The 55,794-nt window shown below is 55.8% G+C and carries 60 protein-coding genes and 1 tRNA gene (2 of these 61 running past the window's edge); 25 read left to right on the top strand and 36 right to left on the bottom strand.

All coding sequences use genetic code 11. From position 1 onward, the window contains the following. A protein-coding gene (locus NL116_RS24455) for a sensor histidine kinase (RefSeq protein WP_494374399.1) crosses the window boundary here: on the bottom strand, positions 1 to 1,296 show its 5' portion. The gene continues 741 nt to the left of window position 1, outside the view; only the first 1,296 of its 2,037 coding nucleotides appear in the window; it begins with the start codon at positions 1,294 to 1,296; its stop codon lies off the left edge, out of view. 45 nt (positions 1,297 to 1,341) lie between these two features. Continuing rightward, a complete protein-coding gene (locus tag NL116_RS24450) occupies positions 1,342 to 2,259 on the bottom strand; it encodes a putative 2-dehydropantoate 2-reductase (protein WP_494374398.1) in 918 nt (305 codons plus the stop codon). A 140-nt stretch (positions 2,260 to 2,399) separates the two neighbouring features. Here NL116_RS24450 and NL116_RS24445 point away from each other — a divergent pair, with 140 nt between their 5' ends. Next, positions 2,400 to 2,885, top strand: coding sequence for a YajQ family cyclic di-GMP-binding protein (locus NL116_RS24445; protein WP_007906601.1), 486 nt, complete (start codon positions 2,400 to 2,402; stop codon positions 2,883 to 2,885). A 129-nt stretch (positions 2,886 to 3,014) separates the two neighbouring features. After that, entirely contained in the window at positions 3,015 to 3,857 is an 843-nt protein-coding gene (locus NL116_RS24440) for a mechanosensitive ion channel family protein (RefSeq protein WP_494374397.1), read from the top strand. A gap of 140 nt (positions 3,858 to 3,997) precedes the next feature. On the opposite strand, the gene NL116_RS24435 is transcribed toward NL116_RS24440, so the two are convergent. Then, positions 3,998 to 5,326 (bottom strand): OprD family porin, encoded by a 1,329-nt coding sequence (locus NL116_RS24435; protein ID WP_494374396.1) that lies wholly within the window; start codon positions 5,324 to 5,326, stop codon positions 3,998 to 4,000. 875 nt (positions 5,327 to 6,201) lie between these two features. Between NL116_RS24435 and NL116_RS24430 the strand changes: the two genes are divergently transcribed. Continuing rightward, positions 6,202 to 6,627 carry an HIT family protein gene (locus NL116_RS24430; RefSeq protein ID WP_494378127.1) on the top strand — a complete coding sequence of 142 codons (426 nt, stop codon included), beginning with the start codon at positions 6,202 to 6,204 and terminating at the stop codon, positions 6,625 to 6,627. Positions 6,628 to 6,630: 3 nt separating this feature from the next. Then, the gene (locus NL116_RS24425; protein ID WP_010457497.1) at positions 6,631 to 6,837 is read left to right on the top strand and encodes a SlyX family protein; all 207 of its coding nucleotides are present in this window, start codon (positions 6,631 to 6,633) and stop codon (positions 6,835 to 6,837) included. A gap of 73 nt (positions 6,838 to 6,910) precedes the next feature. Here the strand turns inward: NL116_RS24425 and NL116_RS24420 are convergent, their stop codons facing one another. After that, positions 6,911 to 7,513: a cold-shock protein gene (locus NL116_RS24420; protein WP_494374395.1), complete on the bottom strand. Its 603-nt coding sequence runs from the start codon at positions 7,511 to 7,513 to the stop codon at positions 6,911 to 6,913. A gap of 444 nt (positions 7,514 to 7,957) precedes the next feature. Between NL116_RS24420 and NL116_RS24415 the strand changes: the two genes are divergently transcribed. The 17 genes from NL116_RS24415 to NL116_RS24335 all read left to right on the top strand — a co-directional run bounded on the left by NL116_RS24415 (position 7,958) and on the right by NL116_RS24335 (position 20,981). Then, positions 7,958 to 8,281, top strand: a complete 324-nt coding sequence (locus tag NL116_RS24415; protein ID WP_494374394.1) for a ribbon-helix-helix domain-containing protein — start codon at positions 7,958 to 7,960, stop codon at positions 8,279 to 8,281. 136 nt (positions 8,282 to 8,417) lie between these two features. Next, entirely contained in the window at positions 8,418 to 8,639 is a 222-nt protein-coding gene (locus NL116_RS24410; RefSeq protein WP_010457489.1) for an FmdB family zinc ribbon protein, read from the top strand. A 119-nt stretch (positions 8,640 to 8,758) separates the two neighbouring features. Beyond that, positions 8,759 to 10,534, top strand: a complete 1,776-nt coding sequence (gene aspS, locus NL116_RS24405) for an aspartate--tRNA ligase (protein ID WP_494374393.1) — start codon at positions 8,759 to 8,761, stop codon at positions 10,532 to 10,534. Between the two features lie 117 nt (positions 10,535 to 10,651). After that, entirely contained in the window at positions 10,652 to 11,398 is a 747-nt protein-coding gene (locus NL116_RS24400) for a YebC/PmpR family DNA-binding transcriptional regulator (RefSeq protein WP_494374392.1), read from the top strand. Positions 11,399 to 11,482: 84 nt separating this feature from the next. Next, complete coding sequence (gene ruvC, locus NL116_RS24395; RefSeq protein WP_007945844.1) at positions 11,483 to 12,007, top strand: crossover junction endodeoxyribonuclease RuvC; 525 nt, start codon at positions 11,483 to 11,485, stop codon at positions 12,005 to 12,007. 116 nt (positions 12,008 to 12,123) lie between these two features. Beyond that, on the top strand, positions 12,124 to 12,741 hold the full coding sequence (ruvA, locus tag NL116_RS24390) for a Holliday junction branch migration protein RuvA (RefSeq protein WP_494374391.1): 618 nt from the start codon (positions 12,124 to 12,126) through the stop codon (positions 12,739 to 12,741). Continuing rightward, positions 12,742 to 13,803, top strand: a complete 1,062-nt coding sequence (gene ruvB, locus NL116_RS24385) for a Holliday junction branch migration DNA helicase RuvB (RefSeq protein WP_494374390.1) — start codon at positions 12,742 to 12,744, stop codon at positions 13,801 to 13,803. It begins immediately after the preceding gene. Between the two features lie 128 nt (positions 13,804 to 13,931). Next, positions 13,932 to 14,399 (top strand): tol-pal system-associated acyl-CoA thioesterase, encoded by a 468-nt coding sequence (ybgC, locus tag NL116_RS24380; protein ID WP_494374389.1) that lies wholly within the window; start codon positions 13,932 to 13,934, stop codon positions 14,397 to 14,399. Beyond that, positions 14,389 to 15,084, top strand: a complete 696-nt coding sequence (gene tolQ, locus NL116_RS24375; protein WP_140667542.1) for a protein TolQ — start codon at positions 14,389 to 14,391, stop codon at positions 15,082 to 15,084. Before ybgC ends, tolQ begins: the two co-directional genes overlap by 11 nt. 23 nt (positions 15,085 to 15,107) lie before the next feature. Then, a complete protein-coding gene (gene tolR / locus NL116_RS24370; RefSeq protein ID WP_161807482.1) occupies positions 15,108 to 15,560 on the top strand; it encodes a protein TolR in 453 nt (150 codons plus the stop codon). Continuing rightward, a complete protein-coding gene (gene tolA, locus NL116_RS24365; RefSeq protein ID WP_494374388.1) occupies positions 15,560 to 16,639 on the top strand; it encodes a cell envelope integrity protein TolA in 1,080 nt (359 codons plus the stop codon). The genes tolR and tolA overlap by 1 nt, the downstream gene beginning before the upstream one ends. Before the next feature lie 29 nt (positions 16,640 to 16,668). After that, positions 16,669 to 17,937, top strand: coding sequence for a Tol-Pal system beta propeller repeat protein TolB (tolB, locus tag NL116_RS24360; protein ID WP_494374387.1), 1,269 nt, complete (start codon positions 16,669 to 16,671; stop codon positions 17,935 to 17,937). A gap of 52 nt (positions 17,938 to 17,989) precedes the next feature. Then, positions 17,990 to 18,487 carry a peptidoglycan-associated lipoprotein Pal gene (gene pal / locus NL116_RS24355; protein WP_003178634.1) on the top strand — a complete coding sequence of 166 codons (498 nt, stop codon included), beginning with the start codon at positions 17,990 to 17,992 and terminating at the stop codon, positions 18,485 to 18,487. A 6-nt stretch (positions 18,488 to 18,493) separates the two neighbouring features. Then, complete coding sequence (gene ybgF, locus NL116_RS24350) at positions 18,494 to 19,333, top strand: tol-pal system protein YbgF (protein ID WP_494374386.1); 840 nt, start codon at positions 18,494 to 18,496, stop codon at positions 19,331 to 19,333. Between the two features lie 167 nt (positions 19,334 to 19,500). After that, positions 19,501 to 20,148 carry a 7-carboxy-7-deazaguanine synthase QueE gene (queE, locus tag NL116_RS24345; RefSeq protein ID WP_475267592.1) on the top strand — a complete coding sequence of 216 codons (648 nt, stop codon included), beginning with the start codon at positions 19,501 to 19,503 and terminating at the stop codon, positions 20,146 to 20,148. A 1-nt stretch (position 20,149) separates the two neighbouring features. After that, positions 20,150 to 20,842, top strand: coding sequence for a 7-cyano-7-deazaguanine synthase QueC (gene queC / locus NL116_RS24340; RefSeq protein ID WP_494374385.1), 693 nt, complete (start codon positions 20,150 to 20,152; stop codon positions 20,840 to 20,842). 63 nt (positions 20,843 to 20,905) lie between these two features. Continuing rightward, positions 20,906 to 20,981, top strand: a tRNA-Lys gene (locus tag NL116_RS24335). Between the two features lie 375 nt (positions 20,982 to 21,356). Here the strand turns inward: NL116_RS24335 and NL116_RS24330 are convergent. Together NL116_RS24330 and mobH are read right to left on the bottom strand one after the other, a co-directional pair. Next, complete coding sequence (locus NL116_RS24330; protein ID WP_494374384.1) at positions 21,357 to 22,709, bottom strand: site-specific integrase; 1,353 nt, start codon at positions 22,707 to 22,709, stop codon at positions 21,357 to 21,359. After that, positions 22,706 to 24,577: a MobH family relaxase gene (mobH, locus tag NL116_RS24325; RefSeq protein ID WP_494374383.1), complete on the bottom strand. Its 1,872-nt coding sequence runs from the start codon at positions 24,575 to 24,577 to the stop codon at positions 22,706 to 22,708. The genes NL116_RS24330 and mobH overlap by 4 nt, the downstream gene beginning before the upstream one ends. 203 nt (positions 24,578 to 24,780) lie before the next feature. Between mobH and NL116_RS24320 the strand changes: the two genes are divergently transcribed. Next, complete coding sequence (locus tag NL116_RS24320; protein ID WP_494374382.1) at positions 24,781 to 25,257, top strand: hypothetical protein; 477 nt, start codon at positions 24,781 to 24,783, stop codon at positions 25,255 to 25,257. Positions 25,258 to 25,381: 124 nt separating this feature from the next. Here the strand turns inward: NL116_RS24320 and NL116_RS24315 are convergent, their stop codons facing one another. Both NL116_RS24315 and NL116_RS24310 read right to left on the bottom strand, forming a co-directional pair. Continuing rightward, on the bottom strand, positions 25,382 to 25,738 hold the full coding sequence (locus NL116_RS24315; RefSeq protein ID WP_310867705.1) for a type II toxin-antitoxin system RelE/ParE family toxin: 357 nt from the start codon (positions 25,736 to 25,738) through the stop codon (positions 25,382 to 25,384). A gap of 2 nt (positions 25,739 to 25,740) precedes the next feature. Further along, on the bottom strand, positions 25,741 to 26,031 hold the full coding sequence (locus NL116_RS24310) for a type II toxin-antitoxin system ParD family antitoxin (protein ID WP_494374381.1): 291 nt from the start codon (positions 26,029 to 26,031) through the stop codon (positions 25,741 to 25,743). Positions 26,032 to 26,167: 136 nt separating this feature from the next. Between NL116_RS24310 and NL116_RS24305 the strand changes: the two genes are divergently transcribed. Continuing rightward, positions 26,168 to 26,521, top strand: a complete 354-nt coding sequence (locus tag NL116_RS24305; RefSeq protein ID WP_494374380.1) for a hypothetical protein — start codon at positions 26,168 to 26,170, stop codon at positions 26,519 to 26,521. A 58-nt stretch (positions 26,522 to 26,579) separates the two neighbouring features. Here NL116_RS24305 and NL116_RS24300 read toward each other — a convergent pair whose 3' ends face one another. From NL116_RS24300 to NL116_RS24220, 17 genes are all read right to left on the bottom strand, one after another. Continuing rightward, positions 26,580 to 28,100: a conjugal transfer protein TraG N-terminal domain-containing protein gene (locus tag NL116_RS24300; protein ID WP_494374379.1), complete on the bottom strand. Its 1,521-nt coding sequence runs from the start codon at positions 28,098 to 28,100 to the stop codon at positions 26,580 to 26,582. Next, complete coding sequence (locus NL116_RS24295; RefSeq protein ID WP_494374378.1) at positions 28,097 to 28,477, bottom strand: hypothetical protein; 381 nt, start codon at positions 28,475 to 28,477, stop codon at positions 28,097 to 28,099. The genes NL116_RS24300 and NL116_RS24295 overlap by 4 nt, the downstream gene beginning before the upstream one ends. A gap of 10 nt (positions 28,478 to 28,487) precedes the next feature. Then, a complete protein-coding gene (locus NL116_RS24290; RefSeq protein WP_494374377.1) occupies positions 28,488 to 29,846 on the bottom strand; it encodes an integrating conjugative element protein in 1,359 nt (452 codons plus the stop codon). A gap of 22 nt (positions 29,847 to 29,868) precedes the next feature. Continuing rightward, positions 29,869 to 30,774, bottom strand: coding sequence for a TIGR03756 family integrating conjugative element protein (locus NL116_RS24285; RefSeq protein ID WP_494378126.1), 906 nt, complete (start codon positions 30,772 to 30,774; stop codon positions 29,869 to 29,871). Between the two features lie 32 nt (positions 30,775 to 30,806). Next, positions 30,807 to 31,238, bottom strand: coding sequence for a TIGR03757 family integrating conjugative element protein (locus NL116_RS24280; protein ID WP_494374376.1), 432 nt, complete (start codon positions 31,236 to 31,238; stop codon positions 30,807 to 30,809). Positions 31,239 to 31,666: 428 nt separating this feature from the next. Beyond that, entirely contained in the window at positions 31,667 to 32,374 is a 708-nt protein-coding gene (locus NL116_RS24275) for a hypothetical protein (RefSeq protein ID WP_494374375.1), read from the bottom strand. Between the two features lie 744 nt (positions 32,375 to 33,118). Continuing rightward, complete coding sequence (locus NL116_RS24270) at positions 33,119 to 33,715, bottom strand: DsbA family protein (RefSeq protein ID WP_494374374.1); 597 nt, start codon at positions 33,713 to 33,715, stop codon at positions 33,119 to 33,121. 26 nt (positions 33,716 to 33,741) lie between these two features. Then, entirely contained in the window at positions 33,742 to 34,038 is a 297-nt protein-coding gene (locus NL116_RS24265) for a hypothetical protein (protein ID WP_494374373.1), read from the bottom strand. Continuing rightward, on the bottom strand, positions 34,035 to 37,022 hold the full coding sequence (locus NL116_RS24260; protein ID WP_494374372.1) for a conjugative transfer ATPase: 2,988 nt from the start codon (positions 37,020 to 37,022) through the stop codon (positions 34,035 to 34,037). The genes NL116_RS24265 and NL116_RS24260 overlap by 4 nt, the downstream gene beginning before the upstream one ends. Beyond that, the gene (locus tag NL116_RS24255) at positions 37,022 to 37,465 is read right to left on the bottom strand and encodes a TIGR03751 family conjugal transfer lipoprotein (protein WP_494374371.1); all 444 of its coding nucleotides are present in this window, start codon (positions 37,463 to 37,465) and stop codon (positions 37,022 to 37,024) included. The genes NL116_RS24260 and NL116_RS24255 overlap by 1 nt, the downstream gene beginning before the upstream one ends. Then, positions 37,443 to 38,927 carry a TIGR03752 family integrating conjugative element protein gene (locus NL116_RS24250; protein ID WP_494374370.1) on the bottom strand — a complete coding sequence of 495 codons (1,485 nt, stop codon included), beginning with the start codon at positions 38,925 to 38,927 and terminating at the stop codon, positions 37,443 to 37,445. Before NL116_RS24250 ends, NL116_RS24255 begins: the two co-directional genes overlap by 23 nt. Then, positions 38,917 to 39,780, bottom strand: coding sequence for a TIGR03749 family integrating conjugative element protein (locus tag NL116_RS24245; RefSeq protein ID WP_494378125.1), 864 nt, complete (start codon positions 39,778 to 39,780; stop codon positions 38,917 to 38,919). Before NL116_RS24245 ends, NL116_RS24250 begins: the two co-directional genes overlap by 11 nt. A 33-nt stretch (positions 39,781 to 39,813) precedes the next feature. Continuing rightward, on the bottom strand, positions 39,814 to 40,467 hold the full coding sequence (locus tag NL116_RS24240) for a PFL_4703 family integrating conjugative element protein (protein WP_494374369.1): 654 nt from the start codon (positions 40,465 to 40,467) through the stop codon (positions 39,814 to 39,816). After that, positions 40,464 to 40,844: a TIGR03750 family conjugal transfer protein gene (locus NL116_RS24235; RefSeq protein WP_145017872.1), complete on the bottom strand. Its 381-nt coding sequence runs from the start codon at positions 40,842 to 40,844 to the stop codon at positions 40,464 to 40,466. Before NL116_RS24235 ends, NL116_RS24240 begins: the two co-directional genes overlap by 4 nt. Before the next feature lie 12 nt (positions 40,845 to 40,856). Next, entirely contained in the window at positions 40,857 to 41,195 is a 339-nt protein-coding gene (locus NL116_RS24230; protein WP_145017870.1) for a TIGR03745 family integrating conjugative element membrane protein, read from the bottom strand. Between the two features lie 18 nt (positions 41,196 to 41,213). Further along, the gene (locus NL116_RS24225) at positions 41,214 to 41,453 is read right to left on the bottom strand and encodes a TIGR03758 family integrating conjugative element protein (RefSeq protein ID WP_494374368.1); all 240 of its coding nucleotides are present in this window, start codon (positions 41,451 to 41,453) and stop codon (positions 41,214 to 41,216) included. Next, a complete protein-coding gene (locus tag NL116_RS24220) occupies positions 41,450 to 41,752 on the bottom strand; it encodes an integrative conjugative element protein, RAQPRD family (protein ID WP_494378124.1) in 303 nt (100 codons plus the stop codon). The genes NL116_RS24225 and NL116_RS24220 overlap by 4 nt, the downstream gene beginning before the upstream one ends. 253 nt (positions 41,753 to 42,005) lie before the next feature. On the opposite strand from NL116_RS24220, the gene NL116_RS24215 reads away from it, so the two are divergent. Together NL116_RS24215 and NL116_RS24210 are read left to right on the top strand one after the other, a co-directional pair. Continuing rightward, positions 42,006 to 42,839, top strand: a complete 834-nt coding sequence (locus NL116_RS24215) for a DUF6710 family protein (RefSeq protein WP_494374367.1) — start codon at positions 42,006 to 42,008, stop codon at positions 42,837 to 42,839. A 155-nt stretch (positions 42,840 to 42,994) separates the two neighbouring features. Next, positions 42,995 to 44,128 (top strand): hypothetical protein, encoded by a 1,134-nt coding sequence (locus NL116_RS24210; protein ID WP_494374366.1) that lies wholly within the window; start codon positions 42,995 to 42,997, stop codon positions 44,126 to 44,128. A gap of 106 nt (positions 44,129 to 44,234) precedes the next feature. Here NL116_RS24210 and NL116_RS24205 read toward each other — a convergent pair whose 3' ends face one another. The 11 genes from NL116_RS24205 to NL116_RS24155 all read right to left on the bottom strand — a co-directional run. Next, complete coding sequence (locus NL116_RS24205; RefSeq protein WP_494374365.1) at positions 44,235 to 44,540, bottom strand: hypothetical protein; 306 nt, start codon at positions 44,538 to 44,540, stop codon at positions 44,235 to 44,237. Positions 44,541 to 44,614: 74 nt separating this feature from the next. Then, positions 44,615 to 46,090: a UvrD-helicase domain-containing protein gene (locus tag NL116_RS24200; RefSeq protein ID WP_494374364.1), complete on the bottom strand. Its 1,476-nt coding sequence runs from the start codon at positions 46,088 to 46,090 to the stop codon at positions 44,615 to 44,617. A gap of 9 nt (positions 46,091 to 46,099) precedes the next feature. Then, entirely contained in the window at positions 46,100 to 46,852 is a 753-nt protein-coding gene (locus NL116_RS24195; protein WP_494374363.1) for a TIGR03747 family integrating conjugative element membrane protein, read from the bottom strand. Positions 46,853 to 46,877: 25 nt separating this feature from the next. Next, positions 46,878 to 49,106, bottom strand: coding sequence for a type IV conjugative transfer system coupling protein TraD (traD, locus tag NL116_RS24190; RefSeq protein WP_494374362.1), 2,229 nt, complete (start codon positions 49,104 to 49,106; stop codon positions 46,878 to 46,880). Positions 49,107 to 49,121: 15 nt separating this feature from the next. Then, complete coding sequence (locus NL116_RS24185; RefSeq protein ID WP_494374361.1) at positions 49,122 to 49,625, bottom strand: integrating conjugative element protein; 504 nt, start codon at positions 49,623 to 49,625, stop codon at positions 49,122 to 49,124. Further along, positions 49,622 to 50,179 (bottom strand): lysozyme family protein, encoded by a 558-nt coding sequence (locus NL116_RS24180; protein ID WP_494374360.1) that lies wholly within the window; start codon positions 50,177 to 50,179, stop codon positions 49,622 to 49,624. Before NL116_RS24180 ends, NL116_RS24185 begins: the two co-directional genes overlap by 4 nt. Further along, entirely contained in the window at positions 50,164 to 50,946 is a 783-nt protein-coding gene (locus NL116_RS24175; RefSeq protein ID WP_494374359.1) for a TIGR03759 family integrating conjugative element protein, read from the bottom strand. The genes NL116_RS24180 and NL116_RS24175 overlap by 16 nt, the downstream gene beginning before the upstream one ends. A 9-nt stretch (positions 50,947 to 50,955) precedes the next feature. After that, a complete protein-coding gene (locus tag NL116_RS24170) occupies positions 50,956 to 51,666 on the bottom strand; it encodes a methyl-accepting chemotaxis protein (protein ID WP_494374358.1) in 711 nt (236 codons plus the stop codon). A 137-nt stretch (positions 51,667 to 51,803) separates the two neighbouring features. After that, positions 51,804 to 52,715, bottom strand: coding sequence for a tetratricopeptide repeat protein (locus NL116_RS24165; protein WP_494374357.1), 912 nt, complete (start codon positions 52,713 to 52,715; stop codon positions 51,804 to 51,806). Continuing rightward, the gene (locus NL116_RS24160) at positions 52,696 to 54,882 is read right to left on the bottom strand and encodes a phospholipase D-like domain-containing protein (protein WP_494374356.1); all 2,187 of its coding nucleotides are present in this window, start codon (positions 54,880 to 54,882) and stop codon (positions 52,696 to 52,698) included. The genes NL116_RS24165 and NL116_RS24160 overlap by 20 nt, the downstream gene beginning before the upstream one ends. 17 nt (positions 54,883 to 54,899) lie before the next feature. Continuing rightward, positions 54,900 to 55,794, bottom strand: partial view of a type VI secretion system Vgr family protein gene (locus NL116_RS24155; RefSeq protein ID WP_494374355.1) — the 3' portion only. It continues 1,466 nt past the right edge of the window; the window shows 895 of its 2,361 coding nt (coding positions 1,467-2,361); the start codon falls outside the window, past its right edge; the stop codon is at positions 54,900 to 54,902.

The following is a 55,794-nucleotide window of genomic DNA, read 5'->3' as shown; positions in this document are numbered from 1 at the left end:
CAGGATCGCGCCCAGCGGGTTATTGATTTCGTGGGCCATGCCGGCGGCGAGGCCGCCGACCGAAAGCATCTTTTCCGACTGCACCATCATTTCTTCCAGCGACAGGCGCTGGGTGATGTCGTCGATCCGGATCACCACACCACGCCCGGCACCGCCCATCAGCGGGTAAAAGGTCAAGGCGTAATGCTTGGGTTCATCGTCCTTGAACCAGGTTACCCGCTCGATCTTGGCCACGGTGTGCTGCTCGACGGTTTGCTTGAGTTGCGGCAGAAACGGCTTCAATGGTTCGAAGGCGAGGAAGATCGGTTGGTTCAGCGCTTCGTCCAGGCGTGTGCCGGACAGGGCGCTGGCCTCCTGATTCCACTGGGTCACGTAGAGCTGCTCGTCGAGGGCGATCAGTGCCGACGGCATGGAATCGATGATGCTGTTGAGGTAGTTCTGGAAACCGGTGAGCTTTTTCTCGATCTTGCTGCGCACCTGGACTTCAAGTTCCAGCTTGCGATTGGTATGGCGGGTTTCTTCGGCCAGGCCCTGGGCCTGATCGTAGGCAGCCTGGGAGTCGTCCCGGGCACGCTTGAGCTGCTGCTCACGGGCTTCGATCCGCGAGAGCATGGTGTTGAACGCCTCGGCAAGGCTGCCGATTTCGTCGTGGTTGCCACGGGAGGCTCGCAGCGCGTAGTTCTCTTCGCGGGTCACTTGCCGGGACAGCTCTTCGAGCTCATGGATGGGGCGGGTAATCAGGCGTTTGATTTGCCGGGCGATCACCAGCCACAACAGCACACTGAAGATCAGAATGCCCAAGCTGGCCGTCAGGGTGCCGGTGTAGAACGCCATCGGCAGCTCGCTGCTGGCCACCAACAGCAAGTGGCCGGGTTCGGTGCCAGGCCGGGGCAGGGTGATCAGTTGATTGCTGCGAAACTCGGTCGCTTGCCAAGCCTCGATGTGTTGATAGCGCCCCGGCAGACTCAGCTTGTCGCCATGCTGCAATTGCGCCAGTCGTTCGCCCTTGCCGTCATAAATAGCGGCCGCACGCAGTGGGGAGTAACTGTCGAGTTCGTTGAGCAGGCGTTCGGCGTTTTGTGGCGTCTTCAGGGCATCGGCCACCAGGCTCGGGTTGGACACCAGTCGGCCAATGGTCTGCAAGGCTTGGGGCGCCATGCTTTCCTGGGAGATGTAGTACGCCGCGCTGATGAACGTCAGGTTGGCGACCAGCAGGATGGTGATCAACAGCACCAGCAGGGCGGCCAGCAGTTTCTGGCCGACGGGGAGGTTTTCAAGGCGCTGGCGCAATGGCATCAGGTTCGTCGCTTAAATGGAACACGTGGCCAGCGTAGCCGCTGCTCAGTCGCTGGGCAATCCAAGGCTGTGCAGATGGCCGATCAGCCGTTGCTGCAATTGATGCAGGTGGGGCAGGTTGAGTTGGTGACGCGCGGCGACTTTGCAGACATGGCCGAGCAGGTAGGTGATTTCGGTCCGGCGCTGATTCGCGACGTCCTGGTACATCGAGGAGTAATTGGCCGCCGTGGCCTGGATCACGCGCTCGACTTCCTGTTGCAGGTTTTCTGCTGCTGCAGGCTGGCCGCACCGTTCCAGCAACTCGGTCAATTCAACGCAGAGGGTCGCGACTTCGCACTGATGCTCCCGCAATCCGCCATTGCGGCAGTGGTGAAGGACCGTCAGGGGATTGATCGCACAGTTGAGTGCCAGTTTTCGCCACAGCCGTGTGAGGATGTCGGTGCTCCATTCATGGGGGATTCCCGCAGCCGTCAGGTCCTCCAGCCAGATCGGCGCTACCGGATGGCTCGCGTCCCCCAGCCAGGTGTAACCGTGGCCGGCGAACACCACGCGCCAGTCGCCATCGCGAAACGCGCCTTCGGTACTCGATGCGCTCACGCAACGGGCTTGCGGCACCTGCGCCGCCACGGCGTCCTGACTGCCGAGGCCGTTTTGCAACAGGATCAGTTCGGCGTCGGGTGTCAGGCGTGGCGCCAGTTGTGCGACGGCTTTCTCGGCGTCGTAAGCCTTGCAGGCCACGAGCAGGCGGCTGATGGGCTCGCGGCTGTCCGGTGTTTCGCCGGGGATGTCATAGGTGTTGGCTACACCGTGCTCGACCAGCGTCAAACCGCCTGCAGCTTGATAGGCCTGCAAGCGCTGCGCGTCCCGAACGATCAACCTGACCGGTAAATCGGCCCGCGCCAGCCGTGTGGCCCACAACGTGCCGAGGCTGCCGGCGCCCAATACATGCCAAGTGGTCGACATCAGCTTTTTGCTCGGTTTGAGGCTGGCATGTGAGGCTCGCACTATCGGTTGGAAAAGACCCGTTATAATGAGCCCGATTTTAACCGCAAGCCAAGCGCGCGCCATTGCAATCGAGCGCGCCTTTTTATTGGAGAAATTACATGCCGTCGTTCGACGTGGTATCCGAACTGGACAAACACGAAGTCACCAACGCGGTCGAAAACGCCGTCAAGGAACTCGATCGTCGTTATGACCTGAAAGGCAAGGGCACATTCGAGTTCAAGGAAAAGGACCTGACCGTCAACCTGACCGCCGAGGCCGACTTCCAGCTCGAAGCGATGATCGAGATCCTCAAGCTGGCTTTGGTCAAGCGCAAAATCGACGTGCAGTGCCTTGAGGTCAAGGACGCTTACGCATCGGGCAAGCTGATGAAGCAGGAAGCGGTCCTTAAGGAAGGCATCGACAAGGAACTGGCGAAGAAAATCGTTGCTCACGTCAAGGATGCCAAGCTCAAGGTCCAGGCTGCCATTCAAGGTGAGCAAGTGCGCATTACCGGCAAGAAGCGTGACGATTTGCAGGAAGCCATCGCGGCCCTGCGTGCCAAGACGTTCGATATGCCGCTGCAGTTCAACAACTTCCGCGACTAACCTTTAACTCGGGAACCACTCGACGTTTTCGGCGTCCGAGGCCCAAGCAACGGCAGAAATGATTGAGTCCTGCGGGGTTGATCGTTCTGCCGTTTATTTTTTTGCGTGCCGGAAATCAGGAGAAATTAGATGGATTTGAATGCTGAAGTGGACAACCTGGTCAAGGCTTCCCAAGCCTGGATTCCAATGATCATGGAATACGGCAGCCGCGTGTTGCTGGCTGTGATCACTCTGGCCGTGGGCTGGTGGCTGATCAATAAAGTGACGCAAAAGCTCGGTGGCCTGCTGGCTCTGCGTAACGCTGACCTGGCACTGCAAGGGTTCATCAGCAGCCTGGCAAACATCATTCTCAAGGTTTTGCTGATTGTCAGTGTGGCGTCGATGATCGGTGTGGAAACCACCTCATTCGTCGCGGCCATTGGTGCTGCAGGCTTGGCCATCGGTCTGGCTTTGCAAGGCAGCCTGGCAAATTTCGCCGGCGGCGTGTTGATCCTGTTGTTCCGCCCGTTTCGCATCGGAGACTGGATCGAAGCCCAAGGGGTTGCCGGTACCGTTGACAGCATTCAGATCTTCCACACCGTACTGCGTACCGGAGACAACAAAACCATCATCGTTCCCAACGGTAACTTGTCGAACGGGATCATCACTAATACCAACCGTCAACCGACCCGCAAAGTAGTGTTCGATGTAGGCGTGGATTACGAGGCGGACTTGCAGAAGGCCCGTGAAGTGTTGTTGGAACTGGCCAGAGATCCACGCGTATTGGCAGATCCGGCACCACAAGCAGTAGTTTCTACGCTCGGTGACAGTTCGATCACTCTTTCGCTTCGGGTCTGGGTAAAGACGGCGGATTACTGGGACGTGATGTTCATGTTTAACGAACAGTCCCGTGATCGCTTGAAAAACGCCGGTATTGATATTCCGTTTCCACAGCGGGTTATTCGCGTGGTTCAGGAATCTGCGGTGCAGTGATTGTTTTTTGATCATGTCTGACTATTTGGTCAGGCATGTTTCTCACGAATATGATCGTTTTGATGCATTGTTGTCGCCCACGAAAAAAGGCCCATCCGAAGATGGGCCTTTTTTTATTACCGCAAAGTAACGTTCTGCAATTACAGAATGTTGAGCGGGTAGTCGGTGATCAGGCGGAACTCTTGGATATCGCCTTCGCCTTCGGCAGCGTTGGCGGTGTGCCATGCTTGACGGATGCGGAACGACAGGTCTTTAGCTGGACCGGATTGAATTACGTACTTAACTTCCAGGTTGGTTTCGTGGTGCTTACCGTTGTCGCCGTACAGACCAGCGTAAGCGCTGCCAGCTGGAGTGTTGGTGCCGTCGATGTTCCAGCCTTTCACGTAACGGGTCATGAAGCTCAGACCAGGTACGCCGTATTCGGCCATTTTCAGGTCGTAACGGGCTTGTACCGACTTCTCGCCAGGGGCGTTGAAGTCAGAGTACTGGATGGAGTTGGCGAGGAAGATCGAGTCGCCGCCTTTGTTGTTGTCACCCACACCGATGTAGTCGAACGGGGTATCGCCGTTCACTTTCTGGAAGCCCAGGGTCAGGGTATGCGCTTTCAGGAACGAGAAAGCAGCAGCCAGGGAGTAGGCGTTGTTGCTGATTTCGCCTGCTTTAGCGTTACCGGTGTCCTTGGTGTTGTAGTAGTTACCGTCGAAGTTCAGCGACTGATCGCCACCCAGTGGGAGGGTGTAGTTCGCGTTCGCGTAGTACTGGTTCCAGACGTCTTCGAGCTTGGCACCGTAGAGCGAGAAGCTCAGGTTGTCATTGACGCCGTACTTGCCGCCGAAGTAGTCGATGGAGTTGGCTTGTACGCCAGCGTAGGTAGCCCACAGGCTGCCATCACGGGCGTTTGCGTTCTGGCTGGTCGCCGAGTAGAAGTGGCCGCCTTCGAGGTCAAGGTCTTTGACTTCACTGCTCTGCAGTTGGATACCGCTGGCAGTTTGGTGAAGGATACGGGAACCGCCAACAGCGAACACCGGAGAGGTGCTTGGCTGCATGTCGCCGATTTTCAGCTCGGTTTTGGAGATGCGGAACTTGGCGGCAGCGCCGGCTTTGCCTTGGCTGTCGTTGTTTTCGCCCTGATCGTTAAGGCTCAGGTTGCCCGAACCGGCGTACTTGTCGGTACCGTCAAGTTTGATTGCCAGTTGGCCCCATGCTTCAACGCCGACACCAATCAGACCTTGGGTGTAGCCCGAGCTGTACATGCCCTGAATACCTTGGGTCCAGTCACGCTGGTCGTTGGCACCATCGGTCTTGTTACGGTTGAAGTAGTAGTTGCGAACCAGCAAGTCGAGCTTGCTGTCTTCAACAAAACCTTTGGCTTCTGCCTGGTCGCTTACGAAAGGTGCGGCTACTGCCAACTGAGTACTGGCTGCTGCTGCAACTGCCAGTGCGATCATGCTCCACTTCATCACGCGCATCGTGATTTGCTCCTTTGGTTTTAGAAGAGTACTGCCGTCCCACCTGATTTATTATCTGGGCGGCTCTTTCTTTTTGTGTCGGCGCAAACTTATATCACGCCGACCATGTTGGCGATACTTGCGTATCTAACCTTTCTGCTTCTTTACGACCCTGTCGCAAACAGCTGGGTAGATGTCGCAAATTTACAGCCTCAATGCAAGCGGGCCGGCAACTTTAACGTTGTTTTCCAGGGCTTGAACATTGGTAAAAAGAGTCCTTGGTGAAACGTTTGAATCTCCATCGGGCAACCCTGCCGCTGTTTTTATTTGCCTTGATGCCTCCACTTCCAGCAGAAGCATCCAGGCGATGTGGGTGTGAATGCAACAAGCGTGCACAAAACAGAAATCTGTTGCTGTTTTTTTCTGCCTGCCTGTCTATACGTGTAAAAACCTCATAAAACCGGGCGTTTCAAGCACGTTTTGTTCGGGCTTGACGCCAGGGTTTGCATCGTGCATCAGCCTCCGGTTCGGTGGCATGACAACCAAAAACGTTACCGGTTCACCCCAAAAGTGAGTAGATCGCGGATGCTGACCGACTCAGCGTAGACGAGCTGTGCGCTTTTGGTGCAAAAAATCTTAATCGCTGTACTGAATTCATACAATTTTGTTATTTGTCTGAATCGAACACTTCGTTGTTAATCAGTCATTTCGGCGGTTTTGGCTGGGTCGCTGGTCCTGTAATGGTGCGTTCTGGCGAAAAATGTCTCATGGCGGGGCGCGTGTCGGGTCGTGAAGAGAGCGCCGTTCGCAGGTATGCTGCCGTCCTGTCGCTTGGCGCACCGTCCCTCAGGAGGGCCGCTAAGCTGAAAAATGAGAACCAGGCGGGAGTGCGCACAGTGTTCGCTTTAGATCCACGGCTTCAACAAGACACGCTACCGATCGGGGATTTCCCACTCTGTCGGTTGCTGTTGTCCAATGACTCGAATTATCCCTGGTTCATCCTGGTGCCTCGTCGCGACGATATCAGCGAGATATTTCAGTTGGGTGTCGCGGAGCAACAACAGCTATGGCAGGAGACGACCGCGCTGGCGGAAACGCTCAAGGATGCGTTCGACGCTGATAAGTTGAACATCGCGGCGCTGGGTAATGTTGTCAGTCAGTTGCACATGCATGTGATCGTGCGAAAACGCGAAGACGCTGCCTGGCCTGCTCCGGTCTGGGGCAAGGTGCCGGCCAAACCCTACGATGCAGACCAGATCACCGCGATTCGCGAGCGTCTGAGTTTGGTATTAACCGAAGACTTTACGTTTCTGGAGGGTTGAATCATGAGCCTGGAAGATCGCGTTACCGATCTGGAGAGCCAGTTGGCGTTTCAGGATGACACTATCCAGTCATTGAGTGATGTGCTGGCGACGCAGCAACGTGCTGTTGAGCGCTTGCAGCTGCAAATGGCAGCACTGCTCAAGCGGCAGGAGGAGATGGCCGGGCAGTTCGAAACCTTCGAAGAAGAAGCACCGCCGCCGCATTACTGAATTTTATGATAAAGAAGCAGCCAATAAAAAACCGCGAACAGCCAGGCTGTTCGCGGTTTTTTTTGCCTTTGAATCAGCGACGCGGCAGTGCGGCGATCACGTCTTCGGCTTGCAGGCCTTTGTCACGGTTCATCACAGAGAATTCCACGCGCTGGCCTTCGACCAGGACGCGGTGACCTTCGCCGCGAATAGCCCGGAAATGCACGAAAATATCATCGCCGGAATCGCGGGAAATAAAGCCGAAGCCTTTGGAGGTGTTGAACCACTTGACGGTGCCGGTATCGCGGTTGCTCATGTCATAGCTTGGCGAGGCGGCGGCCGGTGACGATTTGTAGAAGCTGACACCCAGGTGCAGTAATACGGCGGCCAGGGCTGCGACCAGGCTGAACAGGACGGCAGGTTGACCGGCGATGACCGGCATCGGCGCGAGCAACGTCAGGATTTGCAGGAGAACGGCCAGCACCAGCAGAACGCTGACCAGGTTTTGCAGTTGGTGACGCGGGCCTTTGTTCCAGTAAGGGATAACAGGAGCAAGGGTGAGGTTCAGCAGGCCGAAAAAGGCCAGGTACAGTGCATCGGGTTGTTGCAGGTAAGGGACCGCTTCAGCTCGCAGGCTGGGGATAAAGGACAGCAGCAGGGCCGCTGCGCCCGTTAGCAGGTGGACGATTTTCAACATTTTGATTAACTCACGTTAAGACGGATCACAAGGAAGAGCTGATGGAATACGGTTCGCTTCGGAACAATAAGAGGCGTTGGGCACGTATTCGGTATCAGCCTATGCGCAGCCCCCGAAAAATAGGCGGTCGCGACACGTTGTCTATTTAACAGCAAAGCCTGCAGCTACTCAAATCAGGCAGTCCGGCGGTGCCCGGAAGGTCGATTTATTCAATCTCTGCCGTCTTGCTTCCGCAAATCTCATTTGCGCGCGGTAAAACGCGTCTGATCCTGTAGGACATTGGCCGGCCTAGGACGCTCTCCATCATCCCCATTCAGCTGTTGGCTTATCCTACGTCGATGGTCATAAAGTCATCTGGATATACCGTTGCGCCTGCGCTTTTATAGGGCAACACAAAGAAGTGGCCCTTATAGAAGGCAAGGATGACAAAGGAGTGTCAGCAATATGGTTTATGAAGACAGGTCTGGCGAGGCTAGGGAGATCAGGGTTGATCCTTTCGTCAGTGAATTTGATATGGGGCTGGCCCGGCCGTTATCCCGTTCGGTGCGTTTGAATGGTTTGGCGACCTGCTTGCGGCTTGAGCAGGTCTATTGGGATATTTTGGGCGATATGGCCAAGGTTAACCGCTGTTCGGTCAGCGCACTGTTGTCCCATGTGGACCGCGAAGTGCATTTACGTCACGGCGGGGTCAAGAACTTCACCGGGCTGGTGCGGGTTGTCTGCGTCGTGCGCAGCTTGAAGGAAAGGGGCTGCGTTGCGACACCTTAGCCGCCGCGGCGCAAGGGACTGAGTGTCAGTCTGTGCAGTCTTACGGCTGCACAGGCTGCGTTTAATGGATATAATCCCGCTCTTTGCCGCAAAACCCAGCGTGTGCGGTAGCAATCTGATCGCCGAGACAACCCCCATGCCGATGTACGACTATCAATGTGCTTCCTGTGGTCATCAGTTGGAAGCCATTCAAAAGATCAGCGCAGCACCGCTGGTCGACTGCCCTGCCTGTCAGGCGCCAGAGCTGAAAAAGATGCTGTCCATGCCAGGGTTCCGCCTCAGCGGCACCGGTTGGTACGAAACCGATTTCAAGACCGGCTCGAAGAAGAACCTGGCCGGCGGCGACAAAGCTGACTAGGGTCTAGGGCCTGAGTTGAACCATACGTGCGAGCGCTTGCATCATCGGGCACCTTTATAAAGGGCAGGATGGGCAGGGCTCTGACCGAATTTCGAATTACGAGAAGCGAAACCACTACCATGATGCGCAGCCATTATTGCGGCCAACTGAACGAAAGCCTGGAAGGCCAGGAAATTACTCTTTGCGGTTGGGTTCACCGTCGCCGTGACCACGGTGGGGTGATTTTCCTCGATATCCGTGATCGTGACGGTCTGGCCCAGGTGGTGTTCGACCCGGACCGTGCTGAATCCTTCGCCGCCGCCGATCGCGTGCGCAGCGAGTACGTCGTCAAGATCACCGGCAAGGTACGCCTGCGTCCGGCCGGTGCGACCAACGCCAACATGGCGTCGGGCATGATCGAAGTCCTCGGTTACGAACTGGAAGTGCTGAACGAATCGGAAACCCCGCCGTTCCCGCTGAACGAGTTCTCCGATGTCGGCGAAGAAACCCGCCTGCGCTATCGCTTCCTTGACTTGCGTCGCCCGGAAATGGCCGAGAAGCTGCGTCTGCGTTCGCGCATGACCACCAGCATCCGTCGTTTCCTGGACGAGAACGGCTTCCTCGACGTCGAGACGCCGATCCTGACCCGCGCGACCCCTGAAGGTGCTCGCGACTACCTGGTGCCGAGCCGTACTCACGCCGGTTCTTTCTTCGCCTTGCCGCAATCGCCACAGCTGTTCAAGCAATTGCTGATGGTGGCTGGCTTCGACCGTTACTACCAGATCGCCAAGTGCTTCCGCGACGAAGACCTGCGGGCTGATCGTCAGCCGGAATTCACCCAGATCGACATCGAGACCAGCTTCCTCGATGAAAACGAGATCATGGGCATCACCGAAAAAATGATCCGCAACCTGTTCAAGGAAGTGCTGGACCTGGAATTCGGTGACTTCCCGCACATGACCTTCGCAGAAGCCATGCGTCGTTACGGTTCCGACAAGCCGGACCTGCGTAACCCGCTGGAACTGGTTGACGTTGAAGATCAGCTGAAAGAAGTCGACTTCAAGGTGTTCAGCGGTCCGGCCAACGACCCGAAATGCCGTATTGCCGCATTGCGCGTTCCAGGCGCGGCGAGCATGCCACGTAAGCAGATCGACGATTACACCAAGTTCGTTGGCATCTACGGTGCCAAGGGCCTGGCGTACATCAAGGTCAACGAGCGCGCCAAAGGCGTTGAAGGTCTGCAATCGCCAATCGTCAAGAACATCCCTGAAGCCAACCTCAATGTGATCCTTGATCGCGTTGGCGCGGTCGACGGCGACATCGTGTTCTTCGGCGCCGACAAGGCCAAGATCGTCAGCGAAGCCTTGGGCGCGCTGCGGATCAAGGTCGGTAACGATCTGAACCTGCTGACCTGCAAGTGGGCACCAATGTGGGTCGTCGACTTCCCGATGTTTGAAGAGAACGATGACGGCAGCTTCACCGCCTTGCACCACCCGTTCACCGCGCCGAAGTGCACCCCGGAAGAACTGGCAGCCAACCCGGCGACCGCTTTGTCCCGTGCCTACGACATGGTATTGAACGGCACCGAGCTCGGTGGCGGTTCGATCCGTATCCACCGCAAGGAAATGCAGCAGACCGTATTCCGTCTGCTGGGCATCAACGAAGCGGAACAGGAAGAGAAATTCGGCTTCCTGCTCGACGCCCTGAAGTACGGCGCGCCGCCACACGGTGGCCTGGCCTTCGGTCTGGACCGTCTGGTCATGCTGATGACTGGCGCCCAGTCGATCCGTGAAGTGATCGCCTTCCCGAAAACCCAGAGCGCGGCGGACGTCATGACTCAGGCACCGGGTCAGGTGGATGCCAAGGCATTGCGCGAACTGCACATTCGTCTGCGCGAAACGCCAAAGGCTGAGTAAGGCTGACCATAAAGGCGCATCCTTTTGGGTGCGCCTTTTCTTTAGGTCGAGATTTTTGGGTTGCTGGCCGACACTGAGTGAGGCGGGCAATGTTTCAAAGAGAATTCGGAGCGAGTTATGGCGGGTCATTCCAAGTGGGCGAACATCAAGCACCGCAAAGAACGTCAGGATGCCAAGAAGGGCAAGATTTTCACCAAGTGGATTCGTGAACTGACCGTTGCTGCCCGTCAGGGTGGCGGTGATCCGGGCTCCAACCCGCGCCTGCGTCTGGCGCTGGACAAGGCCCTTGGCGCGAACATGAGCCGCGACATCATTGATCGTGCCGTTGCGCGCGGTGCCGGCGCTGCCGACACCGACGACATGGTCGAACTGAGCTACGAAGGTTACGGCCCGGGCGGCGTGGCGGTGATGGTCGAGTGCATGACCGACAACCGTAATCGCACCGCGGCCGCTGTTCGCCATGCTTTCAGCAAATGCGGCGGCAACCTCGGTACCGACGGTTCCGTGGCTTATCTGTTCGAGCGCAAAGGGCAGATTTCCTTCGCGTCAGGCGTTGATGAAGACGCGCTGATCGAAGCGGCGATGGAAGCGGATGCCGATGACGTGGTCACCCACGATGACGGTTCCATTGATGTGTTCACCTCCTTCGCCGGGTTCTATTCCGTGCGTAATGCGCTGGAAGCGGCCGGGTTCAAGGGCGACGACGCTGAAATCGTCATGCTGCCGACCACCAGCGCCGAACTGGACCTGGAAGGCGCCGAGAAGGTGCTCAAGCTGATCGACATGCTGGAAGACCTGGATGACGTGCAGAACGTCTATTCCAACGCGGACATTCCGGAATCGGTAGCCGCACAACTCGGTTGAGGGTGACTAAGATCAAAGGTGGGAGTCAGCTCTCACTTTTGGTATTTGCTGTATAGAAGTGCTCTTACCTAACCCGCAGGCGTTATGACTTTAATTCTTGGGATTGACCCCGGTTCGCGTATTACCGGTTATGGCGTGGTGCGCGATACCGGGCGTGGCTGTGTGTATGTGGCATCGGGCTGCATTCGTACCGGCTCGGGAGAATTGCATGAGCGTCTGCAAATCGTTTATCGCGGTGTGCGTGAAATCATCCAGACATACGGCCCGGTCACCATGGGCATCGAAAAAGTGTTCATGGCGCGCAATGCCGACTCTGCGCTGAAACTGGGTCAGGCGCGCGGTGCGGCCATCGTTGCCGGTGCCGAAGAAAGCCTGGAAATCGCTGAGTACACTGCAACTCAGGTCAAGCAGGCAGTGACCGGCACCGGTGCGGCGAATAAAGAACAGGTGCAAATGATGGTCATGCACATGCTGAAATTGACCAGCAAGCCGCAAATCGACGCCTCTGATGCCCTGGCCATTGCCATTTGCCATGCGCACACCCGTTCCAGTCTGTTGCCCCATGGCTTGGGGACGGCACGCAGTCGTGGCGGGCGCCTGCGTCTCTGATAGCATCAGCAATCATTTTTTATGGAATGGGGGCTTTCGTGTCTGTGTTGTCGATGCGAACCCTTGCTCTGTCGGTCGCCAGGCATTGATCTGGCCAACGCTCAAGGATCTGTAACGTGATTGGACGCTTGCGCGGCACACTGGCTGAAAAACAGCCGCCGCACCTGATTCTGGATGTAAACGGTCTGGGGTATGAGCTGGAAGTGCCCATGACCACGCTGTATCGCTTGCCGTCGGTCGGTGAACCGCTGACCTTGCACACCCACTTGGTCGTACGCGAAGACGCGCAGTTACTCTATGGTTTCTTTGGCAAGCGTGAGCGAGACTTTTTCCGCGAGTTGATCCGTCTTAATGGGGTAGGGCCGAAATTGGCGCTGGCCTTGATGTCCAGCCTGGAAGTCGATGAACTGGTCCGTTGCGTGCAGTCTCAGGACACCTCGGCATTGACCAAGGTGCCGGGGGTGGGCAAGAAGACGGCCGAGCGTTTGCTGGTTGAGCTCAAGGACCGATTCAAGGCCTGGGAAACCGTTCCGGCCATGTTCGCGCTGGTGCCCAACCAGCCGGGCGGGCCAGACGCTCCGGCGCCGGTCGTCACCGCCGAAAATGACGCGGTCAGCGCGCTGATCTCCCTGGGCTACAAGCCGCAGGAGGCCAGCAAGGCGATTTCCGCGATCAAGGAGAAAGGCTTGAGCAGTGAAGACCTGATTCGTCGTGCCCTGAAGGGAATGATTTAAGTGATTGAAGCTGATCGTCTGATTACCGCCACGCCGGGTCCCCGCGACCGCGAGGAAGTCCAGGACCGGGCGATTCGTCCCGTCAGCCTGGCCGAGTACATTGGCCAGCCGACCGTTCGCGAGCAAATGGAGTTGTTCATCCAGGCCGCCCGTGGACGTAATGAGTCGCTGGATCACACATTGATCTTCGGTCCGCCGGGTCTGGGGAAAACCACCTTGGCGAACATCATCGCCCAGGAAATGGGGGTGTCGATCAAGAGCACATCGGGTCCCGTGCTGGAGCGCCCGGGTGACCTGGCGGCGCTTTTGACCAATCTTGAACCTCACGATGTGCTGTTCATCGACGAAATCCATCGCTTGTCGCCGATTGTCGAAGAAGTGCTGTACCCGGCCATGGAAGATTTCCAGCTCGACATCATGATCGGTGAAGGACCGGCCGCGCGTTCGATCAAACTGGATCTGCCGCCGTTTACCCTTGTGGGGGCAACGACCCGTGCTGGCATGCTGACCAACCCGTTGCGCGACCGCTTCGGGATCGTCCAGCGCCTCGAGTTCTACAACACTGCGGATCTGGCAACGATTGTCAGCCGTTCGGCGAGTATCCTTGGTTTGCCGCTTGACCCGGAAGGCGCCTTCGAAATCGCCCGGCGTGCCCGCGGTACGCCGCGGATCGCCAACCGGTTATTGCGACGGGTGCGCGATTTCGCCGAGGTGCGCGCCAAGGGCCACATCACCAAGCCGATTGCTGACCTCGCGTTGAACCTGCTGGATGTCGACGAACGCGGTTTCGATCATCAGGACCGACGCCTGCTGTTGACCATGATCGAGAAGTTCGACGGCGGACCGGTCGGGGTGGACAGTCTGGCCGCCGCCATCAGCGAAGAACGTCACACCATTGAAGACGTGCTGGAGCCCTACCTGATCCAGCAGGGCTACATCATGCGTACCCCGCGGGGGCGAGTGGTGACCCGGCATGCGTATTTGCACTTTGGCTTAAATATTCCGTCACGATTGGGCGAAATGCCCGTGGTAGACGAGTTTCTTGATGCCGTGGACGATTAATAATTTTTGCGCGCTGATATATTCGGCTTTTGTGCGGTCCGAGGACCGTGCTTTTGCGAAAAAGCCCGCAGATCAATGAAAAACAGTTGCCTGGCCGGATTGGCAACCTGAGGAGTAAGCACTAGAGTATGCGCGCGCAAAACGGGCTTGAGCCGTTCACACATCGTTGTCGCGTTTATTACGAGGACACCGATGCGGGCGGCATCGTGTATTACGTCAATTACCTCAAGTTTATGGAACGGGCTCGAACCGAGCGGCTCCGGGATCTGGGCTTTGCCCAATCGGCGCTGGCAGGGGAGGACCTGTTGTTTGTCGTGCACTCCAGCGAAGCGCGTTACCACGCGCCGGCGCGACTGGACGACGAGCTTCTGGTAAGCGCTGAAGTAATCGAATTGAACCGGGTCAGCCTGCGTTTCAAGCAGCAGGTCAGGCGGGCAACGGATAATGTGCTGCTCTGCGAAGGGCAGTTTTTGGTGGCCTGTGTGCGCACTGACAGTTTAAAACCCCGGGCCATTCCCGAAGCTCTACGTGCGGCCTTTGCCGACGTGAGCGGCGCGGGTACACACTCAAAGCAGGAGATAAAGCGTGGAAGCTAACGTCGTCGACCATTCCTCCATGTGGAGCCTGGTCAGCAATGCCAGTATTGTGGTGCAACTGGTAATGCTGATCCTGGTAGCCGCATCGGTGACCTCATGGATCATGATTTTTCAGCGCAGCAATTTGATTCGTGCCGGCCGACGTGCCCTGGAGAGCTTTGAAGAGCGCTTCTGGTCCGGTATCGACCTGTCCAAACTCTACCGTCAGGCCGGCAGCAACCCTGATCCGGATTCGGGCGTCGAGCAGATTTTCCGTGCCGGTTTCAAGGAATTCTCCCGTCTGCGCCAGCAGCCAGGCGTTGACCCGGAAGCGGTCATGGAAGGCGTGGCCCGTGCCATGCGCGTTGCCATCTCCCGCGAAGAAGAGAAGCTCGAGCAGAGCCTGCCATTCCTCGCCACCGTGGGCTCCGTGAGCCCGTACATCGGTCTGTTCGGTACGGTCTGGGGCATCATGAACTCCTTCCGTGGCCTGGCCACTGCCCAGCAAGCGACCCTGGCCACTGTGGCTCCCGGCATCGCCGAAGCACTGATCGCCACCGCGATCGGTCTGTTCGCTGCCATCCCGGCCGTTATTGCTTACAACCGCTTCTCTGCTCGCAGCGAAACCTTGCTGAGCCGTTACTACACCTTCGCCGATGAATTCCAGGCGATCCTGCACCGCAAAGTGCACACCAGCGAAGAATAAGCAGGTAATTTCCAATGGCTTTAATCGCTCGAGCTCGCAAAAAGCGCAAGCCGGTTGCCGAGATGAACGTAGTGCCTTACATCGACGTGATGCTGGTACTGCTGGTCATCTTCATGGTGACCGCGCCGATGCTCAATCAGGGCGTGAAAGTTGATCTGCCCAAGGTTTCCAGCGAAGCCTTGCCGCAGGACAACAACACTCAGGTCCTGACCATTTCGATCAAGGCTGACAAGACCTACTACTGGAACCTTGGCAGTGAAGTCGACACCGAAAAGCAGCAGGACAAGGCCATGACCTTGCCGCAGATGACTGACGCGGTGACCAAGATCATTCGTGCCGGGACTGAAGGTGGCAAGCGTACTCAGGTGTTCATCCGTGGCGACAAGACCGTTGATTACGGTTCGGTCATGGGCGCCATGGGCGGGTTGCAGAAGGCCGGAGTCGGTAACGTTGGCTTGATTACCGAGGCGCCCTGATGCAGCAACAACGAGAGCCAACAGCCTCGGAAAGCTACTTCTGGCCTAGTGTCTGGGCGATTGGCTTGCACGTGCTGGTGTTCGGCATGCTGTTTGTCAGTTTTGCCATGACGCCTGAGTTGCCGCCGGCCAAGCCGATTGTCCAGGCGACCCTGTACCAGCTGAAATCGAAAAGTCGGGCGACCACCCAGACCAATCAGAAGATTGCGGGTGAAGCGCAGAAATCTGCTGCGCGTCAAACCGAAGTCGAACAGATGGAACAGAAAAAGGTCGAGCAGGAAGCGGTGAAGGCTGCGGAACAAAAGAAAGAAGAAGCGGCTCAAAAGGCCGAGGAAGCCAAGAAGGCCGACGAGTCGAAGAAAGCGGATGAGGCAAAAAAGGCTGATGAAGCCAAAAAAGCCGATGAAGCGAAGAAGACCGCCGAAGCCAAGAAGGCAGAAGAGAAACAATTGGCTGATATAGCCAAGAAGAAAGCGGAAGAAGAAGCCAAGAAAGCCGCTGAAGAAGAGGCCAAGAAAGCGGCCGCTGAAGAAGCGAAGAAGAAGATCGTCGAAGACGCGAAGAAGAAAGCCGCCGAAGACGCCAAGAAGAAAGCTGAAGCTGAAGAGGCGAAGAAGAAAGTCGCCGAAGACGCGAAGAAGAAAGCTGCTGCCGATGCTGCGAAGAAGAAGTCGCAGGATGCTGCACGTAAATCGGTTGAAGACAAAAAGGCGCAGGCCTTGGCTGATTTGCTGTCCGACAAGCCGGAGCGTCAACAGGCGTTGGCGGATGAGCAGGGTGATGAGACCGCGGGCAACTTCGATGATCTGATTCGTTCGCGCGCTTCTGAAGGTTGGGCGCAGCCACCGTCGGCCCGCAAGGGCATGAAAGTGATTCTGCAAATCAACATGCTGCCTGACGGAACGATCTCCGGCGTATCGGTTGCTCATTCCAGTGGTGATGTGCCGTTCGACAGTTCAGCAGTGGCGGCGGTAAAAAATATTGGTCGTTTGACCGAAATGCAGGGTCTGAAGCCAGCTGATTTCGCACCCTATCGTTCATTCAAGATGACATTCACACCTGAGGATCTAGCCTTGTGAGAAACCTTCTTCGAGGACTGCTTGTAGTCATGTTCTGCTTTGCAGGACTGGCCACGGCAGATGAAAAAAATATCCTGGTCAGCAGTGGCAGCTCCCAGGCCACTCCAATTGCCGTCGTGCCATTCGGTTTCCAGGGCGGCAGCGTGCTGCCGGACGACATGGCTGAAATCATCGGTAACGACCTGCGCAATTCGGGTTACTACGCGCCGATTCCAAAGCAGAACATGATCAGCCAGCCGAGCCAGGCCAGCGAAATCATTTACCGTGACTGGAAAGCGGTTGGCGCCCAATACATCATGGTCGGCAGTATCGTGCCAGCAGGCGGTCGCTTGCAGGTTCAGTACGCGCTGTTCAACGTCGCCACCGAGCAGCAAGTGCTGACCGGCAGCGTGTCGGGCAGCGTTGATCAACTGCGCGACATGGCGCATTACATCTCCGACCAGTCGTTCGAAAAACTCACCGGTATCAAAGGTGCGTTCTCGACGCGTCTGTTGTACGTGACTGCCGAGCGTTTCTCCGAGAAGAACACGCGCTACACGCTGCAACGTTCGGACTATGACGGTGCCCGCGCCGTGACCCTGCTGCAATCGCGCGAGCCGATCCTGTCGCCGCGTTTTGCACCGGATGGCAAGCGCATCGCCTATGTGTCGTTCGAACAGAAGCGTCCGCGCATCTTCATGCAGAACATCGACACCGGTCGCCGCGAGCAGATCACCAACTTCGAAGGCCTGAATGGCGCGCCAGCCTGGTCGCCGGATGGCAATCGCCTGGCATTCGTCCTGTCCAAGGACGGCAACCCGGACATTTATGTGATGAACCTGGGTTCGCGTCAGATCTCTCGTGTCACCAACGGTCCTGGCATCAACACCGAACCCTTCTGGGGTAAAGATGGATCAACCATCTACTTCACCTCCGACCGTGGCGGCAAGCCGCAGATCTACAAAACCAGCGTCAGTGGTGGCGGTGCGGAACGTGTGACCTTCGTTGGTAACTACAACGCCAACCCTAAACTGTCGGCTGATGAAAAGACCCTGGTGATGATTCACCGCCAGGATGGCTTCACCAATTTCAAGGTGGCGGCCCAGGATTTGCAGCGAGGTAGTGTAAAGATCCTCACTGATAGCACTCTGGACGAGTCGCCTACTGTCGCGCCCAACGGCACCATGGTAATCTACGCCACCCGCCAGCAGGGCCGGGGAGTCTTGATGCTCGTGTCCATTAATGGACGCGTAAGGCTCCCGCTTCCTACCGCTCAAGGCGAAGTTCGAGAACCTTCCTGGTCCCCTTACCTGAACTGACGCGGCGCTACACGTTTTACTTAACACACTGGGGTTCATTAGGAGTTTCACGATGGAAATGCTGAAGTTTGGTAAATTTGCTGCGCTGGCTCTGGCCATGGCTGTAGCTGTAGGTTGCTCGTCCAAAGGCGGCGACAACGCCGGTGAAGGCGCTGTTGATCCAAACGCTGGTTACGGCGCAAACACTGGTGCCGTTGACGGTTCCCTGAGCGAAGAAGCTGCTCTGCGCGCAATCACCACCTTCTACTTCGAATACGACAGCTCGGACCTGAAGCCAGAAGCCATGCGCGCTCTGGACGTTCACGCCAAAGACCTGAAAGCAAACGGCGCTCGCGTTGTTCTGGAAGGCAACACCGACGAACGTGGTACTCGTGAGTACAACATGGCACTGGGCGAGCGTCGTGCGAAAGCCGTTCAACGCTACCTGGTACTGCAAGGCGTTTCCCCAGCTCAGCTGGAACTGGTTTCCTACGGCGAAGAGCGTCCAGTTGCTACCGGCAACGACGAGCAGTCCTGGGCTCAAAACCGTCGCGTCGAACTGCGTAAGTAATTCGTCATGCGAACGTGCCGTCGTGCTGTAACTGTCTTGGCTCTCAGTCTCGCACCGCTTGCGGTGTGGGCTGCGGTTCCTGTGGTCGATAACAACTCCGGTTCTAACAGCGGGAGTAGTTATCCGCCTGCGGGTTACGGTACGAACGGCGCCTATGCCGGGGGAGGGGTTTCGACCCCTGTCTCGGCACAGGGTCAGTTGTTCAACCAACTGCAACAAATGCAGGACCAGATCTCGCGCCAACAGGGTGTGATCGAAGAACTGCAAAATGATGTAGCGCGCATGAAGCAAGAGAACCTGGAGCGATATCAGGATCTTGATCGGCGCATAGGAACCGGCGTTGCACCTGCCGCGACTCCTGAGAATTCTTCCACTGGTGGCGATTTGAATGCCCCTGGTGCAGCAGCTGCTGGCGCAAGTGCAGGAGCGGCTGCCGCTCAAGCACCTGCCGCGGGTGGCGAACCGGCGGATCCGGCGAAGGAAAAGCTGTATTACGACGCAGCCTTCGACCTGATCAAAGCCAAGGATTTCGACAAGGCCAGCCAGGCTTTTGCCGCTTTCCTGCGTAAATACCCGAACAGTCAATACGCGGGCAATGCCCAGTACTGGTTGGGCGAAGTGAACCTGGCCAAAGGCGATCTGCAAGGTGCAGGGCAGGCGTTTGCCAAGGTTTCACAGCTGTACCCAAAGCACGCCAAAGTGCCTGATTCGTTGTACAAGCTGGCTGATGTAGAGCGCCGCCTCGGTCACACTGACAAGGTCAAAGGCATTCTGCAGCAGGTTGTGTCGCAGTATCCGGGCACTTCCGCCGCTCAGCTGGCGCAGCGTGATCTGCAAAAAATGTAAGGGCGGCTTGACCCGTTTCGAAGAAACCCGCGCTTGTCGCGGGTTTTTTCGTTAGAATTCACGCCCTTTTTATGAAACACGCTTTTTGGGATCTGCGCGGTGGCGGGGTTCCTTGAAGTGCCTGACGGAGGCGGACAGCCTGTTTAGCTGTTATGCCCGTGGCGACTATGCAAGACACATTGAGAATTACCGAAGTTTTTTACTCGTTGCAGGGTGAAACGCGAACTGCCGGGCTGCCCACAGTATTTGTGCGCCTGACCGGTTGCCCTTTGCGTTGCCAATACTGCGACAGCGCCTACGCGTTCACGGGCGGCACCGTTCGCCCGCTCGACGACATCCTCGAGCAAGTGGCCGGTTTCCGCCCGCGTTATGTGTGTGTCACCGGTGGAGAGCCATTGGCACAACCTAACGCCATCCCATTGCTCAAGCAGTTGTGCGACGCCGGTTACGAAGTGTCACTGGAAACCAGTGGTGCGCTCGACATCTCGGCAGTAGATTCCCGGGTCAGTCGTGTTGTCGACCTGAAAACCCCGGGTTCAAAGGAAGCACACCGCAATCGGTACGAAAATATCGAGCTGCTCACGCCTAACGATCAGGTGAAGTTTGTCATCTGTTCGCGGGAAGACTATGACTGGGCCGTGTCCAAGCTGATCCAGTACGGTCTTGACCGGCGCGCCGGCGAAGTCCTGTTCTCGCCAAGCCACCACGACCTGAATGCTCGGGACCTGGCGGATTGGGTGGTGGCGGACAACCTGCCAGTGCGTCTGCAATTGCAGCTGCATAAATATCTTTGGAATGACGAGCCGGGGCGCTGAAATGACGGAACAACTGAACACTGCGGAAAAACGTGCAGTCATCCTGCTGTCTGGCGGGCTGGACTCGGCAACTGTCGTGGCCATGGCTCGCGCCGAAGGCTACAGCTGCTACACCATGAGCTTTGATTACGGTCAGCGCTCTCAGGCAGAGCTGCATGCCGCCGCACGCGTTGCCCGTGACCTCGGTGTGGTCGAGCACAAGGTGATCGGTCTCAACCTGAACGGCATGGGCGGCTCGGCGCTGACCGACAGCAGCATCGACATTCCGGAGGAACTGGGGGAGGGCATTCCAGTGACTTACGTGCCGGCGCGAAACACGGTATTCCTGTCGCTGGCGTTGGGCTGGGCTGAAGTGCTCGGTGCGCGCGACATCTTCATTGGCGTGAATGCGGTGGATTACTCCGGTTACCCGGACTGCCGCCCCGAGTTCATCGAGTCCTTCGAACGTATGGCCAATCTGGCGACCAAGGCCGGAGTAGAGGGTAATGGCTTCCGTATCCAGGCACCCCTGCAAAACCTGAGCAAGGCGCAAATCGTTGAGGCAGGCGTGAAGCTGGGCGTCAATTATGGGCTGACCGTTTCCTGCTATCAGGCTGACGATAACGGCCGTGCGTGCGGCAAGTGCGACAGCTGCCGACTGCGTGCAGAAGGCTTTGCGGCGGCCGGAATCAGCGACCCAACGCCTTATTTTTGATTTATTTCAAATTAGGTGTTGAATAGTCCTTAAAAATCAGTATTATACGCGCCACCACACAGCGGGTCGTTAGCTCAGTTGGTAGAGCAGTTGGCTTTTAACCAATTGGTCGTAGGTTCGAATCCCACACGACCCACCATTTTTATAGCAGTTCAGAAAATCCGAAAGGCCCACGTAAGTGAGGATTTTCGGGTTTTTTTTTGCCTGCAATACAGTGGGGGTGCGGGTCTGGAGGGTGGGTAGAGCTATCACCAACGTACAGACATGCAGCCGTCTGGATCGAACATTAGTTTCGAGTCGTCGTGATGTCAATATGGAATAGGGCGAAGGCCGGAGCGAGCCTGCTCCGTTTTGTCAACGAAAGTAACTCAGCTAACGCTGGAATTCATTGCTGAAAAGTCGATTTGAGGGCGAAACTTACCCTCCAGATCAGGCCTGCTCCATCCCAATCCAGATAGCAACGAGGGCTGCTTACGACAGTCCTGTCCCAGCGGTCGAACAATCAGGGGCTGTTTCAGCTCCAGCTATAAGACTTGATGCCAACCCTGTTGATCATCAACGTCAACAGTAGCGAGCTTTCGGACACCTCATCTCCTGAGGAGGCGGGGGGGATGCCGAGTTCTTCCCACCACGTTCCTGGTCCATCCCAAGTCAGCTCGTGACTCAATCCAGTTCCGACCGGAAGAATTGCCTGCTCCAGAGTGAAGCGTTCCGAGGTTATGCTGGTGACGTGTGTTAGCAGCTTTGACTCCGAGGGAGTCGGAATGTGTGAGGAGCACTCTTTGCCCCTAACTTCGTCTGCCTCGAACACCATCGGCTCCATGCATACATCTGGCTGAGGCAAAGCAACTGGTTCGGGCAGGACGGGAAGCGGCTGAGCCACCGGCACAGGCATATGCTCGTCGACCCGTCTCTCAAATGCTATCGCACCCTGTGAAAGGCTTCGCTCATGCAGCACTGCTCGCATGTGATCGTAATCCACCTCGATATAGCTGAGCGTGGTGGCGATATTTGAATGGTTCAGCAGGCTCTTGGTTAGGTGGATATTTCGCTCTGGCTGTCTCATGAGATCCGTTGCGAGGGTATGTCTGAACCTATGCGGGGTCATGCGAATTCCGACTTCTCGAGTCAGCTTGCGATACATGCCCTCAATCTGGTCGATGTTCATAACCGTTGAGCGATAATGTCTGGAAAAGCGATTCACGTTAAAAAGCTGGTCGTCCGGTGCAAATCCAATTTCCTTTGCTGCCTCGAGCAGTTTCAAAATATGGGGTTCCAGGCCTGGCATGATGGGTATTGAGAACTCGCGGTGAGTTTTCTCTGTGTCAGCCTGGACTTTGATAATTCTGTTGTCCCAGTCCACATCTCCGTATCGAAGTGTCAATAGGGCATTCAGCCGGATACCGGTGTAGTAAAACATTTCGAAAACGGCGAGCCAGAACCAGGCCGGTGTAATGACGCTACGTTTCTTTGAATAACACTCCTCCGCCACCATGGATTTGAGCCAATCCCGTGCTCGTTTGATTGCATCACGTGCGACGGTTTTACTGGGGCGTTTAGGTGGGATGACAGTGGTTTTTTTGAACGGGTTTATGGACGTGTGTAGAAGCGTTCCCTGTTCAATGGCATACCCCCATACAGTCCGGAGATGGTTTGAATAGGTGTTCCAGCTCTGTTTTGCCAGACCACGCTCCAGCTCTTTCCGACGCCATCCTAGGATCGAACGGTGATCTATGGATTCAAGTGAAATTTCTTCTCCAAAGTGTCTGGTCAACGCTCTTGTGGCCGCAAAGTAGATCTTCGCGGTGGCATCTCTTAAGTCGTGAGTAAAGATGTAGTCCTTGGTGAGGGCTAGAGGTGTGCTCATTCAACACCCTCCTTTGCTCCGGTCACCAGGCTCAGGCTTGCGTTGTCGTAAGGTACTTCGGCAAATACCGTGAGTGGGTCTTTTAACAGATATCCCCTGAGCTGCTTTGTCGTTCTGGGACCTGTGACCTTGCACGTCCAGATGTTGAGGCTTTTCTCGGTTTTTCTATGCAACTTCTGCTTTTCAAAGCTTCGCTGCACCAATTGCCAGGCGTTAATTTTCTGAGATTTTGCCTGCACTTCAATGGCAGGGAACTCCTGTACGTAGCGCTTGAAGATTCCAGGTGTAACAAGCATTGCAGTCCCCGATACGGTATGCACCAAAGCCTTGGTGTCATTGATAATGATTCGACGGGAGACGAGGCCATTCCTAAGCCATTCAACAAATCCCTGACCCAGCTCGCTGTTTGTCCTCTGTATCGAAACGTCCGTGTCGGCCGCGACTGCCGGTAAACTCTCTGTGCTTGAAGCTATTGCTGCCTGGGCGTCTTCCTGTCCAGAAGGCGCGCGCTCTGCCACCGAGGTTTTGGCTTCTGGGTCGATTTCTGTCTGTAGTGGCGATGTGATGTTATCAAGCAGATCCATCAGCGCAGCAATCTCCGCAGGATTACCAGGTGTGTCGGGGGGGATTTTTTCCGTCGTGAGGGACGGGGTCGAAACAAATGCGGGAGGGGCTGTGACAACCTGAGTCGTGAGAACTCGTGAGTTTTCGACGGTACTATCCACGGGATTACCGGTTTCGACCTCAAGTGTCCCGGCGTATACCGGTGGGCGTTCACTCGGATCATTCCAGATTAGTGCCGGCGAGAGCTTGAGAAGGGTAAAAGTGTTTTTCCAACCATTACCGTTGTCGATGGTGGCTTTCCAAATAGCCTTGTCCTGTGCATTCGTCTGGATCACCCCCTGATCCTGCAGCATGTTGAAAAAGGGGGCGTTTGAGCTCGGTACTCCATCGACCCCTTGTGTCAGTAAATAGGCTCGAAGCTGATCCGCGATCGGCTTACTCACCAGCCATAGCGCATCCTGTGCCAACCATCCATCCGAGGGGCCGTCTGGCTGGTTCAGTTTGAACTTGTCACGGACCAGGTAGCGCAAACCATCGGCCAGTTGCCGTTGCAGGGACTGCTTCGGCGCTGCCAAAGCTCGGGACGGATTGCCGCCCAGCTCTAGAGCGACTGACGCTTGGTCGGCCTGTACCACGATTTCACCCAGGATGCCGGCGTTCTCATACTGACCGGCCAAGATAAAAATCAACTGCGACCACACTTCAGGGAATCCGCTGAGCCAATCCAGAATGTCAGGGGTCAAGACTTGGGCGTAGATGAGGGCTGCGGCCGCGCCGTGTAATTGATAGTTACGCCCTTTCACGTAGCGGAAGCGGTAAGGGCGCTTTATTGGTCCGTGCCAAGGGTGCCAGGTCCTTTCTCCCTGAAGTTCAACATGGACGTCGACCGCGATCTTGCCTATGTCGTGCAGCAGAGCTCCATAGGCCGCAGCAGCGGTCCAGGCTTCTGCTTGGGCTGACTGGGACTCTGGAGGTGCACCAATAGGCAGGAGGTAGGACTGTCGAATTTTCAGGGCATAGGCAACGATCTCTAAGCCGTGATCGAGCATCCCACCGGGGTGTGCATGGTGGTGATTTTCCGAAGCGGGGAGCTGCTGGACCAACTCTGAGTAGCGCTCAAGTGGTCTGCGGTATAGGTCCGCAAACTGCTGTCGGGACAGCGAGGCACGTTGCCATATGTTTTCCAGTAGTTTTTGACGACGCGGGGAGGCGAGCAGGTCCTGAGCATTCGCTGGTTGCAAAAAGCCTTTGGGCATTTGAGCCGCAGAGGGTTTGGATTTGCTGCGTCGAAAGAGAGAGAACATTGCCTGCTCCATGAGAGATTCATGGGGCGGGCTTTTCCTCTATTGAGGGGGAGGGGAACAAGGGAAAAGCATCATTGGGGGCGTGTAGTATTTTTTGGGCGAAATGCCATCTTTCGATGGTGGCGACGGAGGAACGAAGGCAAAATCCTAGTAGTCTCGGTCTAAAGGCATGGTGCCGCAGACTCATCCGGAGAGGGTAAATAATGGTTTCACTTCGCTACGCTACGAAATCAACTTCAGCTAATGTTTGGGCGCTTTGCGATTTAATACGTGACAAAAAGTGTGATGAGATCATTCTTTTTGCTAGTGAGAGGAATACTTTTGACGATGATGAAGGTAAATATGATAACAACCTTCCTTTGGTTGTCGCCTTAGCCAAGTATATTATTCCTCATGTAGATAGTGTGTTTGTTGTGTTTGACGGGACATTTCTAACCGCTGCACGCTATCCCCGTTACCTTGAAGTGCGTGACTTGCTTGATGTCGCCGAAGCGTCGGATAAGATTTATTACTCTGAACAGAGGGCACCACTCACTAGTGAAATGACACCCGATCAGGCAGTTTCAACTCTGATTGAGTTAGGCCCTATCAAACCTTTGACAGCTAACTCCAGAGCTGATTACTTCGCTTTGCTCAGTAATTTCACAGAAGAACAGCTAGTTAAAATATTCGTGCCTTGAAAGATTCATTGATGGGGCTCACCCTTTTCTCCGCTAAAAGCGGCCCTTTCAGGTAAGGCTTTTACCCTTGTGAACCATTCCCTTCGCTTGAAAAAGCCATTTACCATTTGGGCCATTTGGTGGGTCAGTCCTGCGGGAGGTGAAACCTGGCCTCCATCGCGTCATGCAGGATCCGGACAATCTCGATAACCTGATCGTCGGCTAGTCGGTAAAAGACGATATGCCGAGGGCGTTGGACCATGCCATTTGCCGTGGCAGCCCGTTTGCGCGAATGGACCAGATGAAAGCTTCTTAAGCCGAGTGCGACCTCGTCTCGCATGCTGCTACCGATTCTATTCGGCACAAGGGCCAAGTCCTCGATAGCTGTGCGTAAGAGCTCTTGGTAACGGACTCTGGCGCCGGTGCCGAACTGTAATTGGGAGTGTTTCAGAATGTCCGCTATGTCAGAGAGCGCTGTGTCAGAAATTCGGTACTGCGTCATGCTCAATGTTTCTCTGCGACGGATTGGGCGGCCTGATTACCGATATCCGCCAGAAGGCTCCCTAGATCCTCACTGCGGACTTCAATGAAGCGGTCCTGTTCCAGATCCATTAATCCTATCGAGGTGGCATGTCTCAGCGCGTCGAGCTTGGCGGCTTCTTCGGCTTCGCGCTTTTCCAGTAGACGGAGGCCTTCACGCAAGACTTCACTGGCATTTTGGTAACGACCCGACAGAACAAGGTCATTCACGACCTTTTCCAAATGGTCGGTAAGGACTACGTTTCGAGTGGCCATGGTGTGCTCCAGTTACTAAGGGGAGGGCGGTACTTCTTGTTGGCATATTATGCCAATTGACTTGCGAAAGCCTAATTTTCAGTTTATACCTGCTACAAAGATGCCTCGACTAGGAGGCTCAACGGAGAATCGCGTCATGACCGCACAACGACCACAGGGAATTGCTCATAGCCTTGGCTACGGCCTGGGTCGAGTTGCGGCCACGGTGTTCTCCGGCGGTAATGCTCGACTTCGTTGGTTGAAACGGATCGCGGTGGTTGTTGCTATGGTAGTCATCGCCCAATTCGGTAGCTGGTTAGCGGCGGCCGCAATGACGTTGGTTTCGATTGCGTTAATCCTCTGGGGGCTGTCTAGAGTGAGCCTGGCCGGTGAAGGTATCGCAGGGACGGATGAGGCGGGCCTGTTCGAGAAAGACGTGTTTGGTCGCAAGTTGAACTGGCTTGGCGAGCTTGAAGTTCCTGATCAGAATCCCGCGAACGAAAACCACTAAATCGGATGCATCAGCGTCAGTTGAGGAGGCCTTTATGGCCCCCTCGTTCAGTTAAGCGTTATTTCCCCTTGAGACCTCCTTTTACCAGCTCAGCGGCACTTCCACCGGCTTGCTGTACGGGTTGGGAGCCTCTTGCGAGACCGCCAAGCACATCCCCAGTCGCAACACCTGCCCACCCTAATGCTGCGATCCAAAAGAGCGGCAAGATCACAAACATCGCACCCATCACAAAGTTGAGAATGGCGTCTTGGGTTGCAGTGTTCAGCCCCATCACTGGATCAAAGCTCAGATGAGGTGAGCCTGAACCGTAGAGGGCATCGAGGATGGTGCTGTCCACCCACCTTGCCAGTTGGAACCAGAAGTCGACGAAGATCAGCGAAAAGAAGACCACTGTCATAGTCATGGCAGTTTTCAGCTGGTATGCCCCGACCACCAGGACCATGGGCATGCTGATCACCATCGCCATCTTCAAGAAGGCCATGATCATGGGAAGCGCTTGGCGCACCATGTCCATCGCCGGAAAGTAGGCGAGTGATCCAAGAGCAATACCAAACGTACCGCCAGTGCGGGCCATGCCGTTCCAGACGGTACCGCCGATCTGGCCTCCGTAGTCAGAGTAAACATCTCCCTGGACTTGGCTTGAAGGGGCTACGAGTTGCCTGATCACTGCCTCATTGACTTCATCCGAGGACAGCCACTTGGCCCAGCCAAGGAACTTGGTCATCAGGTCAGGATCCACCTGTGCTTGAATCCTGTCCTTTAGCCCGATTCCTCCGTCTGACCACCACTGTTTGCACGTCGGATAGCCCCCTCCACCTGAAACTTCCGGAAGACCGGCATCTCGGGTTGCGTTGTATGGCCACGAGGTCCGTGGCGTCTTGGAGTAGTCAGTGTCGTAGTACCCAGAGGTATTGAGGAAGAAGTGTGAGCCGATCCAGCTCAGATCCTGGAGCGTTTCAGATTTGCTTGCAGCAGACCCTAACTCGGGTTGTCGCATGAACAAACGGGCTCGGGAGGGGCCGTAGCAGTCATGGGTGAAATCGGCGACTTCCTGGGCGAGCAGAGGATTGCTGATGCGCGCGTTGTCGACATCCATCCGCATCTGCCTAAGGTCTGTGCCGCAAGGGATCGACGCGACTGCCCCATTGGTTACCCCTTTGGAGAGGGCGTGCATGAAGGCCCACCAGACTGGCATCTGCGCGCTTTTCCCCGCCAAGCTACTGAACGACGTGTTCCATCCGGTATCGGCCGGGGCCGGAAGGGTGTACTGACACTGCTGTGCCCGGGTTTGATCAAAGTGCAGAGTATCGAAGCTGACATTGACAGCTGGCACGCCACATAACGCAACGACAACGTAGCCGACATAGATACTGGTTTCGATCCGCGCCAGGGAAAGTACACCCTTGTTGCCCTCGTCAGCGCCTTCCCCGCGGACTTTGAGCCACTCCCTAAGCACGATAATGCAGAAGGGCACAGCGAATAACCCAGTGTCCTGGATCATCGCCCAAATACCGTTGTTGATCAGCCAACCGACCAGCGTCAGGTAATACTCCAGGTAGTCATTCGTGTAGAGGGTCACGACACACCTCCCGGTTGAAACGCCAGTTTGCTGAGCTCGATGAGCAGCACCAACAGCACGACCAGAACCTCTATTTTACGTAGACGTTTATTGCTCTGCTTCGCGTCCTGTTCCGGGAGGCGCGTTTTCAGTTTGAACCAGGTAATTGCCAGACCGGTGTAGAGTGCCAACCGCCATGCCAGAAGGTGCCAGTAGTGATCGATACGCCATTCCTGCCAGGCCTGCACACCACCGAAGAAACGGAACAGTACAGCGTTGAGCATGATCGCCAGGGCGCTGAGCAGAAAAAGGCAGACCACTGTTACGAGTGTCCCCCTTATCACTCTGCGAGCCATTGAACGACGTGGTTTGATGATTACATCCTGAGTATCGATCATGGCCAAGTCCTCACTGATTAGTCTTTGGCGACTGCAGCTGATTCAGGCGACCAGTTTCTGGGTCACCCTGCAGCACGCCACGGGAGTTCTCGGCTCTAGCTTTGCTTCTTTCGATAATCTTCATCGGCGAGTTCTGCGCGAGCTGTTGGCGCATGTCGAGCTCCATCTTCAGGTTGCCGATCTCCTGCTGGAGCGCAGAACTCTGTTGGCTCACCGCCTGCACGGCGAGGTCATTGGCCGCGACGTTGGGCTCCTTGCTGCCGGCCATCATCGTGCGTTGCAGTGCCAGAGCTTTCTCCAGGACATCGGAGAGAGCCACCTCTGAAGCAAGCCGACGGGCCAGAACATCCTGATCACGTTCGTCCTTCAACGCGCTCACGACGCCTCGGGTTATCGGCAGCGAGTTGCTGCTCGCTGTCTGGAGATTTTCTACGGACATGGCTTTGCTGCCGGTCAGCAGCTCCTGCAACGCTTTCAGTTTGGTGTCATAGGCTTCCTGGATCAGGGGAGTGAGTCCTACCCCAGCAGCGGTCACCGTTTTTGGGCAACTGTCACAGGTTTGTTGTTGCTGTTCGCCAAGCACGCGGTTGGCAAAGGTGGTTGCCTCCTGTGGCGAAGACCACACATTGCAAATCAGGCCGTTGTTGCAGCTGTCCTTGCTAATCGATGAGGTGTCGCCGGCAGCTCGTTTGTTCAGCAGGTTGTAACCGGCCTTGGTTACGTCCCCCACGATCCGGATAGGCTTTTGCCCTGAGCCTCCGGCTCGATCGCCACCGACCCAGGTAACGCCATCGTCACCACCCTTTTTCTCGACTTGTTCAATCGCCGAGACGGCGTCCGTGTTTGCCGTCAGGGTCTGGCTCATTGCCTGACCCTCAGCAATCTTGCCCCATCCCATCTGATTGCCGGCGACATCTGCCATCTTGTCTGCAATGGCCCGGCAGGTGCCTTTCGACCGATCGAAGTCGAGCCTGGCCTGCAGGATTCCGTTGGTGATCAAGTTGTAGAGTGCCGGGTTGGATCGCTGGAGAATCAGTGCCGGCAGAGAGGCGACGGCACCGGTGGCGTTTGATACCACCGATGTCATGATGTTCTGGAATCCGGAGGTCGCCCCGTTCAACTGGTTTTCTAGTGTGTTGCTCAGGTTCATGTTCCCGCAGACCAGGTTGTTGCTCCAGCCACCTCCCACCGAGATGCTGTCCATGTTGCCAGCGCTGCCCATCGTCACTGCATTGCCGCCGCCGATGCTGTAGAGCACGTCGTCGCCGATCACACTGCCGGACGATGAGGCGTTAATTGGGCCAGCAGATAACGCTGCTGCACTGACGAGACTGCAGGCGAGTCCGATCGCCCAAGGACTGAGTTTCATATCGTGCTCCGATCTCTGAGGTTCATTGGAAGTCAGTGCTGCCTAAAAACGTTTGGCCGCGTCGCTGGCAGCATGAATACGGCCGCCACAGGGCCCAGGCGTAGCCTCCGTCCTGGGCTTGAACTTGTGGGCTGCTGCTGGGGAACACCGCGCATGATTGGCTAAGCGTTGGTGTGAGTTCCTGCCACTTGCCAGTGGTGGCATCACCTTCTTTCAGCTCTCCAGCGGGCCAATAACCGTCCTGAGCTGTTGCGAGCATTGGTAGGTAGACGTGTATCTGACCTTTGCGCGTGGTGATGTCGCCTGCGCGCTGGGCGATGACGGCACCGGTCTTGTAGTCATCGGTCTGATGGAGGAATCCACTGCGTGGGTAAATGTTTCCCCACTGATTTCCGGTCATAGTGCTCCCGACTTCACGTCTTCCAGGAATTAGAGCTTCAGGGAAGACGGACTCGGGCACGCCATATCGCCAAGCGATGGGGTCGAGGGTGCTGAGAAAGTACGGTACCAGTGGCAAAGTCGCGCCCTTGCAGGCATAGCCCGAACTGCTGGCGAATTGGCTGAAAGTTGCACCACCGGGATGCCCGATGACATCGGCCTCCTTAAACTTGGTGATGTTGTTTTCGCCGATGTGGTTCGTGGTTCCGTCATTGCCCGCTTGAGCTGAAGAATTGGGCGTGCCGAGAGAGGACATTTCCACCCAAGGATTCATCCCCGTATCCGAATACGCTGAAACCACTGCATCCGGGACGTAGTGTCGAACTTTGGTGGATGTTTTGACCTTGCAGCCGAAAGGCGTGCATAGCAGCCAGTAGCAGATTCCAACCACCTTGTACTCAAGACACGCAGGTGAAAGAGTCGATGAAATGATCGCTGCAGAGGTTACGGCGGCCGATGCCGAGAATGAAAGGCTGAGGGTCATAGCCATCGATAATGGGCGCAGCAGTCGAGGTATACGCTTCATCGCTGCATGCTCCGGGCTCTGTCGATAATTCCTACGGCGGTATTCACATCTGCTTCGCCATAAACGACGTATCGCTGATCAACGACCACGGCCGGGATTTTTTTGACCCCAAGGCTCCATGCGTCCGTAGCAGCCTGTTGAGCCTGGGCGAGCTCGCGCTGGAACCGCTTTCCATCTGGACTGGACAAGTAGGCTTGGATGCTTGCTGCTGCCTGCGTTGGGTTCGGGGGCAGCTTTTTGGTCAATTGCTCTTCGAGACGTTGCTGCTCATCAAGGCGGATGATCCGAAAACCCGCAGTGCTGGTCACTGGGTGTGCCTGATCGGTGACGACCCAGGTTTCGCCCTGAGCGAAGGCTGAGACGCATAGCAGCGCGATCGGCAATAGCCGACGCAGCGCTAGGCTGGAGATGTGACGGGTGTAGATCATGGCGCTGTACCTGAAGAAATTCAGGTACAGCAGAATCGAACATGCTGATGGATGCAGCAAAAAATAGGATTTGGACCTGTGGACTATTTCCTATCTAGTTCCGTTGAGTTTTAAGGGGCCTTCCCACATTACTCGCCTGTAGCAGTCCGAGTGGAGTCGACGGCCTGATTCAGAAGCAGCAACAGCATTGCTCGTTCGCGTCCAAGGTCCTCTTGAAGCTGTTTCACTTTGACAATGTTGTCTTCTTTCAGTGCAGCCATTTGTAGAGAATTGACCAATTCAAGAGTTGATAGCAAAAATGGAGGTAGCTCGACTAACATATTAGATTCCTTTTTATTGATTCGTAGCGTCAGTGAAGTAGCTGTAACAATGTTTTGGCTTGTGGTTTAGTTCAGGCTGGCACCTTTTCTGCAGTTGGTTTATGGGCGTTAGGGGCTTGGGGAAGACCCACTGCCACTATTGCTCGGTCCAGGGTTCTGAGGTGTTGATGGCGATGGTTGTGTTTTCTTAGCAAGGTCCCAACGTGCGAAAGCTTTTGCTTCTTCTGCTAGGAAGTCGTTAAGAAGTGCCTGGTCTTGCGGACTCAAATAATTTCCTGCTGCTCCATGTGCCAGTGAATTGATAACTTTGCTGAGCGTTTCACCATCTATATCTTCAAATAAATCTACTTTGGTTGTGCCATAAACTAACATTAAAAGGCCGTTGCTCAGTAACGCTTCAGAACGCAAGATACCAAACAGCTCCGCAAATCTTGTAATCTTGTCTTCTCCCGAAGATTGAAAGCTAGTGAGGTAGTCGAGCAAATTATTGTGAGTTTTTGTGTGAGGGAAAATATTGGGTAGTAATGAGGGTTTGGAGTAGTTGACGGCTTTCAGTGTTTGCTCAGCAAAACCTTCGGGCTGTGGTTTTTGGTAGTACGGTAACTCAGTTGGCATGTTGTAAACATATAGAATTGGGAAGCCGTATTTTTCGAGCTCTAGGTCATATTCATATTGTTCGTTGTTATATGATAGTAGCTTTCCGGATTTGTGGACTTTTACTTCGGCAAGTAAGATTTCGGAGTCGTTTAGTGTTGTGATGAAGTCTGCACATAATTTTCCGAGCCCGTCCCCTTGCTGATTTGCATAAAGATTCATTGACGTACACCTGATGTCTTTCTTGTAACACCATAGTTGTAGGCATGAAACTATTGCAGTTTGAAGTTCGTTCTCTCTAGGGGTTCTGCGTCGCTTAATTTTGTCAGCCATGGTTCGTCCTTCATTGGCAGAAGTTAGCTGTGTCCAACGAGGTGGACACACCTATAAGTAGGGAAGGCTACTATTTTGCCACTAATCAGTCTACCTTCTGGAATTCAGGCTGAATTTTCTGTGCATCCGGCCGGCCGTGCTTTCGTTTAACTGTGCTGAGAAAATGAGTGCGCGGTTACATTTTGGCGTGAAGGGACAGGGTGAAAGCAAGTTCTGTAAGGGAGGTGGAAGGATGTCTGTGGGTTTTATCCGCGTCGCTGTTGAGCGCGTATGTTTCTACGGAATGGAGTCAGCGCCGTGTTTATAATTATTTCCGATCGCTTGGAGCGATGATTCTATCAGGGAGAAAACAATGGTCATGATCAATGGGCTACGTGAAACGGGAGAAGTCAGGCCGACTTCCAGCGCTCGACGACGTATTCGTCGAGCCTCGGGTCAGCGCCTCCGTCGGATGTTATGTGACTACGGTATCTCACCGACAGCCATCGCAGAGTTTTTGGGAGTCACCCCTGCGTGTATCACCAACTGGTTTGAGCGCGGTATTCCCCAGCAGCGAATGAAGACAATCGCACGGTTGCTGAGCGTCAATGCTGATTGGCTATCGACCGGGAACGGTTTTGACCAACGCATCGCTTATTGCGAAAGCCAGTCGAACGCAGATAGGAGAGTAGTCCCATCCACGGCCCCCTCCAGCTTGATGGTTTTCCCCGTTTTATTATCTCTGATCAGCATGGAAGGAGTCGCAGCAATACCTGCTTTTGAGGCTTCCTGGATGTGCTGACGGATGAGGGATGCAACCTCTGCATTACCAGTAGCGCAAGCCTCCAGTTCCGCCCCGTCGACGCCGGTAACAACCAGCTGTCCCTCGTAGCCCAAACCGTTGCTGCGCGTGCGGTCAAATACTTGAGCGACGGCTTCCCAGAACGCATCCGCCCCACCCAACTTACCCGCGCATTCGACTTGCTGCGCCTCGCGCAGTGCAGCGGTGCCGTGAATGTCCAGCGGCAGATGGTGCCACTGTAGATTCACATCGTTCCGTTGCCGTACCCACGCCTTTAGCTCTGGCGTATAGGTCTTGCAGAAAGGGCATTCCAGATCCGCATATTCCGTGACAGTCCACCTCGCATCCGAAGGGCCGAATACCCAAGGCCCTATGTGGTGCGACTTAACTACTAGGTGACGAATCAATGGCAAGCAGGCCACTATCAACCCAATAATAATTACCCCCACGACTGCCCACCTGGTAGGTAGGCGACTCATGCCGGCGCCTTAGCGCTGTGCGTCGGAATAAGTGCCTGTTTGCGCAGAGCCTCAATTAAGGCGTGTTCAGCTGTTTCAGGCTGAGGATGCAACCGCAGCCATTCATCGAGCACGATGCGAAGCTGGGATTCAATGTCACGGCGGTCCACCGCTCGAATGAGTACCTGTTGCAGTTGTTCGATCAGTACCGGAGCACAGACCTTGAGGGTTTCGAGGGCGTCCTCCTCAGGTTTTTGAAGCAACTGGGTCAGGCTTTCAATCAGGTTCTGGGTCAGGGTATTCAGTGTTCTCATGCCTGGCGCTCCAAGGCCGTAGTTTGTTCGGGAAAGGTGATGATGTGCGGTTCGATTCCACGCAGCCGGTCCAGATCTGCTGCGATCTGAATGGCGGCGCCTAACTCGTCGACGCCAGTTGCCTGCATCACGTCGTAGCGCTGTTTTTTCTCTTCGGGTTCGGTCATTGCCAAGGCGAGATAGAGGCTCGGTGGGACCGCACGGAACAGCACCTCCATGCTCTTCGAGAGAATCACCCCTTCGGTGTATTTGCCGCTCTCTTTACGAGCGGACAGCATCAGTGCTTTCTGAGAGGGGGTCAGTTCCCGGAACTTGGCGATCTTTTCCACTTCATCCGGTGGCATGTTCAAGCAGATCCACCACTCGATCATGTTCAGCATCGGCGCCGCTGCCGGTGGCAAGTCGTCGACGTTCTGCGTGGCGAGCCAGAACCAGGCGCCGAGCTTTCGCCACATTTTGGTGATCTTGACGGCGTAGGGCGAAAGCAATGGGTTCTTGGTGATGATGTGCCCTTCGTCAGTCAGCTTGACGATAGGGCGGCCCTTGAACTGGTCGCGCTCAGCGATGTTGTTCACGGTGTTGAGCAGCGAGATATAGGCGATCGACAACTGTGCGTTGTAGCCCTCACGGGAGTAGGTGGCCAAGTCAACGATCGTCAAATCCGCCTCAGGCCAAGGCGTACCTTCGCGGTTGAACATCTCGCCGTCGGCGCCCATGCAGAACATGTCCATGGCCTCGGCCATCTCCAGCATTCGGTTGCGCCGTGGCTCAGGCATGCCTTCCTGCATGCCGGCTGCACGCAGCGAGTCGCGGACGTCCTGAGTCAATACGGTCCGATTGTCAGCCACACAGGTTTTTGCAGCGTCGAGGATGCAATGGCGAATGGCACTGCGATCGGCGCGAGTCAAACGGGCGTCCTCTTTCTCCTCGCCACCGGTGATCATCAGGCGAGCGACGATCTCCAGCTCGCCGAGGATGTCCCGTTGATCGTCTTCTTGGCTGTCCAGGTGCGCGTCGGATGACTCCAGGTCTTCGGCATCGAGGATTTTCACCTGGTCAGGGGCTTCTACCAGCCGAGCTGCGTCAGCAAAGGGAGCCAGGCTCACACCAGAGCCCGGGGAGAGCTTGATGCGGTTGACGGTCAGCCCCAGGCGTTGGGCAAAGTCACCTGTCAGCCCAAAGCTGTTACCGGCTTCAACGATAAACAGGCGCGGCCGGTAGACCGCTATCAGCTGATTGACCAGATTGTTGAGGGTCGCAGACTTACCGGCCCCGGTGGGACCGAACACGAACAAGTGCGCGTTCATCTGTCGGTCGAGTTTGTTCAGTGGGTCAATCGTCAGTGGCGCGCCACCTCGATTGAACAGAGTCAAGCCAGGATGCCCGGTTCCGGTAGACCGACCCCAGACTGGAGCCAGGTTAGCGATATGCTGGGCAAACATTAGCTGGGTGTACCAGTCGAGCGCTCGCCGCTGGTTCGGGTCGAAATTACCGGGCAGCCAGCGAAGGTAGCTATTTAACGGCGCGACTTCATCCCGCGGTTCTACTGGTGCCATGCCTGCTCCCAGCAACGCGTTGCTGAGCTGGAGGCTGCGCTCATGTAGCTGCGGTTGGTCGTGACCGCGCAGAAAGAACGCCACGCTGCCCCGATACAGTTTGTGTTTGCGACCCAGTAATTGACGCGCGGTCGAGACGTCTTCACGGGTGAGGATCGAGGCTTGAGTGTCGCCGACAGCTTTGCGAGACAATTGCTCTAAATGACCTTCAAGTGTGTCCTGCGGGGTGATGACCAGGGTGATGCAGAGGATGGTGTCTTCCGGCATTTTGTCGAACAGCGCATTCAGCGCGTCGCCGCCCTTACGGGTCTCACCGGTCAGGTGTCCGGTCTTGGGCGGCTCGCGCAAGCGATCGAGCATGACCACCCGGTGAGGCATACCATCGAAGTACCACAATCCTTTTTCCACGTCGGACAGGGGCTCGCGATAGCAAATATTTTGCGAAAAGTCGGTGCCGCTGGCGAGCGGCAGTTCACCTTCCTCAGTAGTTGGAGCCTCGTCGCAGACCAGGTCGTAGAAGCGGCGGATATCTGCATCAGTCGGCCCGAGATGATCGGGGCGTGGGTTGAACCAGTGGACGAGCCAATGACGGATCGCCTGTCCATCCATTCGTTTGGCTTTGATGCCGGCGTTCGCCAGCCCACCCATCAGGCGATCACAAATAACCTTCAAGTAAGGAGCGGATTCTTGGCCACGAACGTTGCTGCCGCTTTTGGCGCGACGATAGATCACGATTCGAACGCGGCGCTGCTGACCTCGCCACGGAAGTTGGCTGACCTTCGTGTCCTCGAAGAGGCCTCCCGGTTTGGAGATGGCTTCGAGATGCTGCTTGAATAGCTTCAGGTACAACTCGGTAAACGCAGTACCTTTGGCGCGGGGCTGGATGTAGTTGTGCAGTTGCTGGAGATACTCGTCCCAACTGGTTTCGTCCTGTGCGTACATCTGGACGACCCATGGGGAGGTCTCCAGTTCGTCAAACGAATCCTGCAGCGCGTTCTCCAAGGCGTCCCGGGCTTTGCGAAGCCATTCAGGGTCACGTCCTTCGGTGCCGATCGGTGTCAGCTCGAAAAAAGCAGCACGAGAAACCCCATCCTCCAGCAGCATGGCCTTCTCGCCGTGCAGGTAATCCACCCAGGGCAGTAAATCCACGAACGACGGGTTGACGTTGTACAGTTTGGCCACGTCGGCGGTCGTGGCAGGTTTCTGCTTTGGATTTCTCCAGTCATCAGGGGAGGGAATCCCAAGGGCCGCAAGGCGTTCGAAATATCGCTGTGAGGCGGCTTCGAACTGTTCGGCAGGGGATGCTTCCGGGCTTTTATCCCCATCGATGGTGGCGGTGGCCACGTCGATATCAACGTTGGTCGGCTGCACACCCGGTTCAACGCGTTCGGCGTCTTTACGTGTTTTGAATCCTTCAAACAGTCCCATCAATAGTCCTCCGTCCGTTCTCCAGGCATGGCGTACTGCACGCGTTGGTAGAGCGGGAATACTGTTGTGTAGCCCGGCACTGGCGCCGGGTCAGACCCTGCGAGATGGGGGAAGATGTACATGACCAGGTCCGGGTTCGGCAGGCGCTTGAACTGGCTGTAGATCTCGTTTTGCGAAGTTCGTGTGAAGGCGCTATTGGTCTCCAGCGACTTTCCTTGATCCGACTCCAGCGGCCTACGCAAGGTCAGACGTGCATCTAGGAGTTGACGGCTGCCGGCACTCCCGATGGAGCCCGCGGTGCCCTGATCCCAGACATCCAGCATGGTGTTGTCGCCATGGGGCAGCATTTCATCCTTGCTCGTCGAGCAGCCCGGAAGGAGCAACGCAATGATCAGGCTGATGCAGACCTTCAGACCCAACTTAGTCGAGAGTGGTAGAGACATGACCGGCTCCAGAGGTGTAGTCGACCTTGCGGCCCTTGAGCTCGTAATCGATGGCGAGCTGTTGATCCAGGTGAACCGCAACCTTCGCCCCGGGTTGCACGTATACGGCGGCAAAGGCCTGGCCATAGAGTTTGTTGACCCAACTGGAGACATCGTTGACGCCTTGGCCAATGATCTTGCCCATGGCCTCGTTGCCAGAGATTCCGGTGGTACTCACTGTCCCGCCGGGGGTTGAAACGACGGAGCTGCTGTTCCCGTCTGATTTGATCAAAGACGCAGCGCCGGCGCCGGCAGCGGTGATCAGCACCTGAGAGCCAATGTATTGAGAGGCGTTGCTTTTGCGCTCACCGCTGATGCATGGAATACCGTAAGCGTCGCTGATCCAGCCCAGACCGCCTTGGATGGTCTGCTGATTTCCGCTGTTCTGACTGGAGTTCTGGTTGCCATTCGCCTCGTCGGCCGGAGCGGGAAGTGTCCGCACGGTGCCGTCATTGAAGACAAAGGTCAGGCTTCGAATCTGGCCGCGCACGCACGACAAGGTCCAATCGCCGGATGCAGTCCCGCTGGCGACTGCCCCTGCAACGTCGGGTAAATCAATGCCATTGGCCGTCAGATTTTCCGGGCCTATCAGAACCTTGAAGGGGTAAGGGTCGTTGACTGTTCCATCAATAGGAATTCGACCAATCAGCGCTGACATGGCCACGGATCCCATGAGCGTTGAGCTCTGTGGAAGCGTGTAAACCTTGCGTACTTGTTTACGTGCTTCCTGCGAAGACACTTCGCCGGCAACATTCTGAACACCGTTACTGAGGGCGTTTTGTCCGCGATCCAGTGTTGCGCCAAATGATGTCGGGAAGTTGAAACCATTCGCGGTCTGGTTCGAACCGTTCGGGATCGGCTTGCCGTTGGCATCAACCGGTGTAGCGTCCTGCGGTTCTATCCAGACCATCTCCAGGCCAGGGGTACGCTCAAAGCTTTGCCCGTCTCCTGGCTGCACGCCGAACCCAATCGGGAGGTCTGCTCCAGCAGAGTTACCAACGTTCTGCTTGTTGGCCAACGAGTCGTACTGCTGCTTCAGCGTATCAACGAGGCTTTGATTTTGTTGCTGGGCCTCCTGTTTCAGCGTGTTCTGGACATTTTGCAGCCGGCTATCCACTGTCTGATCGATGTTCTGCAGACGCCTTTGCAGTTCCAGGTTCTGCTGCTTCAGTTCGTCGTTTCCCTTGAGCGCCGTGTTGATCTGGTCTTTGAGCTGTTTACTTTCCGCGACCATCGTCCGAAGGGTATCGCTGGCTGTGTCACCGTCCACGCCGAGCTTTTTGGCTTGTCCCTCAGTGAGCTTCGGAGTTCCTTCGCTTTGTTGCTGTTGGGCAGCGGATGAGCCAAGCATCTTTACCATCAGGACGATCGCCAAAATGGCGAACGGAATGACCAGAAATTTCAGGAGAGGATTATTCTTCACGGCGTCCTCCCTTCGGATCGATTTGTCCAACTTTCGACGGCAACAGAGACTCTGCTAACCCGTGGCCGCGAGTTACTAGGTAGGCGGTCGTCGTGTCGCTGGCATCTCCTTTCACCCCCAAATAGGGATGCTGAAAGGTCGCAGCCACGAAATCGCCCATCAATTCACGGGGATCCAGCGTCAGGTGTTGGGCGCTGGTGTTTCGAAGTTTCACCGCCGTGACCCAGTAGCCATCCATACGCCAGGCCCCCAATGCCGAAGCTTCGACAGGCAGGGTAGGGATTAGAGTCGATAGATCGAGGCGCCGATTGAGATTGACCTGGGAAATGCCCGCGACAGGTTCAACGGTGCGAAGGGGGGCGTACAGCATCTGGGCGGCATAGCGAGTGATGACTACCGGTACCGGGGTTTCACGCCTTACGGCAGGAGGATCCTCGCTGGACTCCTGAACTACTGATTCTTCGCGGGAACGATTCAGTGTCGATTTTTGTGGTGTGCTGACCTGGCCATAACGGCTGCTTTGCTGCTCGCCGGCAACGATTTTTACGGGTTCGAGTGCCGCTTGATTCGCTTTGCCGATACTGGCAGCAATATCGACCAACATGATCTCGCCGGAGGTCATGTTTTGCAGCTGTAGGCGGGTAGGCTCGATAGGTTCGTTGGCCAATAAGTAGATGGCACCGCCCGTGCTCTGAACTCGTAGCTTTCCTACCAAGGTGCGCGGATGTCCGACGCGCACGTTTTGGTCAACGAAGACAATGCGTTCTTGGCCCACAATCAAGGGCACTGCCAGAGGGATACGTTCCCAGCGCTGTATTTCAACAGCCTGGGCGTATCCAGTCAGGCTGGCCATCAGGATCAATGCATAAATGAAGGTCCGCACGATTTACTTGCCTCCAGCTTTCACGGGGGAGTCGGGGACCTCGATGCGCTGAGGGTTGCTGCTGTAGCAGTTCCAGGTAAGGCCGAAAGGATTCTTTTCCGGGTCGGTGTCGGACCGAATGATGTGCAGCGGATACCGGGCAAAAGCACGCTTCACGCGTTCGCCGCCGTAATACTCATCCGCAACAATATCCAGGTTGATCGTCCAGTCGTTGATGCTGTGTTGCTCGATATGCTGTTCAGATGCGTCGTCAATACCTCGCCCGGGGATTTCGGAAACACCGCGCTCGCGTTTGCGCAGTTCTCCGCTGTTGCGCCGTAGCTCGAAATCTTTCTCCAGATATGTTCTGCAGCTGGGTGTCAGGTAGCCGGCCAGTCGAGCAATATTGTCCTCGTAGTCCGTCTCACCATCTGACGTCCAACGGTTCATCTGCTGGAAGATGTACAAACCAAAGGAATAAACCGACTCTGGTGGGATGTCCCACCATTTCCGGGTACTGCCTGAGCGAAGGTCAGGTGGGACATGAATGGTCAGGTCGCGCGGCGCGCTTTGCCATCCGTAAGCCATGTACAGCCCCAGGCCGATCAGCAGGCCAATGACCAGACGCAAGCTATAGATGTGGGCCTGCTGCGAGTCGACTTTCTTGCGGTAGCTCATGCACCCTCCGTGCGATGACAGGTCCACGCGCCGGTGCGTGTAATGAGGCGGGATGAGTTCCAGGACGGGAAGTGAAGGGCGACATTCAGTTGGAGCTGGCGGTACACCCAGGTTTCTGGACGACCACGTTTCATGCGACGTAGGACCCGACTAGCCACGGTCAGCCCAAGCACTCCGCCGACCAGCGCTCCAACGATGATCAGCGACCAGTTATGGAAAAGAATCGCAATCGGAATGCCCAATACGAAGCCCGAACCTGCACTGATCGCGACAGTGGCCCACATCTCGTCAGCAGTGAGGCCTCCCATCACAACCGGCTGGTTGTTCAGTCGCACTGGTAAGAAACTCAAGGTGCCGTCGTCCAGAATGTCTGCCATGACAAGCGCTCTTTAAAGGATGCCGGTGGCTTTGGTTACCAGATAAATGCCGACACCCAAAATGCCCACACCCACCGTCGCTGTGGCCCCCAGGTCGCGCCACTTTTTCTTGCCATCGTGTATTTCGTGATAGACACCGAAGGCATGCCAGGCCACGCCTAAGAACATGACGCCCAGAATGAGCAGGCCGATAAGCATGAAACCGTCAAACCCCCAGTTCTGAATGGTCTGGAGAATATTGCTGCCTTCGCCGCGAGTCGGGGTTTGAGCTTGGGGAAGTGCCGCTGATGCCATCTGAGGTAGGACGACAGCTCCTGCGATCGCAGATTTCACTTTCAAGTTACGAGACATGGTTTAACTCCTGTGTGGTTAGCTGAGAACAAAAACGGTGAGGATCATGCAGAGCAGAACGGTGCGTATCGCTGAGGGCAATGCGATCGAGCGATCAAGGTTTCCGGTTGCCCAGCCTCGGTAGCAGCTATAGAGAGCCCAAGCCCCCCAAAGGAATGTAAGTCCCACGGCGAACCCCACGAACAGCGTGTAGCTGGACGAGGCTGTGAAACCTGCGGCCGCTTGGAACGCTGAGGACTGTGCACCGCTCATACTCATGGATTGCCCACTCCGGTTTTGGTGTAGTCCCCTGAAATCTCTGCCGGATCACGCGGTTGTGCCCGGCTGGGGGTCAAGTAACCCTCCAGGCCGTGGCGAATGCGCTCAATGTCGCCGGCAAGACGTTGGTAATCGAAGAAGAAGCGCTTACCTGGTTCGTCAGTGACTTTCGCGCTACGGCGGGCGGTGTCCTCCAATGCGTTCAATTGGCGGATCATCACTTCGAGATTGGCCTGCTCTGAGGCAGATGCGGCAGCAGCGAGGGGGATGTGCGTGCAGCATCCGATCAGAACGATCAGGCCCGCCCGGGCAAGGCGGTAAGTCAGGGCTGTGAGGGGCTGATACTGGTTCACGGCTGGGCTCTGGTAATTCCTGTTGCCGTCAGCTTGCCGTGTTCAGGGAGGGGGTTGCCGCAAGAAATCCATTATCGAGATCTCTTGGATTTCTTCTGATGCTCTGAGATCTTGAGATCCTGGGAGTGGATGGGAGAAGTCCTAAACGTGATCGCCGATTGAACTATGATTTGTAACTGTCCATTTACGAGATTGAAAAATGACCGATGAGATTCCTTCAATCAATATTTCATATCGAAAGACTTTCTTGTTTGGTAGATGGCAGCGATTTAGGCAGCGGAAACAGGAAGAACATGCAAAGCGACTTAAATCGCATCCACTCGCTTGCTTCGAGCATCTCATCAAAACGTCAAAGCTCATCGCAGAGACCAACCCTCGGGGTTTGGTTGACTTGGTGCGTGCCATCCTTCGCCCCCTTCAATCGGAGTATCTCCTAGGTGTCGCTGAGCGAGGCCAGGACGCTCTGCCGACGATCGACTCCAATACTTTTTTCGGGGAGGCAACCCGAACGCGAATGTTTACCGCAGACGGTATGAATTTTCGTGGTGTAAGGCTCGAGGGTAAAGATTACAGATTGAAGCTATCACGCGACATTTTGCTTCCTTGGGCCTGGAGCTTTAGACGTTACGTCGATGCAGTAGCGACGATTGGCTCTAGCAAAGCGCTGATTGATGGGAGTAGGTGGGACCGCAGCTTTCAGGGGGCTTGGTGCCAGGATGAAAACCATCAAATCGAACTCTGGCTACCTTGGGGTATTGGCTTTGTTAACGGAGGTAATCACTCAATCACTGCCGGCATTTTAGCTGGTGAGGGCGAAATCGTACCTGACTACGTTTATGACATGGGATATTTGCTCGACGAACTCCACTGCGATGGAAATTACTATTTCGATACACATACCGGCGATAAAATCGCCCCCGTCGTAGATGCACGCAGGGCTGCCGTTTTTGAAATTGGAAGAATTATGCGCGAGCTAAATTTCCCTGCCTTTAAGTCTGAAACTCAGGGCGCGAACACTCTTCTGGATCTGTAGACGGGTTGAGTTGATTAACCCGCAGATTGAATGCAGCTGTATGGGGAAACCAAGTAGCTTCATCATGGCTACCCAACGCACCTCGTGCACGTTCACTCAATGATTTCCCTAGTCCAGCGAAGCATTTATTTGACGGGACGAATTTGGACGAAAAGATGAACCAAGATCAGATTGAAGCAAACCTAGCTCGACATCGGGCTCAACCAGACGTCTCGCCCGCTGTTTATTTCAATAAACTGTGTTCGGTGCTTGGCGGAGAAGTTGCTCTCAAGACGAAGATCTATCTAGACACTTGTTATTGGGTCGTACTGCGCGAGGCCTCCTTGGGAAAGGCGCGACGGCCTGAACATGCTGCGATCTTGGAGGTCCTGCGGGAGTTGGTACGATCCGGCCGAGCAGTCTGTCCAGTGAGCGACGCCGCGTTTGTCGAGACGATGCAGCATGCTGATCCGGACACTCGCCTGGCCACCGCAGCTGTATTAGATGAGCTCAGCGGTGGTATTTGCCTTCGCACCGAACACGAACGCGTGACGATGGAGCTGAAGCGATTCATGGATGATCCCGGTGGATGCGGAGGTGTCGATCCCTCAGTGGCATGGGTCAGGCCGGGGATGGTTCTGGGCGTGCAAGTGCCTGTGGCTCCAGCCCTAGATGCACGTATCAATCGTACCTTTCAGAAGTCGTCTATTGACCTGATGTGGAATGTGACCTTTAGAGACCTGGCCGTTCAGGATTTGGACAATCAATTCGCCAATACGATGGAGAGTAGCGCGAAGAACATTAACGAGAAAATGGTCGCGTATGCCCCGGCCATCCGCAGTTTTCAGCAGGCCTTCGCTGCGGAAGTGTCTGGAACGATTAAGTTCTTCGATGACCAAGCAGCACGATCATTTCTGGCCGAGCGTCTACAAACCTTCTCCGAGGATGACGTAGAGCAATTCAAGGACAAAATGCAGACCATGCTGTTCAATGTCTTTCGCTTGCGACCAAAGATCATGGCCCGGCGCTCCCCGACGCTCTATGTTCATGCCGCCTGTCATGCGGCGATCCGGTGGGACAAGTCGAGGCGGCTCAATGGACATTGGCTTATGGATCTCCATCACGCATGTGCGGCCACCGGTCACCACAATGTCATGTTCACCGAAGGCCCGCTTCGGGTGCTCATGACCAGCGGACATCTCAGACTTGACGAAGAGTTCGACATGCCGGTGATCGCCGATGCGGTCGAGGTTTTGGACTATCTATGCAGGCTTCAATCCACCAGCGTCGATACCAAAATAATCCGGTAGAGAACCAGGTCTGGCCGTGGGTACTTGGGCGCTCGAACTGGTTGTTTGCCGGAGTGGGCGCCCGTTTAACTACGTAAGGCGAGTTCGCCGGACGCTTACAATGCAGCTACGTTATCGGACGCTTAAAGAACATTAGGTATCCAGTGGGTAGAGCGATTGCATACGCCCAAGCCTGAGCATTTTGATTCCCAACCTTGATGTCTCCCTTCACCACTGTCTGAACGGTGACCAGCTCCCAGCCATCTCGCCCCAGTCTTGCGAGACGCTCCTTGTATTCTGGATCCTGTAAAAACGCGCCAATGTCTGGCTCTGTAGTGGGCTCTTCAGTCTTGAACAACAGAAAACCCTTGGTCTGCACCCGGTATAGCAATGGGCAGAATTCAGTGTGGTACTCAAATGCCTGGTTGCTCATGTCACGCCCTCAACGTTATGAGATTTCAGGCTTCCAGTTTCGAGCTCGAGCGGGCAATCGGAAATGCTCGTTCGCTACGCTCGGGATTTCTTTTGGGGGGCTGCGGCGGTGCGCGCATCGACGTAAGTCTGCATGATCGAGAGAACCATCGCGTTGAGAGCTAGGATCTTCATTCCACGGGTCACCGCCACATAGAGCAGATTCAACTCATCGTTCTTCCGACCTTGGTCAATGTCCGGCGCGAGCGGATCTGCTGTGAAATCGTCGTAAAGGCTGACGAAGTCCCACTCCAGACCTTTGGCCTTGTGCCCGGTGGTGAGGGTAATTGTGGCATCCAGCTCGTTATCGACCGTTCGAGACCGCAGTGCCAGGATCCGCTGTGGCAGATCCGGGTAGGCAGCGATGATCTTGATCGATCGGAGCATTTCACTGTCTTGACTGACCTCGGCAATTTCGACGTATTGATTGAAGTCCCGGTAGTCGCGCAGCAGTTTCTTGTTCTGCACCTCCTGATTACGACCGCGGCTGAACAGGTAGAGGTCTTCGAGGTCGCGTAACGAGTAGCTGTCAATGCCACCTACCCAGAAGATCTTGGGTTTACTCGTCACCAAGCGCAGCGCGTTCTCAATGACGCCGGTGACGGTGCGATGGATGAAGGTGCGGTGCGGAAGGTCTTCGGGTAACGCTCGTTTGACCTGAGTATTAGGTCCCAGGCCCTGGAGTTTTCGTGTCTCCCCCTTGTAGAAGAGAATGATGTTGGCCACGTGGGCGACGGCGGGGCCGAAGCGAAAGCTCTGGGTCAGATAATGTCGCTCGGCGTCTGCCATCCAGTCGCTGCCCAGCGCGTCCTCTGCGCCTCGGAATCGGTAGATTTGCTGATGTGGATCGCCCACCGCAACTCTGCGAATGCGCTGGATCTTCACCAGATCCGCGATTACGGGGTTCACGTCCTGACCTTCGTCGAGGAGGATGCCTTCAAAGCGCTGGCTCAGGTCTGGCTTGCTCAACTGATAGAGCTTCAGGTAGCCGTCGTGGGTGATGGGCATACCGGTGTCCTGCAGATCGATCATCCTGTTCCAGATGGATTTGGCCACGCTCAGAGCATTGTTCAGGAAGCGCTCCTGAGCACTGGTCAGCATCTGTTTATCCTGGAAGCGAGGGAAGTGAGACCGTCCCAGCTCCATATCGGCGCTGGCCATGAAGTTGTTCAATGTGCTCAGCACGTCGCGGACCAACTCCCAGTCTTGAGTGTTGATCGCCCTGGCGATGTCGGTGAGTCGAAGGTTGTTGGTTTGTTTGGCGGCGTACTGGCTGCCGTATACCGCGTAGGCGAGTCCATGTGCAGTTTTGCAGACGATATTGCGCGGGAATTTGCCCTTGGCTGCCAGCTCCACAGACTTGTTGTAGCAGAGGTACAGCATCTTCACTGAGGCATGGTGTTTTGCGTAGCCCACCAGGGTGGTGGTTTTCCCGGTTCCGGCAAATGCCTGAACCAGAAGCTTGCCGGCCGTTGATTCAATGATGGGCTGTTGCTCGTGGGTCCACTGCATGTCCAACTCCTACAAGTATTTTTTGAAGCTTGAGACCGTGATGCAGACCGACACGCCCAGCAGCAAGGCGCATGGCAGCAGAATCAACAAAGGACTGATGCTGATCGGGATGGCCAGGTAGACGGTCCAGGGCACGATGGTCAGCGGCAGAATCGTTCCGCGTGCTTTGTGGTACAGGTAGCTCGACTCACGTCCTGATCCGAATTTTCGAAGATCCCGCCTAACTAGACCATCCACCAGGCCAGTGAATGCGGCCAGCAGAAACAGAGGGATTGTGAGGGTCAGAATCACCATACGAACGCAGAAGGTGAGCACGGTGTAGAGCGCCGACAATCCGTAGTCCTGAAACTTGATCATCGCCCAGCCGATTTGATAGCGCAGGTCGAAGCTACCGCTCTGCGAGTGCGCGGTTCGGGCGTATTGAGTCATTGAGTTGATATTGTCCTGCAGGCCGGTTTTCACCATCACCCAGTCGTACACCCACTGAGCCAGCCACGCGGCGGTTCGCCCTGGTTCTTTGATGATGACGCTTTGCAGCAGGTCCTGAGACAACCAGCTCAACTCATACTCGAACATCTGCTGAGCATGCTTCCAGCCAGAATCCGGCCAGAAGAAATACAGGCATAGCCACTCCACCAGGATCGCTCCCAGCAGCGAGCCGAACATCACCCCGAAGAAGTGGAAGGGCATAGAGAACAGCATTCCCAGAAATGTCTTCTGCCCCTCCTGTTGCTGTTGCGCTTTTTCTGCAATATCTGCCATGGCGTTGTCCCTTTAAGGCCACCTTTTATGCAGCCTTGTCGCCGTTGGCCATGTTCCTGAAATCATTTACCAGGTCATCGGGCAACGATTCACTCAAGGCCTGGTAACCAGGCGCTTGCCACCATTCGCTGTTATTTCCAGGGCCTTTGCGCATACCTTCGGCCAGTGCCTGGAGATCTTTGGGCATGACTTCGTCCGGGTCGCTAGCCGGCAACGGCATTCGGATCTTCCAAAGGTTGCCACCTTCGATGAGCGCAAAGCACTGCCCCTTGGGCAGACCGACGACATGCGCGGGCTCGATCATTGGCACGCTGACGCTTTGGATCTGGTCATGGGTGTTCGACGTGAACGCAGCTTTGCCATTGATAGCGTCGTTGGCACTACTGGCGGGCATGCTGGTGAAGACCTGAACTTTGGGCAGCTGGTTGGTGAGCAGTTCCGCCGTCGCGGTTTCCCGCACCCTCAGCATGAAGAGGTTGTTGAAGTTACCGATCACTTGGCCTGCCTTCGCGCGGCTGCCGATCTTCGCCTCGATGTCGCTCATGGTCTGTGTGTATGCGGTTACCTGCATGCCGGCGCCGCCGCCTTTGTTGATCATCGGGATGAACTCTTCACCCATTAACTCGTTGAATTCATCCGCATGGACGTTGATCGCCACCTTGCCGCTGGTGGCACCAGGCAGACCGTCATCGATACCGAACTTGTAGATATGGCCTGCGACCGAGACCAGGTCGCTGAACATGGAGTTGCCGACGGCAGCGGCCACCTCCGTGTCGGACAATGCGTCCAGGCCGATGTAGACCACAGCCCTTTTCCGAATCACCTGCATCCAGTCGAAGATTGGGCGCGGATCCTCAAGGTCCATGTAGTCCGGAGACAGCAGCTCCGCGATACGGCCGGTGGTCAATTTCTCCAGCAGCGGAAGCAGGCTGGCCACGATCTTGTCGAAATAGGTCTTGTCGTAGCGAACTGCGGAACGAAGCCCGTCCAGAACGGGATCGGAGATGCGTTTCTGTGTGACATATTGGTCGATGGCCACCACACGTAGCGGCCGATCCTTCATTGCAAAACTGAGGTTCTTCCGATCGATGCTGCCCTCGATCGCAATGATGGTTTCCCAGGCTTTAGGGTCGTGTTCAGCGAAATATTTCTGCGCGTACTCGACGAACAGAGCGTCGATGTTGATAACGTGCTGCAGGATTTGTTCGTAGTCTGGGCGGCGGCCAAGGGCGACCAGTGCCCGGGCGATGATGTTGACGAATCGCCATGCGAACTCTCGGAAGGCAGCAGAGTTGCCTTCGCCGGAAAGCTGGCCTGCAATTCGTGTGGCCACCTCGGAGATCCGACCAAAGCGACCCACCGCGTTGTAGCGCGCCGAATGGTCTGGCCATCCCAGATGGAAGACATAGAACTCATCCAACCGGCCAGCCCGCTTGCATTCGATGTACATACGTTTTAGCAGGTCAGCGTCACCCTTGGGGTCGAAGACAATAACGACCTCGCGGTCGAGGTTCATCTCTTCATCTTGTTTGGCGCTGCGTTGGCTTCGATGAACGGGCTGTACGCGGCGTCCCATTTGGACGCGACGTCGGGATCTTCTACGGGTGCGTCTGATGTCTTGGGTAATGAACAGCTCGGCGAGCCGGGTTTTTCCTACGCGTGTCGTGCCCAGCACCAGGGTATGGCCGACACGTTCACCCAACGGCAAGCTGACATCACCTTCGTGAGGTTCGATACCGTGGAGGCGCGGAAGGCCGCCCACCGGGGGCAGCGGGCGAACCGGGTTGAATGCTACGTCCCATGCTGTCGCCCGGGTAATGAGCTTGAGGGGGAAGGGGGCGAACTCCAGCCGCTCCTCAATGCGCCGTGCCTGCCGGTACAGCGAAGTGGGCTCCACATACTCGGCGTACTTCGGCAGGTAGGTGTCCATAAGCCGCTGGGTGTGTTTTTGTGTCCAGCGAAACCCTTTGCCAATGAAAAGGCGCTCATTGCTGACAGGTATGTCTTTACTGGTCATCGTGTAATGCGGGAGGCGACGGATATTGCGTCGATATCGCAGGACCACCAACGCCTGTCTCAGCCGAATGTAGGCCAGGCAGAGATATCCACAAGCTGTCACAACCCCGAACAGTGGCGATAGAGCGAAAACCCAAGGCGCGAACACGCACAACATTGCTGCTGCGATGCAGACCAGTACCGTATAGAGCTCGACTGCAGGGCGAAGTAACGACTCAATGGTGTATGTGCTGGCCACGATTTTCGTCCTTACCTACTGTTGAATGGTGGTGGCTGTAATCAGGAGCGGGTAGTGGCGGATGCCCAGTCGTCCAGCCAGATCGTCCGCGGGGGTGGGCACCATCTCAAGATCAGCTGCCCAGCGACGCACTTCGGCAAAGCGCTCAGCATTCGCTACGTTGACCACCACTCCAACTGCCTGCATCTGCATCAATTGTTCTCGGCGTTGCAAAAGCCAGGTCCTGGAAAGCTCGTCATCACCCAAGACGAACATGGGCTGGAGGCCAGGTGCGTTGATCACTCGGCCCTGCACTTCGCCGGGCGTAAGCTGCGTGGACCGTACAGGGAACGCGCCCGTCCCTCGAACACCGATGTTCTGTTGTGTTGCTTGCTGATCGCTGGGTTCTGGCACCAGGTCCTGGTAGTAGGGCAGAGCGGAAGAACCGCCTCGATCCTCGACGATGATCAGTGGGCTGGCCATACATACGTTCGGAAGTGCCAGGTACGTCAGAAGAAAAAAACAGAGGTGTCGATTCATTGGTTATCCACCATTAATTTGATGCCGGTCACACGGCTGAGATGCTTGGTAAACGCACGTCGATAGCGCTCAGCGGGTGCACCACCCGCTGGTCGGTGGTAACGCCCAGCAGCGGTAATCCAGTCGCCACCCTTGGCTTTGTGTTCAGCGAGGATTTGCGCGGTGACTTTCAGGTTCTTGTACGGATCCAGCCCCTCACAGGGACTGCCGTACCGATATCCATTGGCCTTCATATTGGTTTGGCCAAGGCCGACGTCGACGCGTGCGGGGCCGACGCTGACAATGGCGATCATCAGCGCCTGGCAGGCATCGCTGCGGGTTGCAAAACGATAACCGGCACCGGCCACGTTCAGCGTCCAGGGCCATGGGACGATATGTCCACGGAGTTTCGTGCCGCTTTCCTGCAGGGCAACTGAGTACAGAACCTCCGAAGGCACACCCTCCGGGATTGCGATCAGTTGGTAAGCCGGTGGCGGAATCTCTGCTGCATTAGCCATTGCGGTCGCGCAGATCAGGGCACTGGCAAACGCTGTGCGGACTATTGGCGTTGCCATTTTCCATTCACCTCACGGACGAGTGCAGGCAGGTCTCCGCCAAGCCCAAGGCCAAGCCAGCGGCCGCCATCGTGATTTAGGGTGATCTGTCGGCTACGGACACCGGCGGGATCAATGCCGGCGAGAATCGCCCAGCGCCGTATGCGCTCGTCATCGCCCTGGCTGCCGACAAAATAAAGGTCAAACGCCTGCTTCTGCGTTTGGAGATCTTTAACCTGGGCGATACAGGACGTGCAGTTGTCCTGGACAAAAATAGCCTGGCGCCCGTCGCTTTTCAGAGCCGTTTGGCCCGTGGCTGGGGACGATGGCAGGGAGGAAATCTGAATGACCTTCTCGTTTGGGTACAGGCGCGAGAAGGCTTGGTCATATGCCCGCTGATAAGCGAGCTCTTTATCAACACGTTGCCGTTCGGCCTGGACTTGTAGCTCTGCGTATCGCCGGCGTTCTTCTGCCGATTTGGCCTCAATTCCAAGTGCTGTCAGTGGATCAAGGCCCGGTGAGTAAATGCCGCGAGGCCCCTCCATGACCGACTGATAGCGACTCCATTCCTGCGGGCTGAGGCCCCACTCGCGGGCCGCTTCTGCTTGTCCGACATTTTGGGTTGAGTTTTGACTCTGCGTTTCAACACTGTTCTGGGTGGCAGGTCTCGAAGCTGTGGTAGTCGCGGCCAGAAGGTTTGGGGATAGGAGCAGGCTTACCAGACCCCCGACAGCAATGACGGCTTTCGGTGACAAGGTCATGCGGTTATCGTTCTTGGAGTAAGGCATACGAAGGTCCTAAGGTGCGATGGTTACGGTTTGTGCTGTACCTGCCACGTCGAAACTTGCAGCTCTGCCGTCCAGGGATTTGAGTCTCCAAGTCGTTCCTGCGACTGCATCTCCGGGTCTGATCAAATAGATCTGGTTCAACTGGGTGCTGCCAGGCGGTGCGACCGACAGAAACCGCTCCCCGCCGCGATATTCGATACCAACCACGTTGAACGGTGGCGCTGCTGGAGGAGGGGCGACGGTTGTAGCTTTCGGCGCTGGGGCCGCTTTGCGGATGGCTGGCTTGGGTGAGGGCGGCATGGCAGGAGCAGCTTTGATTTGGGCTTTGTTCAGATCGCTGACGCGGGTGTCTATGGTTTCGACGCTGGCTTTGAGCATCACCAGCTCCGCCGCCGAAGCCGCATTTCGAGACAGATCCTGGACAGTTTCCGTCGCCTGTTTCGCATAAGCCTGAACGGCATCGAGCCGATTCGACAGCGCTTGCTGTCCTGCACGAAAATCTTCGTTGCTGACCAGGTGCTTGCTATCAACGTTATCCAGTCGTTCGTCGACCTTCCCCAGTCTCGTCAGGAGAGCTTCGAGGGAATTCTTGTCGGCTGCATCAGCAAGGCCACTGGTCAGTTTTGATAATTGATGGTGCTCGTAGCCCAGCATCCCAGCCAAAGCGACGAGGGATAAACTGAGAATCAGTGTGGTACGAGTGGGGCGTGGTAGGTTCATAGGCGTCCTCGCGCGAAAGCGGGGACACCCTCTCAAACCGATCTAGCTGGTGCAGTAGGAAATAGGTTTTCCACTGGCTGAGGTTTTTTAGTCTGTTGGTGGTGCACACGGAAAATCTTGTTGCTGAGTAGAGTCACTCATATTTCCGGTCTGCGATCCGGATGCTCTGCGTCAAAGCCTTGCTTGGGGTGGGCGGGAAGCGGATGGTCTTTCATCAGATTAGGGAAGCGCAACGCAGGGTTAGCATCCAGTTGCTCCCATAGGCCGGCATACAGCTCATGAAGCTTAGGATCTGGCTGATATCCAAAGTTATCTACCGGAGATGGTTGAGACTCAAATGCTCCACTGAGATAACTTAAAGCTCTAGCACTGCCTAATGATGCTGCACGTTGATAGTAGAATAAGGCCCTCGGTTTGTTTTCTTTAGAAATATCATAGAACGCAGCTGTTTCTATAATTGCCTCTGGAGAGTCTTGAGCACCGGCACATTGAAAATATGGCTCTGCCATTCGTTCATCTTGTTTGTCTCTAGGCAACTGGAACGCAAAGTAATTGCCGATACGCACCTGAGCCAATGGATTACCCAATTGCGCCGCCTGGAACATATAAGAACTGGCCATTCGGTCCGACTTCAACACTCCCTGCCCGTTCTCGGCCACTACAGCCCAATCGTAGTAACCCAGCGGGACTTTGAGCTTCACCATCCGTTCGTAGAGATCAAGCATCTTGCTGGTGTCTTGTTCAACGCCAGGCTGTCCGGGCCAGCCCGTGCGATAGAGTCCCGCCAGGTTATGCATCGCCTTCCAATGATCTTTAGCGATGGCTTTTTCGTAAAGCCCGACGATGGTTCGCCAGTCTTTGACACCTCGTACCTTCTCCAAAGCGCGGGCCTGTTGAAACCAGCGCTCGGCCTCCGCATCCAGCGGCGGATTGTGGTCTTTTTCATAGGCACAGGTAAAAGTTGGATAGGCCATAGCCGGAGCTCCGCTCAACAAGATAGAAAAAATAAGGGCACAAAGTGAGATGGCTTTAGTCAATGGCTTTGGCATAAGGCGTCTCCACGTCCCAGAAACGGGTTAGGTGCGCGACTAGGGGTTTATTCTGCCCCTTATTTTTCCAGTTCTTATCCATCACTTTATTCCATGTGTCGAAGTTGGCCGCCGCATTACAACGCCCCTTGCTGTCGTTGATTGACTTATCTACATGCAACTTCCACAACTCCTCCCGCCAATGCTTGGCCAGCTCAGCATCCGGTGCAGCCAGACCTAACTCAGAATCGGTATGCAGGCTGCGGGTGTTGATATTCGCAGAGCTGAGCAAGCTGAAGACATCGTCCACCACCAACAGTTTTGAGTGCACGTAGATGCCCCGGAAAAAAGCCTGCTCTCCCTCGGATAAAGTGCCTCCGGGCTCTGGAGTGCAAGCAGTCAGCGTCGCAATGACGACCTTGAGACCCGGTAAATCCTTGAGGGTGTAGGGTTTGGGATCTTCACCGTCATCCGATTTCGGCTTGCTGAGTTCAGGAATATCTTTTGGTTTGAGACCGCCCAGACGCTGTTCTACCTCAGGGGTGACGCCCTTTTTTTCCAGCTCGGTAATCTCGCGTTTCAGTACCTCGGCTCGGTTGAGCTGAGCCCGCTGCACGTAGGGATCGTTCTGTGGGTTTGCTTCCAGATACGCCAACTGGCTGCGCTTTCGGAGCGTATCTTCCACCAGGCTGCGCTGAGCCTGAGGCATCAGTTGCTCCTGCCCCAGTTCCTGCAAGGTGGCATAGGTGGTACTGGAAAAACCCTTGTCGTTCGGGTTGTTGGTGACCACGAACAAGTACAAATCTTTGTCTCTGCCTTTTGCGATATAAGCAGCCGCCAGTTCGCGCAACTGTTTGGCAAACGGCGGATAGCGGAAATACTGATTTTCAAAATAGGCGTAGTTACGCACATTGCCTAAAGCTTTGTGGTACAGCTCCAGAATCGAGGTCTCGGCACCTTCTTGCGGTTGTGTGCGGCAAATCTGCGCCATGGTTGAGCCGGCGGCTTTGAAATTGTCCGGCTTGATGGCCTGGCGTTGATCGCGCAGGCCATCGACAAACCATTTCTTGACCCAAAAGGTTTCCCGATCCCAGGCGGTACTGAAGTTGTGGTTCAGGTCATGCAGGGCAGGGCCCTGTACTTTCATGGACAAATCTTGCCATGGACCGAAGCCCGGACTACGCCGCGCGGCTTTGTCGTCATACAGGTGCGCACTGGTATCCCAGTAATTACGATGCATATTGTGACCCATGACGAAGCCAACCGCGTTCGCGGTGTCTTCATAGTCCACCAAGACCATCTTCTGGTGGTGGCTGGCAAACAGGGTCAACAGCAACATATGCGCAAAGTTGGTATCGGGTGCTTCCCCTTTCATCAATCGATAAAGGGTCGCCAGACGTCCTTTTTCATTGCGCATCTGTGGCCCGCGTATGGCGGCATTCAGCGGAATTTCAGTGGAGAAATCTCGGGTACGAAACTCGACGTTCTGCATTCGCCCATCGTGGATGCGGCTGAACCACTCCCGCGTGTATTCCTCATCTTGGGGGGAATATTTGGGCGCACCCGATCCTTTCAGTTTGTTGTAGCCACCTTGTCCGTTCAGTTGTGCTTCGATGTCGGCAAGAGTGCTCTGCAACTCACGCTCGCGTTGCTGATAGCGATATCCCGTGCCGTAAGCAGGCAGTTGACCCGAACGCAATTTGGCCAACTCATGCTGGTTGACGGTGCGGCGATACTCCAGTTGCCGGCGAGCTTCCACTGAGCTATCGGAGGCTGCGCTCCCTTTAGCCATGCCAGACCCAACAGCAGTACCTCCCGAGCCCGCCAGACCATCGCCGATGATGGTGTTTTCAACAAAGTTGGCCAGTGGGTTTTTCCAGATCAGCACACGAGTCTTGACCCCGTGGCGACCTCGAACATCCAGCAACTCACCAATGCGATCGCTGTCGGGCTTGAAACGCATCGCCGGGTCGAATCCCCAGCTGATGATTTCGACACTCTTCGTCGCGGCCTGAATGGCATCGTATACAGCGCCGAACGCCTTATCACCATTGATCAGCGGGGTGACCTGTATGCCGGCACGTGGTGGGTAGAACGCTTTTCTCGCGAACCAGTCCATGGTCAAGGAGGTGGACTTGTGTTCTTTAGGCGTCAGCTGGATAACTTCTTTGCTGTAATCCGTGGTCATTCGATTGCTTCCTGCACTCAATGGCTCTTCGGCTTGCTGGCCGGGTTCAACGTAACGGTGCGGTAGTCATCCGTCGAGCCCATCGGTTCGAGCTGATCGGCCTGCGCGTGATAGTCGCGATAGCCTTGACGTGCCAGTTGCTGATTCTGTGAAGCTGATTGGCTGCTGTCTTCTTTGGGCTCAATCTCGAAGCGATGACCATTCACCAGTTCTACCGCATAGGCTTGAGTGCCAGGAACGTGCTCGAATTTGATCACGCCATCGGCTCCCGTCAGGCCCTCCTGAATAGCCGCCCCATCGGCAAACAGGGTGTACGGTTCATCTTCGTACCCTGGCAGTCCCGGTAACGGGCTGACTACCGCGCTCAGTTTGTGAATGACATCCGGAGCAGGTTGCGAAACCGCGCGCTCCAGTAGCTTACCCGCTTTGTCCGCATCCACCGGTAAGGGAATGACTGGCAATAGCGCGGCATTCCCAGTGCCTTGGCCCGGTGCGCCTCCTGCGTTGATCTTGACCACGGGGCCGACCACGGTGATGCCGCCGGCATCAAGCTTGATGAAACTCCCGCCCGCTTTGAGAGTGAGCTCCGTGCCCGCCTCGATGACCATCTTCTGGCCAGCCTTTAGATGTATCTCGCGACCGGCACTCATCAACTGAGCGGTGCCCAACTTTATGTGCTGATTCTGGCCAACGATCAGGTGATCATCGGCTTTGACTTCGACTTTGCGGTCAGCATGGGTGGTGCGATGTTCTTCGGCTTTGAGTTCGGTGTAGGAATTCTTTTCCACAGTGTCGTGGCGTTCGTTGCCGACGCGGATTTTCTGGTCGCGCTCGATGTTTTCGTCCCAGTCGCGTTGGGCGTGGAGGAAGATCTGTTCGGCGCCTTTCCTGTCTTCGATGCGCAGTTCGTTG

The organism is Pseudomonas sp. FBCC-B1667, from assembly GCF_059133255.1.
The sequence above is the reverse complement of the archived record's forward strand: the minus strand, read 5'-3'. Positions and strand labels throughout refer to the sequence as shown.

Bases quoted from the DNA above. Each gene is read 5' to 3' on its own strand.
- NL116_RS24450 (WP_494374398.1), bottom strand. From the start codon at position 2,259: ATGTCGACCACTTGGCATGTATTGGGCGCCGGCAGCCTCGGCACGTTG.
- NL116_RS24445 (WP_007906601.1), top strand. From the start codon at position 2,400: ATGCCGTCGTTCGACGTGGTATCCGAACTGGACAAACACGAAGTCACC.
- NL116_RS24440 (WP_494374397.1), top strand. From the start codon at position 3,015: ATGGATTTGAATGCTGAAGTGGACAACCTGGTCAAGGCTTCCCAAGCC.
- NL116_RS24435 (WP_494374396.1), bottom strand. From the start codon at position 5,326: ATGCGCGTGATGAAGTGGAGCATGATCGCACTGGCAGTTGCAGCAGCA.
- NL116_RS24425 (WP_010457497.1), top strand. From the start codon at position 6,631: ATGAGCCTGGAAGATCGCGTTACCGATCTGGAGAGCCAGTTGGCGTTT.
- NL116_RS24420 (WP_494374395.1), bottom strand. From the start codon at position 7,513: ATGTTGAAAATCGTCCACCTGCTAACGGGCGCAGCGGCCCTGCTGCTG.
- NL116_RS24415 (WP_494374394.1), top strand. From the start codon at position 7,958: ATGGTTTATGAAGACAGGTCTGGCGAGGCTAGGGAGATCAGGGTTGAT.
- NL116_RS24410 (WP_010457489.1), top strand. From the start codon at position 8,418: ATGCCGATGTACGACTATCAATGTGCTTCCTGTGGTCATCAGTTGGAA.
- aspS (WP_494374393.1), top strand. From the start codon at position 8,759: ATGATGCGCAGCCATTATTGCGGCCAACTGAACGAAAGCCTGGAAGGC.
- NL116_RS24400 (WP_494374392.1), top strand. From the start codon at position 10,652: ATGGCGGGTCATTCCAAGTGGGCGAACATCAAGCACCGCAAAGAACGT.
- ruvC (WP_007945844.1), top strand. From the start codon at position 11,483: ATGACTTTAATTCTTGGGATTGACCCCGGTTCGCGTATTACCGGTTAT.
- ybgC (WP_494374389.1), top strand. From the start codon at position 13,932: ATGCGCGCGCAAAACGGGCTTGAGCCGTTCACACATCGTTGTCGCGTT.
- tolA (WP_494374388.1), top strand. From the start codon at position 15,560: ATGCAGCAACAACGAGAGCCAACAGCCTCGGAAAGCTACTTCTGGCCT.
- tolB (WP_494374387.1), top strand. From the start codon at position 16,669: ATGTTCTGCTTTGCAGGACTGGCCACGGCAGATGAAAAAAATATCCTG.
- pal (WP_003178634.1), top strand. From the start codon at position 17,990: ATGGAAATGCTGAAGTTTGGTAAATTTGCTGCGCTGGCTCTGGCCATG.
- ybgF (WP_494374386.1), top strand. From the start codon at position 18,494: ATGCGAACGTGCCGTCGTGCTGTAACTGTCTTGGCTCTCAGTCTCGCA.
- queE (WP_475267592.1), top strand. From the start codon at position 19,501: ATGCAAGACACATTGAGAATTACCGAAGTTTTTTACTCGTTGCAGGGT.
- queC (WP_494374385.1), top strand. From the start codon at position 20,150: ATGACGGAACAACTGAACACTGCGGAAAAACGTGCAGTCATCCTGCTG.
- NL116_RS24330 (WP_494374384.1), bottom strand. From the start codon at position 22,709: ATGAGCACACCTCTAGCCCTCACCAAGGACTACATCTTTACTCACGAC.
- mobH (WP_494374383.1), bottom strand. From the start codon at position 24,577: ATGTTCTCTCTCTTTCGACGCAGCAAATCCAAACCCTCTGCGGCTCAA.
- NL116_RS24320 (WP_494374382.1), top strand. From the start codon at position 24,781: ATGGTTTCACTTCGCTACGCTACGAAATCAACTTCAGCTAATGTTTGG.
- NL116_RS24315 (WP_310867705.1), bottom strand. From the start codon at position 25,738: ATGACGCAGTACCGAATTTCTGACACAGCGCTCTCTGACATAGCGGAC.
- NL116_RS24310 (WP_494374381.1), bottom strand. From the start codon at position 26,031: ATGGCCACTCGAAACGTAGTCCTTACCGACCATTTGGAAAAGGTCGTG.
- NL116_RS24305 (WP_494374380.1), top strand. From the start codon at position 26,168: ATGACCGCACAACGACCACAGGGAATTGCTCATAGCCTTGGCTACGGC.
- NL116_RS24295 (WP_494374378.1), bottom strand. From the start codon at position 28,477: ATGATCGATACTCAGGATGTAATCATCAAACCACGTCGTTCAATGGCT.
- NL116_RS24290 (WP_494374377.1), bottom strand. From the start codon at position 29,846: ATGAAACTCAGTCCTTGGGCGATCGGACTCGCCTGCAGTCTCGTCAGT.
- NL116_RS24285 (WP_494378126.1), bottom strand. From the start codon at position 30,774: ATGGCTATGACCCTCAGCCTTTCATTCTCGGCATCGGCCGCCGTAACC.
- NL116_RS24280 (WP_494374376.1), bottom strand. From the start codon at position 31,238: ATGATCTACACCCGTCACATCTCCAGCCTAGCGCTGCGTCGGCTATTG.
- NL116_RS24275 (WP_494374375.1), bottom strand. From the start codon at position 32,374: ATGAATCTTTATGCAAATCAGCAAGGGGACGGGCTCGGAAAATTATGT.
- NL116_RS24265 (WP_494374373.1), bottom strand. From the start codon at position 34,038: ATGAGAACACTGAATACCCTGACCCAGAACCTGATTGAAAGCCTGACC.
- NL116_RS24260 (WP_494374372.1), bottom strand. From the start codon at position 37,022: ATGGGACTGTTTGAAGGATTCAAAACACGTAAAGACGCCGAACGCGTT.
- NL116_RS24255 (WP_494374371.1), bottom strand. From the start codon at position 37,465: ATGTCTCTACCACTCTCGACTAAGTTGGGTCTGAAGGTCTGCATCAGC.
- NL116_RS24245 (WP_494378125.1), bottom strand. From the start codon at position 39,780: ATGGCCAGCCTGACTGGATACGCCCAGGCTGTTGAAATACAGCGCTGG.
- NL116_RS24240 (WP_494374369.1), bottom strand. From the start codon at position 40,467: ATGAGCTACCGCAAGAAAGTCGACTCGCAGCAGGCCCACATCTATAGC.
- NL116_RS24235 (WP_145017872.1), bottom strand. From the start codon at position 40,844: ATGGCAGACATTCTGGACGACGGCACCTTGAGTTTCTTACCAGTGCGA.
- NL116_RS24230 (WP_145017870.1), bottom strand. From the start codon at position 41,195: ATGTCTCGTAACTTGAAAGTGAAATCTGCGATCGCAGGAGCTGTCGTC.
- NL116_RS24225 (WP_494374368.1), bottom strand. From the start codon at position 41,453: ATGAGTATGAGCGGTGCACAGTCCTCAGCGTTCCAAGCGGCCGCAGGT.
- NL116_RS24215 (WP_494374367.1), top strand. From the start codon at position 42,006: ATGACCGATGAGATTCCTTCAATCAATATTTCATATCGAAAGACTTTC.
- NL116_RS24210 (WP_494374366.1), top strand. From the start codon at position 42,995: ATGAACCAAGATCAGATTGAAGCAAACCTAGCTCGACATCGGGCTCAA.
- NL116_RS24205 (WP_494374365.1), bottom strand. From the start codon at position 44,540: ATGAGCAACCAGGCATTTGAGTACCACACTGAATTCTGCCCATTGCTA.
- NL116_RS24200 (WP_494374364.1), bottom strand. From the start codon at position 46,090: ATGCAGTGGACCCACGAGCAACAGCCCATCATTGAATCAACGGCCGGC.
- NL116_RS24195 (WP_494374363.1), bottom strand. From the start codon at position 46,852: ATGGCAGATATTGCAGAAAAAGCGCAACAGCAACAGGAGGGGCAGAAG.
- NL116_RS24185 (WP_494374361.1), bottom strand. From the start codon at position 49,625: ATGAATCGACACCTCTGTTTTTTTCTTCTGACGTACCTGGCACTTCCG.
- NL116_RS24180 (WP_494374360.1), bottom strand. From the start codon at position 50,179: ATGGCAACGCCAATAGTCCGCACAGCGTTTGCCAGTGCCCTGATCTGC.
- NL116_RS24175 (WP_494374359.1), bottom strand. From the start codon at position 50,946: ATGCCTTACTCCAAGAACGATAACCGCATGACCTTGTCACCGAAAGCC.
- NL116_RS24170 (WP_494374358.1), bottom strand. From the start codon at position 51,666: ATGAACCTACCACGCCCCACTCGTACCACACTGATTCTCAGTTTATCC.
- NL116_RS24165 (WP_494374357.1), bottom strand. From the start codon at position 52,715: ATGCCAAAGCCATTGACTAAAGCCATCTCACTTTGTGCCCTTATTTTT.
- NL116_RS24160 (WP_494374356.1), bottom strand. From the start codon at position 54,882: ATGACCACGGATTACAGCAAAGAAGTTATCCAGCTGACGCCTAAAGAA.